Annotated in this window: 54 protein-coding genes and 2 tRNA genes (2 of these 56 cut by a window edge); 25 read left to right on the top strand and 31 right to left on the bottom strand. The window is 63.9% G+C overall.

Features of this window, described 5'->3' with window-relative positions; translation table 11 throughout:
• A protein-coding gene (gene cbiT / locus SZ63_RS01565) for a precorrin-6Y C5,15-methyltransferase (decarboxylating) subunit CbiT (RefSeq protein WP_048180015.1) crosses the window boundary here: on the bottom strand, positions 1–414 show its 5' portion. The gene continues 117 nt to the left of window position 1, outside the view; only the first 414 of its 531 coding nucleotides appear in the window; it begins with the start codon at positions 412–414; its stop codon lies off the left edge, out of view.
• Positions 415–601: 187 nt separating this feature from the next.
• On the opposite strand from cbiT, the gene SZ63_RS01560 reads away from it, so the two are divergent.
• Both SZ63_RS01560 and SZ63_RS01555 read left to right on the top strand, forming a co-directional pair.
• The gene (locus SZ63_RS01560) at positions 602–778 is read left to right on the top strand and encodes a 4Fe-4S binding protein (RefSeq protein ID WP_048104707.1); all 177 of its coding nucleotides are present in this window, start codon (positions 602–604) and stop codon (positions 776–778) included.
• A complete protein-coding gene (locus SZ63_RS01555) occupies positions 768–1,964 on the top strand; it encodes an NAD(P)/FAD-dependent oxidoreductase (RefSeq protein WP_048180010.1) in 1,197 nt (398 codons plus the stop codon). Before SZ63_RS01560 ends, SZ63_RS01555 begins: the two co-directional genes overlap by 11 nt.
• On the opposite strand, the gene SZ63_RS01550 is transcribed toward SZ63_RS01555, so the two are convergent.
• Complete coding sequence (locus SZ63_RS01550; RefSeq protein WP_048180004.1) at positions 1,956–2,621, bottom strand: potassium channel family protein; 666 nt, start codon at positions 2,619–2,621, stop codon at positions 1,956–1,958. The two genes, SZ63_RS01555 and SZ63_RS01550, sit on opposite strands and share 9 nt — an antisense overlap.
• A 53-nt stretch (positions 2,622–2,674) precedes the next feature.
• Between SZ63_RS01550 and rnhB the strand changes: the two genes are divergently transcribed.
• Positions 2,675–3,304, top strand: a complete 630-nt coding sequence (gene rnhB, locus SZ63_RS01545) for a ribonuclease HII (RefSeq protein ID WP_048180000.1) — start codon at positions 2,675–2,677, stop codon at positions 3,302–3,304.
• A gap of 39 nt (positions 3,305–3,343) precedes the next feature.
• The gene (locus SZ63_RS01540) at positions 3,344–4,675 is read left to right on the top strand and encodes a site-2 protease family protein (protein WP_048179994.1); all 1,332 of its coding nucleotides are present in this window, start codon (positions 3,344–3,346) and stop codon (positions 4,673–4,675) included.
• A 375-nt stretch (positions 4,676–5,050) separates the two neighbouring features.
• Here SZ63_RS01540 and SZ63_RS01535 read toward each other — a convergent pair whose 3' ends face one another.
• From SZ63_RS01535 to SZ63_RS01480, 12 genes are all read right to left on the bottom strand, one after another.
• Positions 5,051–6,313: an ABC transporter substrate-binding protein gene (locus SZ63_RS01535; RefSeq protein WP_082122601.1), complete on the bottom strand. Its 1,263-nt coding sequence runs from the start codon at positions 6,311–6,313 to the stop codon at positions 5,051–5,053.
• A 191-nt stretch (positions 6,314–6,504) separates the two neighbouring features.
• Positions 6,505–7,596 carry an SPFH domain-containing protein gene (locus SZ63_RS01530; RefSeq protein ID WP_048179991.1) on the bottom strand — a complete coding sequence of 364 codons (1,092 nt, stop codon included), beginning with the start codon at positions 7,594–7,596 and terminating at the stop codon, positions 6,505–6,507.
• 1 nt (position 7,597) lies between these two features.
• Positions 7,598–8,056: an NfeD family protein gene (locus SZ63_RS01525; protein WP_048179985.1), complete on the bottom strand. Its 459-nt coding sequence runs from the start codon at positions 8,054–8,056 to the stop codon at positions 7,598–7,600.
• Positions 8,057–8,103: 47 nt separating this feature from the next.
• Positions 8,104–8,715, bottom strand: a complete 612-nt coding sequence (locus tag SZ63_RS01520) for a hypothetical protein (RefSeq protein ID WP_048179980.1) — start codon at positions 8,713–8,715, stop codon at positions 8,104–8,106.
• 37 nt (positions 8,716–8,752) lie between these two features.
• On the bottom strand, positions 8,753–9,718 hold the full coding sequence (locus tag SZ63_RS01515; RefSeq protein WP_048179977.1) for a phosphatase PAP2 family protein: 966 nt from the start codon (positions 9,716–9,718) through the stop codon (positions 8,753–8,755).
• A complete protein-coding gene (locus SZ63_RS01510) occupies positions 9,715–10,374 on the bottom strand; it encodes a MarC family protein (protein WP_048179973.1) in 660 nt (219 codons plus the stop codon). Before SZ63_RS01510 ends, SZ63_RS01515 begins: the two co-directional genes overlap by 4 nt.
• A gap of 58 nt (positions 10,375–10,432) precedes the next feature.
• Positions 10,433–11,602 carry a hypothetical protein gene (locus tag SZ63_RS01505; protein ID WP_241481218.1) on the bottom strand — a complete coding sequence of 390 codons (1,170 nt, stop codon included), beginning with the start codon at positions 11,600–11,602 and terminating at the stop codon, positions 10,433–10,435.
• A gap of 258 nt (positions 11,603–11,860) precedes the next feature.
• Positions 11,861–12,115 carry a DUF3303 domain-containing protein gene (locus SZ63_RS01500; protein ID WP_048180775.1) on the bottom strand — a complete coding sequence of 85 codons (255 nt, stop codon included), beginning with the start codon at positions 12,113–12,115 and terminating at the stop codon, positions 11,861–11,863.
• 81 nt (positions 12,116–12,196) lie between these two features.
• On the bottom strand, positions 12,197–13,390 hold the full coding sequence (locus SZ63_RS01495; protein WP_048179968.1) for an ABC transporter permease: 1,194 nt from the start codon (positions 13,388–13,390) through the stop codon (positions 12,197–12,199).
• A 12-nt stretch (positions 13,391–13,402) separates the two neighbouring features.
• Complete coding sequence (locus SZ63_RS01490) at positions 13,403–14,602, bottom strand: ABC transporter permease (RefSeq protein ID WP_082122600.1); 1,200 nt, start codon at positions 14,600–14,602, stop codon at positions 13,403–13,405.
• The gene (locus SZ63_RS01485) at positions 14,602–15,276 is read right to left on the bottom strand and encodes an ABC transporter ATP-binding protein (protein ID WP_048179962.1); all 675 of its coding nucleotides are present in this window, start codon (positions 15,274–15,276) and stop codon (positions 14,602–14,604) included. The genes SZ63_RS01490 and SZ63_RS01485 overlap by 1 nt, the downstream gene beginning before the upstream one ends.
• A complete protein-coding gene (locus SZ63_RS01480; protein ID WP_048179960.1) occupies positions 15,273–16,403 on the bottom strand; it encodes a COG1361 S-layer family protein in 1,131 nt (376 codons plus the stop codon). The genes SZ63_RS01485 and SZ63_RS01480 overlap by 4 nt, the downstream gene beginning before the upstream one ends.
• A 130-nt stretch (positions 16,404–16,533) precedes the next feature.
• On the opposite strand from SZ63_RS01480, the gene SZ63_RS01475 reads away from it, so the two are divergent.
• Positions 16,534–18,156, top strand: coding sequence for a putative manganese-dependent inorganic diphosphatase (locus SZ63_RS01475; RefSeq protein WP_048179957.1), 1,623 nt, complete (start codon positions 16,534–16,536; stop codon positions 18,154–18,156).
• A gap of 295 nt (positions 18,157–18,451) precedes the next feature.
• On the opposite strand, the gene SZ63_RS01470 is transcribed toward SZ63_RS01475, so the two are convergent.
• Both SZ63_RS01470 and SZ63_RS01465 read right to left on the bottom strand, forming a co-directional pair.
• A complete protein-coding gene (locus SZ63_RS01470; protein ID WP_048179955.1) occupies positions 18,452–19,777 on the bottom strand; it encodes a dihydrolipoyl dehydrogenase family protein in 1,326 nt (441 codons plus the stop codon).
• A gap of 9 nt (positions 19,778–19,786) precedes the next feature.
• Entirely contained in the window at positions 19,787–20,752 is a 966-nt protein-coding gene (locus SZ63_RS01465; RefSeq protein ID WP_048179952.1) for a hypothetical protein, read from the bottom strand.
• A gap of 221 nt (positions 20,753–20,973) precedes the next feature.
• Between SZ63_RS01465 and SZ63_RS01460 the strand changes: the two genes are divergently transcribed.
• A complete protein-coding gene (locus SZ63_RS01460) occupies positions 20,974–21,720 on the top strand; it encodes a DUF128 domain-containing protein (protein WP_048179949.1) in 747 nt (248 codons plus the stop codon).
• Here the strand turns inward: SZ63_RS01460 and SZ63_RS01455 are convergent.
• Positions 21,714–22,505, bottom strand: coding sequence for a TrmB family transcriptional regulator (locus tag SZ63_RS01455; RefSeq protein WP_048179946.1), 792 nt, complete (start codon positions 22,503–22,505; stop codon positions 21,714–21,716). The two genes, SZ63_RS01460 and SZ63_RS01455, sit on opposite strands and share 7 nt — an antisense overlap.
• 66 nt (positions 22,506–22,571) lie before the next feature.
• On the opposite strand from SZ63_RS01455, the gene SZ63_RS01450 reads away from it, so the two are divergent.
• Positions 22,572–23,858 carry a COG1361 S-layer family protein gene (locus SZ63_RS01450; RefSeq protein ID WP_048179943.1) on the top strand — a complete coding sequence of 429 codons (1,287 nt, stop codon included), beginning with the start codon at positions 22,572–22,574 and terminating at the stop codon, positions 23,856–23,858.
• A complete protein-coding gene (locus SZ63_RS01445) occupies positions 23,855–24,577 on the top strand; it encodes a glucose-6-phosphate isomerase family protein (protein WP_048179940.1) in 723 nt (240 codons plus the stop codon). Before SZ63_RS01450 ends, SZ63_RS01445 begins: the two co-directional genes overlap by 4 nt.
• A 424-nt stretch (positions 24,578–25,001) precedes the next feature.
• Here SZ63_RS01445 and SZ63_RS01440 read toward each other — a convergent pair whose 3' ends face one another.
• Positions 25,002–26,189, bottom strand: a complete 1,188-nt coding sequence (locus SZ63_RS01440; RefSeq protein WP_048179938.1) for an ATP-binding protein — start codon at positions 26,187–26,189, stop codon at positions 25,002–25,004.
• Positions 26,190–26,238: 49 nt separating this feature from the next.
• Between SZ63_RS01440 and SZ63_RS01435 the strand changes: the two genes are divergently transcribed.
• From SZ63_RS01435 to thiL, 3 genes are read left to right on the top strand one after another with little or no spacing between them, the layout of a single operon-like run.
• Entirely contained in the window at positions 26,239–27,096 is an 858-nt protein-coding gene (locus SZ63_RS01435; protein WP_048179935.1) for an RIO1 family regulatory kinase/ATPase domain-containing protein, read from the top strand.
• A complete protein-coding gene (locus SZ63_RS01430; RefSeq protein ID WP_048179933.1) occupies positions 27,093–29,045 on the top strand; it encodes a DUF460 domain-containing protein in 1,953 nt (650 codons plus the stop codon). Before SZ63_RS01435 ends, SZ63_RS01430 begins: the two co-directional genes overlap by 4 nt.
• Positions 29,038–29,904, top strand: coding sequence for a thiamine-phosphate kinase (gene thiL, locus SZ63_RS01425; RefSeq protein ID WP_048179931.1), 867 nt, complete (start codon positions 29,038–29,040; stop codon positions 29,902–29,904). The genes SZ63_RS01430 and thiL overlap by 8 nt, the downstream gene beginning before the upstream one ends.
• On the opposite strand, the gene SZ63_RS01420 is transcribed toward thiL, so the two are convergent.
• Positions 29,901–30,686 carry a YhfC family intramembrane metalloprotease gene (locus SZ63_RS01420; protein WP_048179928.1) on the bottom strand — a complete coding sequence of 262 codons (786 nt, stop codon included), beginning with the start codon at positions 30,684–30,686 and terminating at the stop codon, positions 29,901–29,903. The genes thiL and SZ63_RS01420 overlap by 4 nt on opposite strands.
• A gap of 68 nt (positions 30,687–30,754) precedes the next feature.
• On the opposite strand from SZ63_RS01420, the gene SZ63_RS01415 reads away from it, so the two are divergent.
• Positions 30,755–31,861, top strand: a complete 1,107-nt coding sequence (locus SZ63_RS01415; RefSeq protein WP_048179925.1) for an acyltransferase family protein — start codon at positions 30,755–30,757, stop codon at positions 31,859–31,861.
• On the opposite strand, the gene SZ63_RS01410 is transcribed toward SZ63_RS01415, so the two are convergent.
• Entirely contained in the window at positions 31,833–32,303 is a 471-nt protein-coding gene (locus SZ63_RS01410; RefSeq protein ID WP_048179923.1) for a C-GCAxxG-C-C family protein, read from the bottom strand. The two genes, SZ63_RS01415 and SZ63_RS01410, sit on opposite strands and share 29 nt — an antisense overlap.
• A gap of 135 nt (positions 32,304–32,438) precedes the next feature.
• Between SZ63_RS01410 and SZ63_RS01405 the strand changes: the two genes are divergently transcribed.
• Both SZ63_RS01405 and SZ63_RS01400 read left to right on the top strand, forming a co-directional pair.
• Entirely contained in the window at positions 32,439–33,611 is a 1,173-nt protein-coding gene (locus SZ63_RS01405) for a WD40 repeat domain-containing protein (protein WP_082122599.1), read from the top strand.
• A 168-nt stretch (positions 33,612–33,779) separates the two neighbouring features.
• Positions 33,780–35,525: a CotH kinase family protein gene (locus SZ63_RS01400; protein ID WP_162199190.1), complete on the top strand. Its 1,746-nt coding sequence runs from the start codon at positions 33,780–33,782 to the stop codon at positions 35,523–35,525.
• A gap of 264 nt (positions 35,526–35,789) precedes the next feature.
• On the opposite strand, the gene SZ63_RS01395 is transcribed toward SZ63_RS01400, so the two are convergent.
• From SZ63_RS01395 to SZ63_RS01380, 4 genes are all read right to left on the bottom strand, one after another.
• Positions 35,790–35,861 (bottom strand) — tRNA-Ala (locus SZ63_RS01395).
• A gap of 12 nt (positions 35,862–35,873) precedes the next feature.
• A complete protein-coding gene (locus SZ63_RS01390) occupies positions 35,874–36,887 on the bottom strand; it encodes a transcription initiation factor IIB (RefSeq protein WP_011843316.1) in 1,014 nt (337 codons plus the stop codon).
• A 338-nt stretch (positions 36,888–37,225) separates the two neighbouring features.
• Positions 37,226–37,870, bottom strand: coding sequence for a histidinol phosphate phosphatase domain-containing protein (locus SZ63_RS01385; protein ID WP_048179911.1), 645 nt, complete (start codon positions 37,868–37,870; stop codon positions 37,226–37,228).
• A gap of 5 nt (positions 37,871–37,875) precedes the next feature.
• Positions 37,876–38,148 carry a signal recognition particle subunit SRP19/SEC65 family protein gene (locus SZ63_RS01380; protein WP_048179906.1) on the bottom strand — a complete coding sequence of 91 codons (273 nt, stop codon included), beginning with the start codon at positions 38,146–38,148 and terminating at the stop codon, positions 37,876–37,878.
• A gap of 55 nt (positions 38,149–38,203) precedes the next feature.
• Here SZ63_RS01380 and hypB point away from each other — a divergent pair, with 55 nt between their 5' ends.
• Together hypB and SZ63_RS01370 are read left to right on the top strand one after the other, a co-directional pair.
• Entirely contained in the window at positions 38,204–38,851 is a 648-nt protein-coding gene (gene hypB, locus SZ63_RS01375) for a hydrogenase nickel incorporation protein HypB (protein ID WP_048179903.1), read from the top strand.
• Between the two features lie 106 nt (positions 38,852–38,957).
• Positions 38,958–39,335 carry a 30S ribosomal protein S8e gene (locus SZ63_RS01370; RefSeq protein WP_048179900.1) on the top strand — a complete coding sequence of 126 codons (378 nt, stop codon included), beginning with the start codon at positions 38,958–38,960 and terminating at the stop codon, positions 39,333–39,335.
• Between the two features lie 14 nt (positions 39,336–39,349).
• On the opposite strand, the gene SZ63_RS01365 is transcribed toward SZ63_RS01370, so the two are convergent.
• Both SZ63_RS01365 and SZ63_RS01360 read right to left on the bottom strand, forming a co-directional pair.
• Positions 39,350–39,688, bottom strand: a complete 339-nt coding sequence (locus tag SZ63_RS01365) for a DsrE family protein (RefSeq protein WP_048179897.1) — start codon at positions 39,686–39,688, stop codon at positions 39,350–39,352.
• Positions 39,685–41,124 (bottom strand): bifunctional metallophosphatase/5'-nucleotidase, encoded by a 1,440-nt coding sequence (locus SZ63_RS01360; RefSeq protein ID WP_048179894.1) that lies wholly within the window; start codon positions 41,122–41,124, stop codon positions 39,685–39,687. Before SZ63_RS01360 ends, SZ63_RS01365 begins: the two co-directional genes overlap by 4 nt.
• Positions 41,125–41,213: 89 nt before the next feature.
• On the opposite strand from SZ63_RS01360, the gene SZ63_RS01355 reads away from it, so the two are divergent.
• Positions 41,214–41,636, top strand: coding sequence for a hypothetical protein (locus SZ63_RS01355; protein ID WP_048179891.1), 423 nt, complete (start codon positions 41,214–41,216; stop codon positions 41,634–41,636).
• Entirely contained in the window at positions 41,633–42,100 is a 468-nt protein-coding gene (locus SZ63_RS01350; protein WP_048179887.1) for a DUF2240 family protein, read from the top strand. The genes SZ63_RS01355 and SZ63_RS01350 overlap by 4 nt, the downstream gene beginning before the upstream one ends.
• Before the next feature lie 26 nt (positions 42,101–42,126).
• Here SZ63_RS01350 and tsaA read toward each other — a convergent pair whose 3' ends face one another.
• The gene (tsaA, locus tag SZ63_RS01345; protein ID WP_048179884.1) at positions 42,127–42,684 is read right to left on the bottom strand and encodes a tRNA (N6-threonylcarbamoyladenosine(37)-N6)-methyltransferase TrmO; all 558 of its coding nucleotides are present in this window, start codon (positions 42,682–42,684) and stop codon (positions 42,127–42,129) included.
• Between the two features lie 143 nt (positions 42,685–42,827).
• Between tsaA and SZ63_RS01340 the strand changes: the two genes are divergently transcribed.
• Positions 42,828–43,826, top strand: a complete 999-nt coding sequence (locus SZ63_RS01340; RefSeq protein WP_048179881.1) for a radical SAM protein — start codon at positions 42,828–42,830, stop codon at positions 43,824–43,826.
• A gap of 65 nt (positions 43,827–43,891) precedes the next feature.
• Here the strand turns inward: SZ63_RS01340 and SZ63_RS01335 are convergent, their stop codons facing one another.
• Together SZ63_RS01335 and infB are read right to left on the bottom strand one after the other, a co-directional pair.
• Positions 43,892–44,290: a 30S ribosomal protein S6e gene (locus tag SZ63_RS01335; RefSeq protein ID WP_048112720.1), complete on the bottom strand. Its 399-nt coding sequence runs from the start codon at positions 44,288–44,290 to the stop codon at positions 43,892–43,894.
• A gap of 102 nt (positions 44,291–44,392) precedes the next feature.
• On the bottom strand, positions 44,393–46,174 hold the full coding sequence (infB, locus tag SZ63_RS01330; protein ID WP_048179878.1) for a translation initiation factor IF-2: 1,782 nt from the start codon (positions 46,172–46,174) through the stop codon (positions 44,393–44,395).
• 555 nt (positions 46,175–46,729) lie between these two features.
• Here infB and SZ63_RS01325 point away from each other — a divergent pair.
• The 5 genes from SZ63_RS01325 (at position 46,730) to SZ63_RS01305 (ending at position 52,748) form a co-directional block, all read left to right on the top strand.
• Positions 46,730–46,802 (top strand) — tRNA-His (locus SZ63_RS01325).
• 214 nt (positions 46,803–47,016) lie between these two features.
• On the top strand, positions 47,017–48,399 hold the full coding sequence (locus SZ63_RS01320) for an Nramp family divalent metal transporter (protein WP_048179875.1): 1,383 nt from the start codon (positions 47,017–47,019) through the stop codon (positions 48,397–48,399).
• Positions 48,400–48,469: 70 nt separating this feature from the next.
• Complete coding sequence (locus SZ63_RS01315) at positions 48,470–49,441, top strand: TIGR03885 family FMN-dependent LLM class oxidoreductase (RefSeq protein ID WP_082122597.1); 972 nt, start codon at positions 48,470–48,472, stop codon at positions 49,439–49,441.
• Between the two features lie 4 nt (positions 49,442–49,445).
• Positions 49,446–51,365: a glycoside hydrolase family 15 protein gene (locus tag SZ63_RS01310; RefSeq protein ID WP_052959027.1), complete on the top strand. Its 1,920-nt coding sequence runs from the start codon at positions 49,446–49,448 to the stop codon at positions 51,363–51,365.
• 78 nt (positions 51,366–51,443) lie between these two features.
• Positions 51,444–52,748, top strand: coding sequence for a serpin family protein (locus tag SZ63_RS01305; protein WP_048179872.1), 1,305 nt, complete (start codon positions 51,444–51,446; stop codon positions 52,746–52,748).
• 36 nt (positions 52,749–52,784) lie between these two features.
• Here SZ63_RS01305 and SZ63_RS01300 read toward each other — a convergent pair whose 3' ends face one another.
• Together SZ63_RS01300 and SZ63_RS01295 are read right to left on the bottom strand one after the other, a co-directional pair.
• The gene (locus SZ63_RS01300) at positions 52,785–53,537 is read right to left on the bottom strand and encodes a TrmB family transcriptional regulator (RefSeq protein WP_048179870.1); all 753 of its coding nucleotides are present in this window, start codon (positions 53,535–53,537) and stop codon (positions 52,785–52,787) included.
• A gap of 407 nt (positions 53,538–53,944) precedes the next feature.
• Entirely contained in the window at positions 53,945–54,628 is a 684-nt protein-coding gene (locus SZ63_RS01295) for a helix-turn-helix domain-containing protein (protein WP_241481217.1), read from the bottom strand.
• A gap of 324 nt (positions 54,629–54,952) precedes the next feature.
• Here SZ63_RS01295 and SZ63_RS13150 point away from each other — a divergent pair, with 324 nt between their 5' ends.
• A protein-coding gene (locus SZ63_RS13150; protein WP_241481216.1) for a hypothetical protein crosses the window boundary here: on the top strand, positions 54,953–55,022 show its beginning. It continues 257 nt past the right edge of the window; only the first 70 of its 327 coding nucleotides appear in the window; its start codon is at positions 54,953–54,955; its stop codon lies off the right edge, out of view.

Genomic DNA, 55,022 nt, shown 5'->3' with positions numbered 1-55,022 from the left:
CCCGAGGCGCTGCATGCTTTCTATCGCCTCGTGAAGCGTCCCGACCATCACCGCGTTCACAACGATCTTCCCCCGCACCTGATCGGCGAGGAACTCGAGAATCTCCGGCAGGCGGCGGGACCCGCCGACGAAGGCGGCGTCGAGCCGGCCCAGCCCCGGGAGGACCTCCGCCGCGTCGCCCTCGAAGAACTCGATGTTGCCTCTGCCGGCGCGGGCCGCCTCGGCCCGGGCATACGCGATCGCCTCCGATCGGCGGTCGATCGCATAGACCCGCTCCGCCGTCTCCGATAGAGCGACGGCGATCTTCCCCGTCCCGCACCCGATATCGGCCACCCGGTCGCCCGGACGGATGCCGAGTTTTGCGAGCGAGACGGCCATGACCTCGTCCTGTGTCGGCCCACCCTTCAATCCCATGGCATTCACGTTACCCAGATAAATTTGTGCTAACTTCTATTAAATAGCGCAGTGAGCCGTCTCGTCTTCCGGCTCCGGGCGGCGCGGGACGACGGCGCACCTACGGGCGCTCGGGCGGAGATTCTGGTGCTGCAACTCGCGCGAGGAGCATAAAGGTTTTTGCGCGACAGAAGACATTATGAGTACAATGCTCAGGATAAACCGAGACAAGTGTGGATACTGCGGCACCTGCGTCGCAGTCTGTCCCGAAGATGCGCTCGAGCTGATCGACGCGTACCTCAGCCTTGAGCGGGAGTGCATCGCCTGCGGTATCTGCGCACGGGCATGCCCGCTCGGAGCACTGGAGGTCGTCCATGAAGAATAACTACGATATTCTCGTCATCGGGGGCGGACCCGCCGGCGCTCTTGCGGCGAAGACGGCAGCAGATGCCGGAAATTCGGTCTGCCTCATCGAGAAGCGCCCCGCCATCGGCACGCCCGTCCGGTGTGCGGAGGGGATCGGCAAAGAACTCCTAAAAGAGTTCATCAAGCCCGATCCACGCTGGATAGCCGCCGATATCGAGCGTGCCCGGATCATCTCACCGAACGGCACAGCCATCAGTCTCGAACAGGATAAGGCAGGAAACGAGGTCGGCTACGTCCTCGACCGGAAGATCTTCGACCGTGAGCTCGTCTGGCAGGCGGCCGAGGCCGGGGCGGACGTGATCGTCAAGACCCGGGCGACCGCACCGATCATGGAGAACGGAGCGGTCCGGGGCGCGAAGGTGCTCTCGGTCGGCACGCCGGCGGATATCCGGGCCGAGGTGGTCATCGCCGCCGACGGCACGGAAGCGCAGTTTGCCCGCCGGGCCGGACTCGACACCGTCGTTCCCCTCCGTGAGATGATGAGCTGCGCCCAATACCTGATGACCGACATCGACATCGACGCAGGCTCGACGGATTTCTACCTGGGCAACGAGATCGCGCCCGAAGGTTACCTCTGGGTCTTCCCGAAGGGCGACCGGACGGCAAACGTCGGGATCGGCATCTCCGGCCGCAAGAGCCGGGACGGGTCCCGGGCAAAGGACTACCTGGACCGGTTTGTCGCAAAGAACTTCCCGAACGGTAAGACGATCGAGGCGATCGCAGGCGGCGTCCCGGTCTGCCGGCCGCTCGCCTGCACGGTCGCCGACGGGCTGATGGTTGCCGGGGACGCGGCAAGGGTCGTCGATCCCATCACCGGCGGCGGGATCGGCAACGCCATGCTCACGGGCAGGCTCGCGGCACAGGTGGCCTCCGAGTGCATAGCGGCGGGCAACTGCTCGAAGGAGGCCCTGATGCCCTACGATGCAGGATGGCGGGCATCGAAGATGGGCACGATTCTCGAGCGGAACTACAAGGTCAAGGAGTACTTCGTTACCCTCGACGACGCAAAACTCAACACCCTCGCGGAATCGATCGCCCAGAGCAGCCTCAAAGAGTTCTCGGTCCTGGCTCTCATCAAGGAACTGATCACGCGGAACCCAAAAATGCTCCTCGAACTCAAAGCACTCAGGGATACGCTATCCTGAACGTATCAACTGCTTGTTGAGGGTCTTTAAGGTCTCCGTCTCCGCCTCTTTTTTCGTGAACACCGTGATGACGTCGCCCGGCCGAATACGGACGGTGCCGCTCGGGATGATGAGGTCGCCCCCGGCACGCCGGATGGCGATGAAGACGAAGTCCCGGACTTCGAGTTCGCGGATCTCGTGATCGACGATGGGCGCGCCCTCGTCGGCGACGATCTCGAAGATGGTGCCGCCGGGGATCGAGGCGACCTGCTGGAGGTTCGGGCTCTTCGCCCAGTAATAGAGCCGGGTCGCCACCAGCTCGTCGGGGTTCTCGCTGATCCGGACGCCGACCTCGTTGAAGAGATCGGAGTGCTCTTTCTGGTTGACGATCGAGACGACGTTTCCGACGTCGTAACGTTTCGCGAGCCAGCAGGTCATCAGGTTCACGGCGTCGTCGCTCGTCGTGGCGACCAGAGCGTCGGCCCGGTCGATCCCCGCATCCTCGAGCACCGATTTGTCGGTCGCGTTCCCGGTGATGGCGAGAACGTCGTAGTGCTCCAGGATATCGCTCGCGCGCTCCTCGTCCTGGTCGATCACCACCACGGAGTCGCCGGCGTTCACGGCGATCGCAGTCAGGTTCCGGCCGATTCCGCCAAGGCCGACGATGATCGTGTACATCCATCTGGATTCAACCGTCAGCATTGAAATACCTTGCGAATAAACCACCCTGTGTGATCTGCGGGGTGGACGAAGCGGGGAAGGGTTCGGTTCTCGGCCCGATGGTAGTCGCCGCCGTCGGGTGTCGCGAGATCGAGGATCTCGCGGCCCTTCCCATCCGGGACTCGAAGGTGCTCCGGCCGAAACAGCGCGAGGCGCTCTACGATATTCTCTTCCGCGATTTTTCGATAGCGATCGTCACCATCGATGCCGCCGGGATCGACGATGCCCGGAGCAGGATGAGCATGAACACCTGCGTGGCCGAACTTCACGCCGAGGCGCTCATGGGCCTCCAGCCGGAGTGCGCCTACGTGGACGCCTGCGACGTGAACGCGGAACGCTACGGGCGGACGATTGCGGGGCTCCTCGACTTCCCCTGCGAGATCGTCGCCGAACATCACGCCGACGCCCGGCACAAGATCGTCGGCGCGGCGAGCGTCGTCGCGAAAGTCACCCGTGACCGGGCGATCCGGGAGCTCGAGCGGCAGTACGGAGCGATCGGGAGCGGCTACCCCTCCGACCCGGCGACCATCGAGTTCCTCCGGGGCTACATCCGCTCTCACGGGAGCCCGCCGGCCTGTGCCCGCCGGAGCTGGAAGACGGTCACGAACCTCTGTCAGACGACGATGCAGGATTTCGCGTAACCGGGAAGTTTTATGCCTCCCGCACCCTAACCGTGAGTGATGAACTGGCTCCAGATACTCCTTCTCCTCGTCGCGGCATACCTTCTGATTGCCTACTACATCCGTGAACGAGGGCTGTTTAAGGATCACGTCATGTTCTTCGGCCCGATCCTCGCCATAAAGACCGAACGGGTCGGTTTCTTCGACTGGTTCCGGAAGTTCGGGACGGTGCTCCGGGCTTACGCGACGCTCGGGGTCCTGCTGGTAGTCGTGGTCTCGGCCTTCATGACCCTCGCCCTGCTCGTCGCGGTCCCCCAGTATCTGGTGCATACCCCGGAGCCGACCGGGATCTACGATCCGAGAAATCTCCTTGCGATACCCGGCGTCAACCAGGCGATCCCGATCACCGCAGCCGTCTTCCTCGGCCTCCTCCTCACGATCGTCATCCACGAGTTCGGTCACGCCATCCTCGCCCGGGTCGAGGATATGCGGGTCAAGAGCATGGGTCTCCTCATCGCCGTCATCCCGATAGGGGCGTTCGTCGAGCCCGACGAGGAGGACGTGGAAGCGGCGAAGGGGATGCCGAAGATCCGGATGTTCGGCGCCGGGATCACGAACAACATGGTCTTCGGCCTCGCGTGCTTTGCAGCGATGTTCCTTCTCTTCGGGATGGCGACGCCCCTTGCCGTCCCGCTCGTCCAGGGAGTCTACCAGGACTATCCCGCGGCCGACGCGGGGCTTCCCGGCTACTCGATCATCACGGGCGTGAACGGTGTTCCCGTGGCAAGCCAGGAAGAGATTGCGGCGATCATGGACGGGACGCGGCCGGGAGAGGCGGTCACACTGACGGCCGCGAAAGACGGGGTCGAGAGCACCTACACCCTTACCCTGGATGAATGGCCGAAAGAGCTCGGTGGCGACCGGGACACCGGGTTCATGGGGGTCTACTACTACAACGCTCCCGCTGTGGAGGAGCATATCGGAAATATCGCAGATCTCGGGCTTCTTGCGCCCCTCTACCTGACGATAGCCCCGATCGACGCCTTTATCCAGGGCAACACCCAGCAACTCGCCATCCTGCTCGTCGATACCCCCGAGCAGATAGCCTGGGAGGAGCCGTTCCCCCTCTTCTGGGGCACGGTTCACCTCCTCTTCTGGACAGGGTGGTTCAACCTGCTGGTCGGGATGTTCAACGCCATACCGATCGTCCCGCTCGACGGCGGCTACATGATGAAGGAGGGTGTGGAACGGTTCTTCGAGCGCCGGGGCTGGTCCCGGTACGCACAAAAGGTCGTCGCCTCGATCAGCGGCTTTGTGACGGTGATGCTGATCCTCCTCATCACGATGCCGATGATCGTTGCGGCGCTGCGGTTCGTGCTGGCGATGGGATAACCCTTTTTTGTTCCCCTACCCGCCCAGAGCAGCGCAGGGGGACATTAAGTATACCAGGAACGAAGATCGCCACCAGGCGGACGGTATGATCCCAAACCCCGGCGCACCGCGGCCCTCAACATACTTTGATGCCGATGAGGTTCTTCAGACCGTCGAGACAACCGATAGCCTGCAGGCCATCGTCACCCACGCTACCGATGCCATAGCGGCCCATACCGCCGGTGCTGCGGACCCATCGCCGCCAATAGGCGTTCAATCTTCTCATGAACATTGCGCTCTTTTACGTTGCCGCATCGCTCGTCAGCATCGTATTCGGCAGAAACTGAAGACAGGATCGTTGCATCAAAGAAAAAAAATCAGGGATGGGATTGGCGTTCAGACGCCGACCCACTCGAGTTCCGGAGTGGTGCCTGCCGACCGGACGCCGTACTGGACGAGCGGCACCCACCGGCAGGCGTCGCCGTCGGCACCCACCGTCCAGAAGGTGTAGTGCGCATTCGACAGGTCGCCGGCACCGTTCAGGTGCGCCGGCCCGAACAGGGGCCCGCCGGACCTCCCTGCGGATCTCTCAAGTGCGGCCTTCAGCATGGCGGCGTCCGCGGTGTCGGTCTCTATCCGGGCCATGGTGACGATCCAGAGCGCATCGTAGGTCGCGAGGCTGTAACCGTCGGGATGCCGCCCGAGGAGCTCGCGCATCTTCTGGATGGTGGCCGTGTTCGACGCGACACTCTCCTGGTTCCAGAGCGCCGGGGAGGTAAACCTCGTCCGCTCCGCGAAGCGGGCGGGCTCGCCCGTCACCAGTTCATCGAGGAGGACGTTCCCGTCACACCCGTACCACCGGACCTTCGGCAGGTTCTCTGTCGCGAGAGCCGCCTCCATGATCCTGTCCGCCTCGTCGAGGCTGACCAGGTAGACGGCGACCTTCTCTTTCCCGTGCACCGCGATCGCCTGAGCCACCCGGGCATCGAGGTCCGCCGCCATCGCGCTATAGTCCTCCTGACCCGGCGTGTACCGGGCGCCGTCGAGGACCTTGCCGCCGCCTCTCACAAACGCCGCCGTCGTCAGTTTCTCCAGTTCGTCGCCCCAGACGTCGCCGCGCCAGACCGGTAGAACCGCCTTCACTCCCTGCTCTTTCAGGTAGTATGCCATGACGTCGGCCTGGTAGGTGTCCGGCGGCACGAACCGGTAGACGTTGTCACCCGCAATCGCAAGCGACGGCGCCGTGCTCATGGTGCTGACGATCAGGATCCCGTGCTCGTCGGCATACGTCCGGATCGCCTCCAGTTCGGCGCTGGTTCCGGGCCCGATGACAATCTTCGTCCCCTGCCCTTCAAGCGTCCGGAGTTTCTCCAGGGCGACAGCGGGGTCGGCCTTCGTGTCCTCGATGATTATTCCGACACGGTAGTCCGACCCGATCGAGACAAAGTAATCGTTGATGTCCCCGGCGGCCACCTCGAGGGCGACCCGGCTCGCCTCCCCGCCCCCGGCGTAATCGCCGGAAAGCGGCAGGAGGGCGCCGACGACGATATCCTGAACGGCCTCAGGCCCTGCAGGGGACGTCTCCGACCCCATACACCCGCAGGCAAGGACTGCCGCTGCAAGGAGAAGAAGTACGAATGCTGCTGAAACTTTTCTCATAGGATTTACTTTATGAGACGAAGAATAACCATTTCGCTTTGAACCGCAGAAACACGGCGGATTCGAGCCAAAAATAGCCTTTCAGGAAACATTTTCCCGTGGGCATTAAAGACCGCTCATGCCGGGCGCGTGCCCGACCGACGCGGATGGTACCGGGATGCAGTCGTGTCCAAAAACAGGGAGGAGCGGGCTTACAGCCCCTCGTCCTCTCCCTTCCCGATCAGGTCCCGCGACTTCTTCTGCATCTCCACGTCGATATCGGTCTCGATGCTCTTTACCGCCTCCTCTGCGGTCCGGACCACGTCCCGGCCCGGGATCTCCCCGAGGATATCCTCCGGCGGCAGTTCCGTTCCTTCGGGAACCTCCGCTGCTTCTGCAGTGGCGCCGAGGTACTCCGCTGCCTGCCTGACGACGCTCGAGAGCTCGAACGGGAATATGATCTTCGTCGCCTGGCCCTCGGCCATCTGTTTCAGGGCATCGAGCGAGAGGACCGTGATCGCCCGCTTATCAAGCGGCCGGGCGCCGACCGAGAGGATGCGCAGCCCCTGCGCCTCGCCCTGCGCCTGCAGGATCCTCGATAGCCGTTCACCCTCGGCCCGCAGGATCTTGCTCTGCCGCTCGCCCTCGGCCTCCAGGATGATGCTCTGCCGGCTCCCTTCGGCACGAAGGATCGCCGCACGCTTCTCGCCGTCCGCACGGAGGATCGCCGCACGCCGCTCACGCTCGGCGGCGGTCTGCTCGGTCATCGCCTGCTTGACCGCGCCCACCGGGTCGACCTCCTTGATCTCGACCCGCTCGACCTTGACGCCCCAGGCATCGGTCTCCCGGTCCAGGATGTCGCGGAGGCGGGCGTTGATGACGTCCCGGTTGTAGAGGACCTCGTCGAGCTCCATGTCGCCGATGATCCCACGGAGACTCGTCTGCGCCAGCGCCACCGTCGCCGATCGGTAGTTCATCACCTCGAAGTAGGCCTTCTCGGGATCGATCACCCGGACATAGACGATCGCATCGACGTTCGTCGGGGAGTTATCCTTCGTGATCACCTCCTGACGCGGGACGTCCATCACCTCTGTGCGGAGGTCGAGTTTCTTGACCACCGTGATCAGCGGGACGACCCACCGAAAGCCGGGGTTCATCCTCCCGATGTAGCGTCCCAGGCGAATCTGGAGCCCCTGTTCGTACGGCTGGACGATCACCACGCCACGGGCGAAGATGATGATGATGACGATGATGAGAAAGACCGTGATAAGTCCGGTCCACGGAAATTCTCCGGTAAAAAGCATCTTAACGTACCTCCTTCACGACGACGTGCACCCCTTCGGAGCGAACGACGATAACTTTTCTCCCGACCGGGATCTCTCCAGATTCGGAACGGGCGCTCCACTCCATGCTCCCGAGCCGCACCTTCCCCGTGATCGTCTCCGGATTGACCGGAATGATCACCGTTCCCTCCAGGCCGACGAGCGAGTCCCGGGAGAGGGTCGTCGGCGGTTCATGGCCGGGCGTGAGGCGGCCGTAGAGCCATACGGTGACCGAGGCCGCCACGATTGCCGCGAGGACCCCGACGACGAGGCCCCAGGGCGACGTGAGGATGTCGACACCGAGGAGGAGGAGAACCCCGAGAATGACCATCACCGTCGCGGGGACGGCGATGAAGAAACCGGGCTGGTAGACCTCCACCAGGAGCAGCACCGCCCCGAGCACGATCAGAATCCAGCCGAGAGCGATCCCCTCTGCAAGCATAGAGAGTGAGTCGGCTTTCGGCTATAAAAGTCTGCTGAAGGGTGTTTTCAGCCGAGATCCATCACCGGCGTGATCCGGGGCGGCACGGTCCGCTCCATCGTGAGCGGAACGCCGCCGGGCGGGGCGATGCGGATCAGGAACCTCTCGCCGGGCGCAAACGGCCGGGAGGGATAGATGACCAGGTCGAACTGCTCCCCGGGTTCGAGGAGCGTGTCGTCGTCCGCCTGCAAAAACGGGATCGTGTGCCCCATCCGGACGATCGTCCAGTTCCCGGGCGATACCGGCGCTCCGGCAGTTCTATCGAGGCGTTCGGTTCCTTCGGGGGTGGAGACCTCGACCACGGCGCGGCCGATATCGACGCTCCCCATATCGCCGACGAAGAGACGGATGCTGCAGGAGACCGATCCCATCCGTGACGGGTCGGGCCGATCGCAGACGAGGGCGACGCCGTCGACGGACCGTTCGCCAAGCGCGTAGCCGTAGACCTCGCCGGAGACCATCAGGCATTCCCCGGTCTCCTCGAGGGCTGTGTAGACGAGACCCCCTGGAGGGCCGGGGGGAGCGTTCAGGGCGTGGACCGCAAGCACGGCAAGCAGGATCGCCACGATGCAGAGGATGATCCCTTCGAGCACCGTGAGGCCACCGTCCGCCGAATTCATATTGAATCCTCGTCTGCAGGGGATATATACCCCTGCGTTACGTGCCCGGGCCGTACCGGGCGAAGAACGCCGGGGCGCCGAACGAGACCCAGGCACCGGCGACGGCGGCCCGGAGGTACTGGAAGAGGTATGCAGCGGGAACGGCGTCCTGCGGGACAAAAAGCCCGAACCCATACCAGATCGCCCCGCTCATCAGGATTCCGATAACGTAGCGGGACAGGCGGACCGAACCCTTACCTCTCGCGCACATGCTCCCCGGATGGCGGTCTGCCGCCGCACCGGCCGCGAACCCGAAGAAGAGCCCCGACGCCGTGACCGCGTCCAGGAGAAGGAGCGGGTTGATCGGCTCCCCGGACCGCTCGAGCGCCCCCGCCGCCCAGGAGGCGGGAACCTCCCAGTCCCCGAGGGCCGCGAGAGCGGCAAACGAGGCTATGGCCAGGGCAAGCGACCCTATAAATGCGGCAAGCACCCGCCCGGATAGCGGGAGGGCGACGATCCGGCGGGCCACCGGTTCCTCGAGAGCAAGGAACGCAAGGAGGACGGCGACGCCGATCCCCCATCCCGCGAGGACATCGATCGGGAAGTGAACCCCGAGGAACACCCTCGATCCGCCGATGAGAAAGACCATTCCGACCGCGAAGACCCAGACCCACCCGCGCCGGGCGTCGGCGGCAATCAGTCCCCAGAACGACGCCGACCCCTGGGCGTGCGCCGACGGCAGCCCGAACGACGGGTGGCTACCGAGCGCCCTGACCTCCGGGCTGACCCAGTAGGGCCGGGGGAGGTGGAACGCGACTTTGAGGGCCTCGTTGAGCCCGCCCGTGATCCCCATCAGGAGGGCCAGACGGAGCCCGAGGCGCGCGTCCCAGCACCAGTAGAGGAACGCGATGACGAGCAGGTAGAACTCCGGCTCCCCGAGGAGCGTGAAGAACAGCATCGGCGCTTCGAGCCACGCCGCATGAGTCTGAAGAGCCTGGATGAGAGCGATCTGAACATCCGTCATTCCGTACCCGCATCCCCGCCGAAGTCGACATTCGACAGCAGTTGGGGCATCGCCTCCGCGATCCCGCTGATGATGAACTGGATAGCTATCGCAAGAACGATGACCGCCATCAGTTTCGGGACGACCCTGAGGCCTCCTTCCCCGATGAAGGCGAATATACGGGGACCGTAGAGCATTCCGACGTACGAGACGCCGAGAGCTGCGGCGATCCCGAGGAAGACGGCGATCAGGCTCGACGCACCGGCGGACGTGAGCAGAATCACCGTTGTGATCGTCCCCGGCCCGCAGGAGAGCGGAAAGGCCAGCGGAACGATGGCGATATTCTCCAGGTCGCCGGCCCGGTAGGATTCGCCGCGCGAACCGAGCATCCCGGTAGCCACGGTGACGAGCAGGATGCCTCCCGCTATCTGGAACGCAGGAACGGTTATATTGAAGATCGAGAAGACCAGTTGCCCGGTCAATGCAAAGAAGGCGAGCACGATGAAAGATATTCTAACCGTCGTACGGATGACCTTCCGGCGTTCACCCGGGGTCATCCCCTCGGTGAGCGCCGTAAAGACCGCGGTCGTGGAGGCCGGGTTCATCACCGCGGTGATCGACGCGACCGCGACCAGGGCCAACCCCACAAACCCGGCGATCTCCGTCACCAGGCTCATTCCGGATCACCGCTGTCCGAGTCCATGAGGCCACATACGACCGGCGCGCATACCTACCTTACGGTCTCCCTTCCGTGACCGCTTCCGGGACATGGACCGCGGGGAACGCGTCGAGGAGTTCCCGCGTCAGTTCGGCCCCGAGCGACGGCTGGACTGACTCGAGCCAGAGGAAGAAGCCTGCCATGTGGGGCGTCCGCCGGCTCTCGAACTTGAACCCGCCCGTCTTGTTCGGCACCATCTTGAGGTACTCCTTCTTGCTGCGGGTCCGCAGATAGATGATTGGCCGGTACTCCGGGATGTTTACGGCGAGTATGACCTTCGAGAACTGTTTCTGAATCGTATCCGGGTCGTAGGTTCTCCCCTTGATGCGGATGGGATATCGGGCATCGAGCATCCGGACGGCGGAGGGATAGAGTCCCCCGAAGAGGACTTTCTTCACGATCGGCGGGATCTCGTCCGGAGTGCCGAGTTCCCCGACGCCTTTCTTCGAGGTGACGGTGGAGATGATGCTCTGCAGCCGCTCGTCGTGCAGTTTCTTGTAGTCGAACGGTCGGCGGGGTGGGATGTCCTTGATGGATACCAGTTTCTCATGCTTGATCCGGCGGGTAGGGCTCCTTTTCAGGTCCCGCTGCCGTATAAGGCCTTTCAAATCCTCGCAGGTCGGGGTGGTGAGGAGGACGTTGTCCGGTTCCTTGAGGAGGCGGCGGACGACGGCCGTCCGGGAGATATCTACCGAGGAGATGAGAAGGAACGGCACGGTCGGCTGCCCGTAGAGATAGCCGAAGAGCTGCTTCTTGTAGCGGATCTCCGCCTCGAACTCTTTTAAGTCGGCAGGAGAGGTGATGATCTCTCCAAACGTCAACGCTCCGGTGTGGTCGACGAGCACGAGATCGACCTCGGCAAGGTCCTGCCCGTTTCCCCTGACCTTGATGTCCCCGATGTTCGAGTAGAAGAGCCCGTTCTGACCGAGTTGCGCACGCCGGACTTTTGCGGGCCCGTCGGCACCCCGGGCCACGACGGAGAGGACAAGATCGGTCTGCAGCGAGAGGTCGAGGATCATCTCGTAGACGATCGCCTCGAACCATCGCCCTTCCGCGGTTCGCATCTCGGGAATGTCCTCGGAGAAGAGTTTCTTTCGATCTGCCGGGCGCAGGTGGCGCAGCGCTCTCATGATGATCGCCCGCGTCGGCTGGAGCGAGCTGAAGTTTTTGTCGAGCCACGTAATCATTTGCAACATCCGTTTCACACAGCCGGGTATTGTTATCGTATTGGGGACCGGATTGGGGTCAGAGCACTTCCTGACAGGGAAGTCTATCATCCTATAAGTGCTCATAGAGTTTCCGGTCTCCAGGGCTATGAAATTACGCATGGTCCCACCCCCGCGAGGAGGCTTCGCCGCGCCCGGCCTCGCGGCGGACTCCGGGAGAGGGCGGCTCGATCGGGACGGGAAAAGAGGAGGGTGTCAGGCGCCGTGCAGCGCCCCGGATCAGACCGCCTTGATCGCTTCTTCGAGCGGCATTGCCGGCACGACGTGGGCAACCCCGTACGAGCTGAACGGCGCGGTGATCTTTAAGATGGAGCGCTCGTCCGGCGCCTCGAAGACGGCAACCGACATGTGCCTCCCGATGAGGAGGTAGCGCTGGAGGACGTTCACGTCCGAGGGGAACTTGAAGTGCTTCCAGAGTTCCAGAACCTGATGCGCGTGCTCCGGTTCGAACTGATACCACAGGACAAATAACATCGTCGTCACCGGCTCCCCCATATCACCTCTGGTATAAAAATCCTGCACCGGTGACCGGCCCCCCACCACCAGGGGAGCCCGTCACTCGTAGCGGAGCGCCTCGATGGGGTTCAACTGCGCCGCTTTCCACGCCGGGTAAAACCCGGCAACGATGCTGGTTGCCGTCCCGAACGCCATCGCAAAGGCAACGTAGCCGATCACCACGGTAACAGGGACGCCCGCTCCCGCCGACATGGCGAAGTCGGTGAGGTACTCCGCTACCGTGGCGGTGACGTAGTGGGCGACCGCTATGCTCACGATGCCGCCGGCGATGCTCCCTGCGATCCCTAGGAGCAGGCTCTCATAAAGGAACATCCGGAGAACCTCCCGCTTTCGCGCCCCGATGCTCCGCATCAGCCCGATCTCCCCCGTCCGCTCCGTGACCGAGATGATCATGACGTTTAAGATGCTCACGCTTGCGACGAGGAGGGAAACCGCACCTATGCCGAGGAGGAAGATGTTGATGGCGTCGGTGGTCTCGTAGAAGATCTCCAGGATCTCGCGCGAGTCGAGGACGTCCACGACCTCCTTCCTGCGGTTGATCTGCTGGTCGATGGCGGCCTTCACCCCTTCGATCTCCGAGAGATCGCTGACCTTGACGACGACACGGCTGTAGTCCTGGTTCCCGTGCCGCTCCGTGTACCAGTCCTCCGTGACGATGAGGGCGTAGTCGGGGTTGATATCGATCGCCATCCCCCGCTCCGCCGCGATTCCCACGACACGGACGCTCTCGCCCCCGACCTCGATGCGGCTCCCCGGGTGGAGGTCGAGTTCGTCGGCGAGGAGCGAACCCACCATCACCCCCGACGACCTCCCCTGCGGGAAGATCCCGGCTTCTTCGTCCAGCAGGAACGGGATGTCGGCCGCCGGCATGGCATATATCGTCACGTAGCCGCTCGTATCCCGCACATGCAGCCGGTCCGATGCGAGAATCATGGGGATGACCCGGTGCTGCCCCGCGGCCTTCTCTATCAGCCCCAGGTTTTTCTCGGAGATGCGTGCGGCAAGGGTGTTTCTGGGGTCGAACGGGTCGCCGCTCGATACCGCGAGGTGCGGGGTGACGAGCAAGGTGTCGCTCACGTCGGAGATCATCCCGCTGAAGAGCACCGAGAGGCTGCTTCCCATGATGCCCAGGGAGGCGATGGCTATTACACCGATGATGATGCCGACCATTGCGAGAATCGAGCGGACCTTGTGCCGTTTGAGGTTCCTGATCGCGAGATCGAAGAAGATCATGCCCCGTCACACCTATTTCTGCCGCATCGCATCGACCGGAGCCAGCTGCGAAGCTTTCCACGCCGGATAAAATCCGGCGGCGATGCTCGTCCCTGTACCGAACGCCATCCCGAAGACGATATATCCGACCGCGCTCAGGTCGAAGACCGTGATGTTCTCGCCGAAGGTCGTCCCGGCCGTGAAGACCTCGACCGCGGCGAGGCTGATCAGGTACCCAAAGGCGGTGCTCAGGACGCCGCCGACGATGCTTCCGATGAACCCGAGGATCACCGCTTCGTAGAGGAACATCAGGAGAACCTCCCGGCGTAACGCCCCGATGCTCCTCATGACGCCGATCTCGCGGATGCGCTCGGTCACCGAGATGTACATGACGTTTAAGATGTTGACGGCGGCGACGATGAGTGATATCCCCCCGATCCCGACGAGAAACACCGTGATCTGCTGGTAGATCTCCTCGTACTGCCGGAGCATCTCGCGCGAGTCGAATATGTCCACGATCTCCTCGCGGCGGTTGATCCGGCTATCTATCGCCTCTTTCACGGCATCGATCTCTTCCGCGTCGCCGACCCGGACGACGACCATCGGGTAGGCGTCTTTAGCCCCGAAGTGGCTCTCGTACCAGCCGTCGGTGACGACGATCGCGTAGTCCGGGTTGATGTCGGCGGCAAACCCGCGCTCCGCAAGCACGCCGGCAACCCGGATGCTCTCGTTCCCTATCGTGAGCCTGGAGCCCGGGGCTACGCCGTACTCCGCGGCGAGGTATGTCCCGACGAGCGCGCCCGGCTGGTTCTGCCGGGGATACTGCCCGTCCGCGATCTCGAGCAGGATGGGGATATCGTCCGATGCGACCCCGATGATCTGGGTATACCCGCTCTTGCCGCGGCCGAACTCAACCTCGTCGGCTCCCTGGAGCACCGGAATCGTCCGGTGCGGGTTTGCCGCCCGCCGGATCTCCTCGACCTCGCGGGCAGGGATGCTGGCATCCACCGCCGTCCGTGGGTCCCCGGCAAACGTCCCGCCGATCGCGGTGTGCGGCGTGATCACGACGGTATCGCCGACGTCGGTGATGACGTTCGCGACGAGGAGATTGATGCTGTTGCCCATGACGCCGAGGGAGGCGATGGCGACGACGCCGATGACGATCCCGATGATGGAGAGCGCCGAGCGTATCCAGTGCCTCCGGAGGTTCCGGACCGCGAACGAGAAGAACACTATGCCAGCCTCCCGTCGACGATCCGGATCGTGCGGCGGGCGTACGCGGCGACGTTGGGATCATGGGTCACCATGATGACCGTCTTGCTTTCCCTGTTCTCTTCCGCGAGGATCTCCATGATCGCGGTCCCGGTCTTCGTGTCCAGGTTCCCGGTCGGTTCGTCGCAGAGAAGGAGGTCGGGATCGTTGACGAGCGCCCGGGCGATCGCGACCCGCTGCTGCTCGCCGCCCGAAAGTTCGCCCGGCCTGTGGGTAAAGAGGGCGTCGTCGAGGTGCATCGCCCGCATGACCTCGATCGCCCGGCGCCGGCTCTCCTCCCGGTCGGTGGTGAGGATGATGGGGAACTCGACGTTCTCGACCGCCGAGAGGAGGGGAATCAGGTTGAACTGCTGGAAGACGAACCCGATGCGGTCGCGCCGGAGCCGGGTGAGGTCGTCGTCGCTCATCCTCGAGATCTCACGCCCGGAGAGGTAGATCTTCCCGGCTGTAGGAACGTCGAGACAGCCCATCAGGTTTAAGAGCGTCGACTTCCCGGAGCCCGAGGGGCCCATCACGGCGATGAATTCGCCCGGATCGACGGTGAGGGAGACGCGGTCGAGCGCCACGACGTCGCCTGCCGGCAGAGGATAGATCTTGCTGACGTCCTCGAACCGGAGGATGGGCTCGCCGTTCACCGCCGCCGCCTCCGGACATACCAGAGGGCCGCGAGGCCGGCGGCGACGACGACCAGCGCCACGGCGGCAGCTGCCGGAGCGGGCAGTCCGGCATCGGCAGCCTCCTCTCCCGTGCGGTTCTCGAGCGAGATCGGTCGCTCGACGGAGTAGGGATTGCCGTCGTCGTCCCGGTAGTCGATGACGAGCGGGATCTCCTCCACGCCGGCACCGGCCCGGAACGTCACCTCGAAGGAGGAGATGTCGTCGGGATCGAGCGTCCCGACCACATAGACCCGGAACGGGTCGGTGGGCGTCGCGGGGGCGCCCGGGGAGATGATGACCGAACGGGCTGGTTCGAGCCCCGCGTTCATGACGTCGCCCGTCGCCCGGTAGTTTTCTCCCTCCGCGGCGACTTCAACGTTGGTGACGATGAGATCGGCCTGCCGCCTGTCCTCGCCGAACGCGATCGGCAGCACCAGGTCGGCGGTGTGGGTGTTGATCCCGTTGCGCCAGACCACCCGGAACGTGACGTTCGTCTCCGTGGCGGGGGTCAGGTTGAAGGCGACGGTTCCGGACGCGTCGGGCTCCAGGGTGCCGATGAACGCGCTACCCGGCGTGACGGAGAAGTTAGCTCCCTCGGGGATCACCTGGACACCGGAGGCGACGTTCGGCCGCGGGTTGCCGACTTGAATGGCAACGCCGGCCTCCCTCCCGGCGGCGAAGGCGTCCGGTCTCCCGGCCACCGACGCCTCAAGCGGGGTGCCGTCCACCCGGACCGGAACCGGATGGGTGAGGGTTCCGTTCTCCCTGAGGTCGAGGGAGAACCGGGGATAGTAGGTTCCGTCGGGAGCGTCCGCACGGACGGCGAAGGTGAACGTGCGGTTGAGGCCTGCCCCGAGAGCCCCGACCGAGGGGTAGGGCTCATCCGCCGGGACGACACCGTCCTCGTAGAGGCGGGCGGCGCCGAGCGGGAGGGTGAACGGGCCGGTGTTCAGCACGGTGACCGTCACGAAGCCCGCGTCGCCCGGCATCAGGATCTCCGGCTCGACCGTAACGGACGTCACCGTCACGTTGCCCTGCGCTCCCGCGGCCGGGGAGACGAGAAGGCATGCCAGGATGAACAGGATGGGGATGGAACCAGATTCCACACGAGAGAATGGAGGGAGCCTCTACTTCAACGTTATCCCTGCACCACCGGGAGGGCGGCATAAAACCTTTGACGGCAGAGGGTGATACCTCTGGAGACAACCGTTGCCCCGCCGGGGTTCCGAGGGAAGCATGGGACAGAACAAAATCATCATCATCGGCCACAAGCAGCCCGATACCGACAGCATCTGCAGCGTCATCGGCTACGCCGAGCTCCGCAACCGCGCCGAGCCGGGAAAGTATATCCCCGCCCGGTGCGGGGAGGTGAGCCCGGAGGCGAGGTTTGCACTCGAGACGTTCGGCGCCGAGGCACCGGTCTACGTAGCGAGCGTCGAACCCACCGTATCGGACATACCGCTCGACACCCGGCGCGTCCGCCAGGACGTCCCGACGGTCGACGTCGCCGCCCTGATGGACACCTACGATATGCGGAACATGCCGATCACGGACGGTGACGAGACCCTGGTCGGCCTCGTCAGCGAGTACGGCCTCGCGCGAGCCTATGTGCGGAAGAATCCCCGGGAGCAGCTCTCCCTCATCCCGATGCCGCTCGAGACCCTCGCCCGCATCCTGGACGCCCGGATAGTCGTCCTGTCGCGCGAGACGCTCGGGGAAGGCCGGGTCTATACCGTCATCGACGCCCTGCACGTCACCCTCTCGCGGATGACGCCCGACGACATCGCGATCGTGGGGGACAACGAACCCGCCCAGCTCGCGCTGATATCGGCAGGGGTCGCCGCGCTCATCATCGCCGAAGGAGCGCCGGTGGGCGAGCGGGTGATCGACGCCGCGCGGACGAGGGGCGCCTCGGTGCTCGCGACGACGCTCGACGCCTTCAGCGTCGGCAAGATGATCAGCCTCTCTCTCCCCGCGAGCATGATCATGGAGACCGACATCCCCACGGTGCGGATGGAGGATTCGCTCGAGTATGCGAAGAGCATCGTCTCGAACTCCAAGTTCAGGACGGCCTGCGTCGTCGGGGAAGAGGGGCGTCATATCGGGCTCGTCTCCCGGACGACGCTGATGCAGGACGTCCAGAAGTCGGTGATCCTCCTCGACCACAACGAGTACTCCCAGGCCGTGGACGGGATCGAGCAGGCGGATATCCTCGAGATCATCGACCACCACCGCCTCGGCGCGATCTCGACCCTAAAACCGGTGCGGTTCCTCAACGACCCCGTGGGATCGACCTCGACGATCGTGGCGAACAAGTTCATCGAGGCCTGCATCGAGCCCACGCCGTCGACCGCCGGGCTCCTTCTCTCGGGGATCCTCTCGGATACGATGGTGATGAAACTCTCGACGACAACCCCGGCGGATATCCGGGCGGCCGACCACCTCGCGGGGATCGCCGGGGTCGATCCGGCCGAGTACGGGCCGGAACTGATCCGGAAGGGCATGGATCTCGACGCCCTCCCCAAGGACGAACTCCTCACCCGCGACATGAAGCGGTACAACCTCTTCGGGCGGAGCATCATGGTCTCGCAGGTGATGACGTCGTCGTTTGAGTTCGCAGAGACCCGCGCCGACGAGATCCGCGCCGAACTGGATCACCTGAGGACAACGATGGGGGTCGACTGCTTCTTCGCCCTCTTTACGAACGTCTTTGGTAACGCAAGCGATCTCTTTGCCGCCGGGGACGAAGCCTGCATCTCCAAACTGGATCTCCGGGACCAGCCGGTCCGGCTGGAAGGCGTCATGTCCCGCAAAAAAGATTTCATCCCGAAGTTCGGGCAGATGTTCCGGCAGCTCTAGCATCAAGCCACTTCCTTCGCGGCTTCGTGTGGGGCTGTATTGTTATCCCCGGCAAGTAACTCACGCGAAGCCGCGAAGAGCGATGGGCGGAACGCCCGGAGCTTGAGCACCACAGGTGCGAAGAACGCGAAGATCGGTTTATTTGCGAGCAACTTCCCTTCGCGGCTTCGCGTTCTTCGCGTGAGGCCATAGTGCTGTCGCCCCTATTACTACCCGCGAAGTTCCGTGTATGGGTATAGCAACGCCTCTTCGCATTCGTCGCATGAGGCTCTACTATTACTTACCTACTACCGGCTCACTCGTTCTTCTTCTTGAGCATCCCCGCAGCGTAGCGGGCGAGCCCGTAGACGCCGTCGGTCGAGGGATGGACCTCGACGATCTCGTCGAAGTCGTCGACGGTGATGCCCCGCTTCATCAGGTAGCCGATGTAAGAGAGGAGGATCGACGCCCCCGGAACGGCGGCAGACGCCCCGATCAGCCGGCCGGTCGCGGGATCGACCCGGACCTGGGCAAGCCCCGCCCAGCCTCCCGCAACGTCCCAGAACGATCCGGGGCCCGCGGGCGCGGGGGCCGAGAGGGTGACGCCTCCGTCGCCGTCGCCGGTCGCGGCGAAGGCGTAGTCGTAGCGGAGGCTCATCGCCTGCGGAATGCCCTCGTAGTCCATGACGGTCTCGCGGCCGAGGATGTTCTCCGCCGCCACCACGCCCTCCCTCCGGGCCGCGGGAGTCAGGTAGGGCGGGCCGATGACGTCGCCGGCGGCGTAGACGCCCGGAACACTCGTGCGCATCCTCGCGTCGACGACGACGGCACCGTCCGGGTGCTTATCGAGTCCCTGGAGCATCCCCGAGTTGGGGACGAGCCCGGTTGCGAGCAGGACGGCATCGGCCTCAAGCTCCTCGCCGCCGGCGAGAAGAACCGAACGGACCCGCCCCCCACCTTCGATGCCTGCAACCGGGGTCTCTTCGCGGACGCCGATCCCGGCAAGGTCGCGGAGCGCGGCGGAGCGCATCTTCGGATCGAGATCGCGGAGCAGCCCGTGCCGGGCGATTATCACGACTTCGACCCCGAAGGCGTGGAATATATGGGCAAACTCCGCCGCCACCACCCCGCCGCCGATGACAGCCATCCGGCGGGGGAGATCGGGCATAGCAGGGAGCGTGCGGTAGGTGTAGACGCCGGCAAGATCGGTGCCGGGGATATCGGGGATTGCCGGCCGCGACCCGGTGGCCGCGATGACCGCATCGGCCCGGACCTCCTCGTCGCCGATGAAGACCCGGCTCCCTTCCAGCCGCCCTTCGGCTCCGTAGATCACTTCGACCCCCGCCCGGCGGGTCTCCGCATCGAGAACCGAGGAGAGTTTCTCCTGGACTTCACAGATACGCTTCCGGATCGCCGGGTAAGAGACGGCCGGAACCGAGTCGAGGATACCGAGGCCCTGCTGGGTTCTGGCGGATTCGATGAGCCGTGCAACGTCGTTCAAGGCGCAGATCGTCATGCACCGCTCGTGAAGGCACTGCCCGCCGATGCTACGCTGCTCGACGAGCCAGACCTCCTCCCCGGCCTGTGCGAGGTGCATCGCCCCGAGCCTTCCCGCGGGCCCGCCGCCGATGACGACGATCATGATCTTTACCTACAGCAGTTCGACGCCTTCGTCCATCGGCATCGAGAGAACTTCGCCGGTGAACCCGTTGACCTCGACGATCTTGCTCCCCCCCCTCACCTGCCAGACCGGCACGTAGACGGTCTCGAGATCGACGGTGATGTTGTTCCGGTCGGGTTTGAGGGTCTTCTCCTCGTAGAAGATGGCGTCGCCCTTCTCGTAGCGGAACCGCACCCGCTGGGTGAGCCGGTCCATGACCTCCCGCACGAGCTGCTCCTCCACGTCCTCGCGCACGAGCCGGGCGGAGACGATCTCGGAACCGAACGGAACCGGGCCCCGCTCGATCTCATCGGGGTTGATCTCCATCTTCAGGCCGTTGATGGCGTTGATCGCCCCGGCACCCTCGGCATCGAAGGAGACCAGCCGGTCTTTCACCTCGCGCTCGCCGGTGCTCACGTAGCGGTAGTTCCAGTAGGGGATGAACCGGCACTTCGCCGTCCCGTGCACCCCGGCGATGCCGCAGGCACGCTTCTCGGGCACCTGCACCGGGAGGTGAGGCAACTCCGGCCCCTCCTGCGGCTCCTCCTCCACCGCCGCGGGAGCGGCCTCGATCCGTCCCCGCCGGACTGCCCCCGCAGGCGGGGGAAGATCCAGGATCAGGCTCTGCCCGAGCACCTCCGCAAGCGCGGCCCTGCCCGCGTAGCGAACGAATTCGTCCGGCCCCCACAGGATGCAGTCCTCCGTCTGCACCGCCGAATCGAGGGTGAAGAGCAGTTTCCTGCAGACCCAGTCCTCTTCGCCGGTGCGCAGGCGATAGGTCATCGAATCGAAGTTCTCAATCGTCTCCGGATCGTCCGAGCAGAGCACCACCAGGGCATCCTCGCTCCCGATCGCGGAGAGATCCAGCGGGTCGCCGACCTCCTCAACGTCGTAGGAGGCCGCGGCAAGGATCCGCTTCAGCACGTTCCGGGCTTTTTCCCGAGTCCCACTCTCCATTCATCTAACAATACCACAGGGAGATAGAACAAGTTTTCCCTTCCGGGGCCGGGCGCAGGGATAGCAGTGAGAGAGGGCGTTCAACGGGATGAACGGGATAAGCATACCGCCGGCGGGATGCGGAGGCAATGGACGCCCGGTGCCTCCCCGGGCCCCTGCCGGACGAATCCGCCGAATCAGGAAGGCAACACTTTTTCACCTGCAGGGCAAGAGATCTGATAATGCACGCCCCCCTGAAGTTCACCAACCATCGCATCGAGGAGTACGCGCTCAAGGTGACCTACCGCCCGGAGGATGACACGGGAAAGATCATCTACAACCTCTCGCTCATCGAGAGCCGCGACCTCGAGTTCGCGCTCTCCGTCATGAAAGAGGCGCACAAACGGGGCATCACCATCAGCGACCGGCTCCTGGTCACCGGGCCCGGGGGGCAGGTCGGCGGCTACACCGTGCCGGACGGCCGGCACGGCATCTGCACGATGTGCAGCATCACGCTCGACGCTCTTCTCCTCCAGCGCGGCATCCCGGCGAGCCCGATCGGGGGCGGGATCGTCGAGGTCGACGGGAGGGTTGCGCAGCGGTTCACGAGCATGATCCTCTACCGCGACACCACGCTCGATCCTCTCGAGGTTCTCATCTCCCAGGAGGCCACGTCGATCCTCGACGTCATGCGCCGGGGAAAGGGCAACATCCTCGCAAACATCAGAGAGTGCCACATGGAGGCCGAACAACTCCTGGGGACAGTGCTCGACGAACTTTCGGCCATAGGGTTCTCCGGCATCCTCGATGTCGGCGCCCCGAACGTTCCCCTGCTGGGTGTCCCGGTGAGCCCGCAGTACATAGGCGTGGCAATGGTCGGAGGCACGAACGCAATGGCGGCCGTCCGGGAGGCGGGAAGGCCGGTGGTGACCCGGGCGCTCAAAGGACTGATCGATATCCGGGAGATGGACTATCTGGACGATTACTGACCCGCAGCCTTCGCCCATTCCATGACGGTGGTGATATGCCGCCGCACGAAGAGCGCGAGCCCCGCGGATTCCGAATAGAGAGCGGAGGGCTGACCGTCGGCTCCTTCCATCCAGAGCAGCGCCCGGGTATCGTCCACCAGGAAGACGCCCGATCTCTCGTACGGCAACAGTTTCTCCGCAAGGAAGGGGGTTTCGCAGAGCGCGGCGAGGGGAAGGATATGGAGACAAAACCGGGAAGGCTGCTCGCCTGCCCAGCGCTCGGTGACGATCTCGACCGGCACGGAGTCGGGGACGGGATCGAGCAGCGGGAGGACGCTCCGCTGGAGAAGGTCCCCGGTCGCGAGCAACTCAACGCTCCGTTCCGCACTTTTAAACATTTCTGCGAGGCGGGTTCTGATGTTCTCTTCACCGTAGATCGTCCAGACCAGTTCCCGGTCGCCCCGGCCTTCCCGTTCCTTCTCCCGGTAAAAGGCGTCGAGGGCCCCCCGGGCGCTTTCGGCGTCGCTCTCGATCCGGCGCATCAGGTTCTCGACGCCCTGGTCGGGGGCAACGGCGTCGAAGCGTTTGGGCGTCGTGTGCGAGACGCTGACCAGTTCCTTCTGGACGAGCCGGTCAAGAACCGGGTAGACGGATGCGCGCGGCACGCCGGAGATCTCGTGAACTTCCGTTGCGGTCGCGCCCGCTGTTCTGAGGAGCCCGATATATACGAGGGCTTCGTACTTCGTAAGTCCCAGTGATTTAAGAGATTCGAGGAGAGCGTTCGGAACGTCCCGGGGAGCCTTCATTCCATCATGTATATATATACTGTTTAGCAATAAATGTTGTTGCTACTATAACAACAAGGTGAAGAGATGCGTTGGCAACACCTACCTGTACTGATGCTCCTGCTGGCACTCCTGGTTGTACCGGGGTCGGCGCAGGGCGTCAAGTACCTCTATGGAAGTCCCGATCTATCGGCAACAATTTCCGGCACCAATCAGTTCGCACCGGGTGCCGAGACCCAGATTGCGGTTATCATATCAAACAGCGGCCTGAATACCCACAAGATCGTCGGCTCGACGCTCCTCACTCCCGACGATCAGCCGAACACCGCAAAACTGGTCACCGTGGGGCTCAAGAGCAGCGATACGCCGTTCACCGTCAAGACGGACCCGCAGTTCTTAAGTGACATTGCGGGCGGCGCCTCCGCTACCGCCACGTTCGATGTGAAGATCGCGGATTCCGCGGAGCCGGGCACCTACATGCTGCCGCTCGAGGTGACCTACACCTACCTCGCGGATGCGGAAGAGTACGGGAGCGACGTCCTCCGCTACAACTACCAGAAGAGGACCAGGACCCTGCCCCTCGAGGTGCGGGTCACGCCCGACCTCCAGGTCGAGGTTCTTGACGTGCGCTCCGAGTCGCTGAACGTCGGCACGGAAGGTTACGTCTACATGACCCTGAAGAACGTCGGGCACGACACGGCGAACAAGGCAGTCGCGATGGTCACGAGAAGCGGCGCGAGCCCGCTCATCCCTACCGACGGGAACGCCTACGTCGGAACGTTCGAGCCGGGAGAGACGGTGGACGTGAAGTTCAAGGTCTCGGTTGCCGATACCGCCGAGCCGCAGTCGTACCCGCTGGACGTCGCGGTCACCTATGAGGACTACGAAGGCAAGACGGTGACCTCCCGGTCGGCGACGATCGGCCTCCCCGTCGGCGGCAAGATCGCCTTCGAGGTCGTCTCGCCGGTATCAACGCTCTACCTGGGGCAGAAGAGCATCCTTGAGGTCGTGTACAGGAACTCGGGGGCGGCAACGGTCTACAACGCACAGGCCCGGATCAGCGCCGTCGACCCCTTCACCAGCAGCGACGACACCGCATTCCTCGGCGACCTTGCCCCCGGCGAGACCGCGACGGCACGGTTCGAGGTGAACGTCGACGGCGAAGGGACCGAGAAAGAGTACGGAATCGACTCCGAGATCCGCTACCGCGACGACCTGGACAACAGCAAGATATCCGACACCATGAAGGTGCGGGTCGCGCTCGAGCGGAGGCAGGGCACTATCTTCACCAATCCGGTCTTCCTCGTCGCCGTTCTGGCCGTCATCATCGGCGCAGGGTATTATATATTCGTGTACCGTAAGAAACAGAGATGAACGGGTACTGGGACGGACCCAAACCGGAGCCGCAGGTAAGGACAATCGAGGAGATGCGCGAGGTTCTCGCAGATCCCGGCTGCACCTCCGATCAGCCCCTCTATTTTATGTACCGGGATCTCGCGAAGAGCGAGAGCGACCGGGAGTGGCTCCGGGAGCACCGCATCCGCTACGATATCACCGTCATTCCCGCCCGGACGCTCTGCGGAGAGTACGTCAAGACGAAGGGCCACTACCACACAGAGAACCCGGCAGGAGAACTCTACCCGGAGATCTACGAGGTGCTCGAGGGGACGGGGCACTACCTCCTCCAGACCCACAACGCCGACGACGTGGTGATGATCGAGGCGTCCGTCGGCGACAAGATCCTGATCCCGCCGGGATACGGCCACGTGACGATCAACCCCGGCAGGGAGGATCTCGTGATGGCGAACCTCGTCTCGTCGGAGTTCTCAAGCGACTACGATCCCTACGCGGAGCTGACGGGAGCCGCCTACTACGAGATGGAGGGCGGGGCGCTGGTGAAGAACCCGCGCTACTCCGACGCCCCGCCGGTGCGTTACTGCAACCCGGTGGAGGTTCCGGAACTCGGGATCGAGAAAGAGGTCGGGCTCTACGACCTGATCGGGCGGCCCCGGTCGGTCGCGTTCTTGAACCACCCGGAGCAGTTCATGGAGATCTTCGCCGAAGTGACCGGCGGATGTCTTGCGATGCGGTAAGACTTGCTGGGCGGCGTTCCTGGGCGGGCCTGACCCTCCTCAAGCGCCAGCCCAGCATCGTGCAGCGTTGTCTCACGCGAAGAAGGCTGCCAACACTCATCTGCTGAACTTCGCGTTCTTCGCACCTCCGGTGCTCGAACACCTTTCCTGAAGGGATAGTCATCCTTCGCGGCTCGCATCTTCGGTGCTTGAGCTCACTACGCTTGCACTTCGCGTGAGATAGTCTATGGAGGGTGGCGAGGTCTCACGCGAAAGACGCGAAGCCGCGAAGCCGCGAAGGGAGTAACTCACAACCAAACGGTTCTTCGCGTTCTTCGCGGCTTCGCGTGAGCTAACATATATAAGCGACGATACGGCCTCACGCGAAGCCGCGAAGGAGAGTTGCAGCATCCTCCTACCTAACTTCGCGTGAGACATATACCTTTCAGGTTCCCCGCCGCATCTCATCGAGGATCTGACACGTCCGGCAGATCCTCCCGCACGGCTTCGCACCTTCGCACCTCCGGTGCTCAAACTCCGTTCCCGAAACCCTTCCGGGTTTCTCCAGCTCCGATTCTGACGAACCGTCGCATCCTGAAGGAACGTCGTTCTTCGGTGCTCGTGCTCCCGCCGTTCCGGCAGTCGCATCCCGCACCTCCCGGTGCTCAAGCTCCTGCCGTTCCGGCAGTCGCTCCCCGCACGGCTTCGCACCTTCCGGTGCTCGTGCTCCCGCCGTTCCGGCAGTCGCATCCCGCACCTCCCGGTGCTCAAGCTCCTGCCGTTCCGGCAGTCGCTCTCCACACCTCTCGCAAACCCCGAACCCCATCTTCTCCGCCCCGGGCTTCTCCGTCCTCCGGAGGGCCTCGCCGAGGTTCACGAGCGAGTACTTCGTCGCCGGGTGGCGGTAGGTATAGTCGTCGAGGATGCCGCGGACGTCGCCACGGAGAGCGTCGCCCGCGTAGGGGCAGCCCGCGAGGTCGAACCCCTCGACGTGGAGAAAGGCATACAGCGCCACCTCCCGCTCCGGGATGTACATGAACGGCTTGATCCGGGGAACCATCCCCTCCGTCTCCCGCATGGGGCGGGTGAGCCGCTCCGCATCCCCCCGGAGAGCGTTCATCAGAACCGACTGCGCCTCGTCGTCCAGATTGAACCCGTAGGCGAACTTCGTGACGCCGTGTTCGCGGGCAATCCGGTTCATCAGGGCCCGGCGCAGGACCCCGCAGTAGGAGCAGGAGAGCCCCGTTCCTTTCCGGCCCACGATCTCATCGAGCGTGACCCCGTATTCCCCGGCGAACGACGCCGTCACCCAGGGGACGCCCATGCTCTCGGCGATGGCTCCGGCTCTGGCCGGGTCGCGGTAACCCCCGATCCCCTCGTCCACGGTGATCGCCATCAGCCGAACGTCCCTCCGCTCGCCGAGGAGCCGGTGGAGGAAGAAGAGGACGGCGCTCGAATCCTTGCCCCCCGAGAGCGCCACCGCCACCGTGTCGCCCGACTCGATCCAGCGGTGCTCCCGGATCGCCCGCTTCGCCTTCGCCTCGAAATCGCGGTTGAAGTGCTGCTCGCAGAGGTGCAGCCCCGAGTATCGCTGGAAAAGAATCGCGTCGCGGCGGCACTTGCTGCACTTCATGCTTTCTCGATCATCCTTTTATCACGGCATCACATAAATTGTGTAGAAGATGCCTGTTCCTGCAGAATACGTGCGATCCCTGCACGCCTACGAACTCCGGATCCTGCTCGCCCTCGAACGCCTCATGCGCCGGTACCGCTGGGTGCCGCTCGAGGTGCTCAAGTCGGCCACCAGGTTCTCGGAGTCCGAGCTCTCCTACCGCCTGGGCAGGCTGATGGCCATGGATATGGTCAGGTACGAGAAGACCCCCTACGAGGGCTACGCACTCGTCTTCAACGGCTACGACAGTCTGGCTCTCCACTCCCTCACCCGCCGGGGCACCGTCCAGGCGCTCGGGACGCTGATCGGCGTCGGGAAGGAGTCGGAGGTCTACGAGGCGATGGGCCTCGGGGTCGTCGTGCTGAAGTTCCACCGTGTCGGGCAGCGGTCGTTCCAGTCCGCCCGCGTAAAGCGCGGCTACATGCCGGAATCCGGGCACTGCCCCTGGATCTTCGCTTCGAGCAACTCGGCGAAGATGGAGTACGACGCCCTGAAAACCCTCCATCCCGCCGTCTCGGTCCCGCTCCCGATCGACCAGAACCGGCACGTCGTGGCGATGTCGTTCGTCCCCGGCGTCAACCTCTCGCGGGCGACCCTCGAAGAGCCCCGGCCGATCCTCGACGAGATCCTCGACAACGTCCGCGAAGCCTACCGCCTCGGGATCGTCCACGGCGATTTGAGCGAGTTCAACGTCATGGTCGACGAGGGGCAGTGCTGGCTGATCGACTGGCCGCAGTGGGTGGAGAGCGCCCACCCGAACGCCGGCGAGATCCTCAACCGCGACATTGAAAACATCCTCCAGTACTTCAAACGGAAATACGGCCTTGAATACGCCTTCGACGAAGCACTGGCAAGGGTGGTCGGGTGAAGGTCTTCGGGATCGACATCATCAAAGGCTCGGTTCGTTCCCGTACCCGCCGGCCGGTCTACGCCCTCGCCCGGGTGGAGGACGGCGATGTCCAGAGCGTCGAAGAGGTGACGGGGTTCCGGCTCCAGCGCCTCCTTGCCGCCGAACAGCCCGATATCCTCGCGGTGGACAGTCTCCAGGAGATCGCCGCCGACCAGCGCGAACTCTACGCATTCCTCCAGTCGCTCCCGCCCGCAACGAAACTCGTCCAGGTGACCGGCGGCGAACGGACGGAGAGCCTCGGGAAGGTCGCCGCCCGCTACAACATCAGTTTCAACAAATTCGATCCCTACGCCGAGGCCCGGACCACCGCCCGGGTGGCCGCGCTCGGGGCGGGCGTCGAGGTGATCGCGTTCGAGAACACCACCGACATCGTGGTGAGCAGGCACCGCTCGCCCGGCCGGGGCGGGTGGAGCCAGAACCGCTATGCCCGGAAGATTCACGGAGGCGTGCTGCAGAAAGCCCGCGAGATCGAGGGGCGGCTCCGGGGCGCCGGTCTCGACTACGAGAAGAAGGAGACGAAGGCCTTCGGCGGCTACTCGAGGGTCGCCTTCCGGGTCAAGGCCCCCCGGGAGATGGTTCCGGTCCACTCCTCCCGGGGCGCCGACGTCCAGGTCAGGGTGGCGGGACGGCAGCTCGATCGGATACGGTTCGAACCGCTCTCCGGCCGCCCCCGCTACCTGATCGTCGGGCTCGACCCGGGGACGACCACCGGCATCGCCGCCGTCGACCTCGACGGGAACCTGGTGCTCCTCACGAGTTCCCGGCAGATGACGATGTCCGATATCGTCGAGGAACTTTACCGCGCCGGAAAACCGCTCATCGTCGCCTCCGACGTCCAGCAGATGCCCTACTCGGTCGAGAAGATCCGGCGTGCGTTTAACGCCATCCCCTACACCCCGAAGCAGTCGCTCTCGGTGGAGGCGAAGTACGACCTGACCGCCCCGTTCTCCTACACGAACGACCACGAGCGCGACGCCCTCTCGGCGGCGCTGGACGCCTACCGGAGCCTCCAGAACAAGTTCAGGAACATCGCAAAGAGGGTGGGGCCGGGATTCGATCTCGACGAGGTGCGGGCGCGGGTGCTCCGCGGCCAGCCGCTCGACACCGTTCTTGCGGACCTGCAGGGAGTCCCGGCGGCAAAGAAGGAGGCGGAACCGGCGGCGGAGGCCGAGCCGGAACGCCCGGTCGAGGACGAGCGGGTGATGGCGCTCGACGGGATGGTGAAAAGGCTCCGCAGTTACGTGCAGGAACTGCAGGAGGAACTCCGGGAGCGCGGCCGGGAGGTGGAGCGGCTGCGGCAGAACGTGAGCCGGGCACGCTCCGCGACCGAGCGGAAGATCCGCAGGGACGCGGAACTGGCGGCGAAGGACGCGACGATCGAGAGCCTGCGCGAGCAGCTCCGGGGCGAGCGGCGGCGGTCGCGGCGGCTGAAGAAACGCCTGGAGAGGATGCGGAAGGTCGCGAAACTCGAAGTCTCGGAGGACTACACCCCGCTCAAGGTGCTCGACTCCCTCACCCGCGAAGCGGTGCGGGCTCTCCAGGAGGAGATCGGCATCGCCGGAGGAGACGTTCTCTACCTCCCCCGGACTCACGGCTGGGGCCGCGGCGTGGTGAAGGACCTCGCGGGAACGGGGGTGCGGGCGCTGGTCGTCGGCGGGGAACCGCCCGACCCGCACCTGATCCGGGCCGCCCGGGAGGCCGATCTGCCCCTCCTCCCCGCGGAGACCGTCAGGCCGGAGATCCGCGGCAGGACCGGAGCGGCACTGACCGGAGCTCTCGAGGATGCCGTCGCGGACTGGAAGGAGGAGCAGAAGGAGTTCCGGCGCGAGCAGGAAGCCGAACGGGTCGAGTACCTCTTCAAGGAGTACCGGAGCGAGCGGGAGAAGGAGGTGCGCCGCGGTGGATGAACGGGGCCTGCACCGGCTGATCGGGACGATCATCGCTCCCGAACGGCTCGAGGACGACTGCGCCGTCATTCCCTGCGGCGACCGCCTCATGGTCGCGACCACCGATATGCTCCACGAGACGACCGATTTCCCGGTCGGGATGACCGACTGGCAGGTGGGCTGGATGGCAACGGCGGTCACGCTCTCGGATATCGCGAGCATGGGCGCGGCGCCGGGGCAGGTGCTCCTCGCGGTCGGCCTCGATAGGCCGGAACGCCTTTCCGGGATCATGGAGGGCGCCCGGGACTGCTGCGCGGCGTTCGGCGCCGAACTCGTGGGCGGCGATCTCGACGCCCACCGGGAACTGACGATCGTGAGCACGGGGCTCGGGACCGTCGAGGCGGCGCACCTCGTCCGGAGGCGGGGGGCGCGGCCGGGAGACGTCATTGCGGTCACCGGGCCGCTCGGCGAAGCCCAGGCTGCTCTCGCCGGCTACGACCGGCACAGGAAGGAACTCCTCGAACCGCAGCCCCGGGTTCGGGAGGGACGGGCGCTCGGCCGTGCCGGGGTCTCGGCGATGATGGATATCTCCGACGGCCTTGCGCTCTCCCTCCACGACCTCCTGGCGGTGAACGACTGCGGCTTTTCCGTCGATACCGCCCGGCTCCCGCTCCCGGCCGGCGTCCCGGAAAGCGAAGGTCGCGAGCTCGCGCTCTACGGCGGGGGGGACTTCGAACTTCTCTTTACCGCCCCGCCGGGCATTCTCCCGGTGGCCGGGGTCATGACCCACGTCATCGGCGAGGTCATCCCCGACCGGGGGGTCCTCGCGGACGGAAAGCCGCTCGAACGCCGGGGCTACCTGCACGAGTGGAAGGGTTAGATCGCCGCCCTTGCCCCCATCCGCCGCCACTCCCACAGAATATACGCGAGGGCGAGCACCGCAAAGACGAAGACCACCGCCTCGGTCACGAAAATCCCGTGCATCGGGACGAGGTAGACGGCGGCGGCGTCCACGGCGGCGTGCCAGAGGACGGCAAGGGCGAGGAGCGCTTTTTTACCGTAGACGACGGCGGCGAGCACGAGGAGCGACCAGGCGATGTGCAGGGTGATCGTCATCATCCGCTCGGCGAGACCGGGCAGGATGTCGAGCGGGGTGAGGGCCCGGAGAGCGTCGACCTGCGCCTGGACGGCGGGATCGTCAGGCAGGGGAATCGCTCCCCCGTCGCCGGTGAGAAGGATGTAGGAGACCATGCTCGAGAGCACGAGGAGCGCGACGAAGATGCTCTCGACGCCGCCCCATCCGGTCCCGAAGAGGAGGCCGTTCTCCCGGGTGAGGGGGATCTCCTGCCGCCGGAAGAGGCAGCGGTAGACGAGGTAGCGGCCGATCTCCTCGAAGAGCCCGGCCATGAGGCCGAGGTAGACGGCGAGGACCGCGACGGCCGCGGTCGTGCCCATCGGCAGGACGGCAAAGTAGAGCGGGTTCTGCGTCACGAGGACGAGCGGCGCGTGGACAATCTGCACGATGATGAAGAAGAGAGCGCCGAGGGCGAAGACCCGCCACGGGACGCCGAACCTCCTGACGATCCAGTAGCCGAGTGCGAGCGGAACGGCGATCTCGAGCAGGGCGACGACGGCGAACGTGACGACAACCAGCGGGTCCATTGGGGAGAATATTTTGACTAATTATTTAACAGTTGTCACTGTACAGTGAGGAAAGGATCCCGATAGCTATGAAAACAGAGCACCCGGGGGCGGTCACTGAAGGCGGGAGCATTCCGGGGGGCCGGTTCTCGAACAACTTCGACTTCCTGCGGTTCGCGGCGGCGGCGATGATCGTCGTCGCGCACGCCTACGCACTCAGGCTCGGCTACGTCGGGATAGGGCTGTACGACCCGGTCGTACTCATGGCCCAGGCAGGGCTTGCCGCCCTCCTCGTCACCAGCGGCTACCTGATCGCGGCGAGCTGGGAATCGACTGCATCGCCGCTCCGGTTCGCCTGGAAACGGTTCCTCCGGGTCGTTCCGGGCCTCGTCCTCGCGATCCTCGTCACGCTCTTCGTCATCGGCCCGCTGATGACGTCCCTTCCCCCGGGCGAGTACTTCGCCGCCCTCTTCTCCCCGGCAGGCCTCACCACCGCCCCGTTCTTCGAAGACGGATCGGCGATAGGCCTCTTCCAGGACAACCCGTGGACCTACGTCAACGGCTCGCTCTGGACGATCCCTCTTGAGGTCGCCATGTACGGGATCGTCGCGGCCCTCGGGATAGCCGGGCTCCTGCACCGGTGGGGCGCCATCCCCGCCCTCGCCGGCGTAAACATCATCCTGTGGGCCTCCTGGTTCGACGACCCCCGGATGGCGAAGATCCGGTTCACCCTCTACTTCCTCATCGGGGCTTACCTCTACCTTCACCGGGAGCGGATCGCCTACCGCCCGGTCGTCGCCGGTGCGCTGCTCCTTCTGCTTGGATTCTCGGCCATGACCCCCTACCTGACCGTCGCCGGGGTGATCGCCATCCCCTACCTCACCATCTACGCCGCGCACCTCCCGATTCCATTCTTGAGCACCTTCGGGAGATCGGGGGACTTCTCCTACGGCATCTACATCTATCACTATCCGATTCAGCAGGTGCTGATCCAGGCCACGGCAAACACGCTCCATCTCCCGACGCTCTGCGGAATCTCGTTCCTGGCGACGTTTGCTCTCGCGTACCTCTCCTGGAATCTCGTCGAGAAGCGGGCTCTCGCGGCAAAGAGCCTCGGTGCCGACGACCTGCGGCGGAAACTCCGGCTGCCGTCCCTGCCGGAGTCCCTCACCGCATGGTGGATTGCCCGGAAGTGACGGATGTAAGAACCTCTTCGAGGATCTCGACCGCATCCTCGACATAACGGGGACAGAGCGTCCGGGTGAGGTTCTGCTCGCGTGCCCGGGCAAGCCCTTCGCCGGTCGATATGTCGCACCCGAGGAGTTCGGTGCAGGAGACGGTGCCGTTCTTCCGGACAAAACGCGCGACGAACTCACGGGTGAGGTCGTAGGTCAGATCCTTCGCCTCTTTTTCGCCGGGACCGGTGCTCCCGAATAAGAGCCCGATCGCAAGGACCGCGCCCGATACGGTCCCGCAGGCTCCTCCCGTATGCCCCACCCCGCCGCCGAACCCTGTGGCCGCCCGGAGAATGACCTCTTCGGGAACCCCGGCATCGTCCGCGAAGACCGAACTGACCGCCTGTGCACAGTTGTAACCCTGCATGAAGCGGGAGACCGCCTCTTTTGCCCTGTTACCCATCCGATTCACCTGGAGGTTGATTGTGCTCCTGACGGCTTCAAGTTTCTGCGGCAGGGCCCGCTGCAGGAATGGTTTAAGAACCCACCCGAGAAAGTAGACGTATTACGGGAATTCTTTCCCGAACAGGGGTTCTCCATGAAAAGAACAGCATTGATTATCGCCCTGATCGTCGCCCTGGTTCCCGCGGCTGCCGGGGCGGAGGCTTCCTATCACGGCGTATCGACGGGGGGCATCGTCAACGACGTTGCGATCACCGCCGATGGGAAGTATATGGTCGCGGGGACGAGCAACGGGGGCATCGTCTGCCTGCAACGGGACGGCACCGTCTCCTGGAACGTGAGCGCCGGAAGTTCGGTGGCCGCAGTTGCCGTCGCCGGGGACTACGTTGCCGCCGGAACCGAGGGGGGCGACGTGCTCCTCTTCGACGGGAACGGCGGCCGCTACTGGACGAAGAGCGTCGCGGGATCCGTTCGCGACCTTGCTTTCGCGGGTGACGGCCGGTCGCTCGCGGTGGCGGCCGATCGTATCGTCCTCTTCACCAATCTGGGGAAGGAGGAGTGGAACCGCGCCATGCAGCCGGGCGCCCGCTCCGGCGACACCCGGCCGTACGTTACGTCCGTCGCTTTCACCAACGACGGCAAATTCATCGTCACCGGGAGCAGCAACGGTGCCATTCTCTTCATGAACAGGGAGGGGAAACTGATCTGGGAGGGGCTTGCCCGCAGTGCCGTCACCGCGGTCGACGCCTCCCGTGACGGATCGGTCGTCGCCACCGGGGGCCGGGATCGCGCCCTCCAGGTTTACGGCCGGGCAGGGGGCCTCCCCTGGGCCCTTCCCACCGGTGCGCCGATCCTCGCGCTCGCTCTCTCGGGTGACGGGCGGTTAGTGGTCGTCGGCAAGGAGGGCGGCGATGTGGAGTGCTACCGGCCGAACGACGCCCTCCTCTGGAAGAACCGGACGGGAAGCAATGTCCCCGCCGTGGACGTCTCCCGGCGCGGCGAGGCCGTCGCGGCAGGGAACACAGGCGGAACCGTGTATCTCTGGAACAGCAACGGTGACGTGCGCTGGTCGTTCGATGCCGATGCAGCCGTTAGTGCGGTTGCTCTCTCGGACAACGGCGACTACCTTGCCGCGGGTGCGGGTGAGCGGGCCTTCATCTTCCGGACGGCCGAAGGGCCAGTAACGGCGATAGCGGAAGGGACGGAGGGCGCCACGACCGATCCGGCTCAGGCCGGCGGGGCGGGTGCGCTCGTCGGGCTCCTCGCCGTTGCTGCCGCGGGCGTTGCAGGCCGCCTCCGGCGGCGGTGACCAAGAACAGGGGAACTCCCCTGTTCTGCAAATTTTTACGTAGACGTAGCCTCGTAATCAGTGGCTTTGAGAAACGGCGTTAAAGCTCCATCGGCCATGACTTCCGGCGCGGATGAGCGTGTATCCGGGAGGCAACCTTAATGCCGTCTCACGGTATGAATGCGGGCCATGGCAATGGATTCTGCGGGCCGGGCTGTGTCCGGCATGCTCATTGTGCTGTCTCTGATAGCCTTCGCCATACCCACGGCAGCGGGACAGGAGAACGCGAGCAGTCCGGACTCCGGTGTGCAGGATCTGTACCTCTACGTGGGCTGGAAGGATCTCGTCGAGTTGTATACCCGCGGAGACGCATCCGACGAGCGGGTGGACGGTTATGTCCGGCTTTCGCCCGACGGCGAGGATATCGAACTGGAGGGGGTGCGGTTCCGGGGCACTTCTTCGCGAGAGTTGCCGAAAAAGTCGTTCAACATCCGGTTTAACGAATCTCAGGGGTTCCTGTTCGGCAGCAGCGATATGAACCTGAAAGCCACCTACGCCGATCCCACGATGATGCGGGAGAAGGTCTCAATGGAGCTCTTCCACGTCCTCGGGCAGCCGGCGCCGAGGACGAGGTACTTCGACCTGTACATCAACGACATCTACGAAGGCCTGTACGTTCACGTGGAGCGGGTCGACGGGGATCTGCTCGCAAGCAACGGCCTGAACCCTGCAGGGACACTGGTTGCCGACGATTTCAGGAGCAACTTCGGCCTGTCGGGAGTCGACCGCCTCTCGGTCTTCGGGTATCCCATCGGGGAGCAGGACGATCCGGAAGCATTTCTCGCACAGACCATGGACAGCCGGGGTGAACCGGACTGGGGAGCGGTCCGTGACCTTGTCACCTGGGTCTACCGGACTCCTGCCGGCCCGGAGTTCGAAGAAGGCTTTGTCGAACGGTTCGATGAGGACAATTTCATCGACTGGCTGGCAATCCATTACCTCATCGGCGATGTCGACTCTTTCGGCGACGACTACTGGCTCTACCTGGACACCGGAGATCCGGATGCGGAGTGGAAGGTCATACCCTGGGACAAGGATCTGACGTTCGGTTCGCATACCCGGAGAAGCGCTACGGTCAACGACTATTTCGGATATGAGTCGGCGATAGCGAGCGGCTGGGACAACGACCTGGTGAGGAAGTTCCTCGAGACTCCCGCACTCCGTGAACGCCTCGATCGGCGCATGGCGTTCCTGATGGACGAGGTCTTCATCGAAGACTATTATGCCGGGCAGCTCGCTCTTCACACGGAGACGATCGGAAACAGGCTGAACATCACGCCGGGGGAGGAGGCATTCGCGCTACACCCGCAGAACCACCACGGCGATCTCGGCTACCTGGCGTACCACACCGAAGCGGTGCTGGATTTCGTCCGGCTCCGCTACCGGTTCATCGAAAGAGCGAACACGCCCGGCTCCGGGGAGCCCTATACCGCCTCCGTCGAGGTACCGGCGGAGCCGGAGGAGAGCACCGTTTACTTCACCGACCCCGGCGGATGGACGATTGCAGCCCTCGAGGTCTCGGAGGTGAGGGAGCCGGGCACGATCGCTGCTGCGGTGAGCGGAACGCCGGAAAATCCCGGCATCGACCGGCGCTGGGAGTTCAATGCGGGCGACGCCGACGTCAGCGGCGAACTGACCCTCTACTATAGGAACGACGTCGAATCGTGCTGCTTCCCGATAGAGAACTGGTTCGTCAGCGACGCGGCGGTCGGGGACGACCGTTACTCCCAATGGGACCTGCGGATCGTTCAGGAGAACGAATCCAGGAACAGGACGGCACTCGAAACCTACGTGAACCCGTATTCGAACAAAGCGTCCGCAAACGTCTCGCTACGGGGAACAACGTGGTTTGAGATGGTGCTGCCGGATCGGTAAGAGGAGCCGGAGAGGAACTCCACCCGGGGATAGGCGAGGAGCGCCGCGAAAGAGAGTTACCCCCAACAAAACTTCGCGTTCTTCGCGGCTTCGCGTGAGGTGAAGTGTAGGGGGCAGCGACAAGGTCTCACGCGAAGAGCGCGAAGCCGCGAAGGGGCTACGTCGTCTCTCAAACGAAGGGGCTACGCCCCTTTCGAAACCTCCGGCGACCTGACGGTCGCCTATGGACAGATGCATCTCGCGAAAATAATAATAAAGAACGGATGGACCCGGCGGGATTTGAACCCGCGGCCTCTACGTTGCGAACGTAGCGATCTACCCCTGATCTACGAGCCCGAAGATATGAGATCAGAGTATGATCTCGATATCTAATTTTTCTGCCAGTTCCTTATATCTGTTCCTGATCGTGACCTCTGTCACGCCCGCAACCTCGGCGACTTCGCGCTGGGTGCGCCGCTCTCCGCCGAGGATCGACGAGATGTAAATGGCGGCCGCAGCAACGCCCGTCGGCCCTCTGCCGCTCGTAAGTTCACGCTCGCCGGCCTGCCGGAGGATCTCGACCGCCCGGCTCTGGACCTCACCCTTCAGGTTCAGGCCCGAGCAGAAGCGCGGTACGTAGTCGATCGGGGACGTCGGCAGGAGCTTTAACCCGAGCTCGCGGGAGATGAACCGGTAGGTGCGGCCGATCTCCTTACGGGATACACGGGAGACCTCGGCAATCTCGTCCAGCGTCCGGGGGACGCTGCACTGCCGGCACGCCGCATACAGCGCCGCCGCCGCGACACCCTCGATACTCCGGCCGCGGATCAGGTTCTTGTCCACGGCGTCGCGGTAGACGACCGCGGCGGTCTCGCGCACGTTCCGGGGCAGGCCGAGCGCGGAGGCCATCCGGTCCAGTTCCGAGAGCGCGAACGCCAGGTTCCGCTCGGTCGCGTTCGAGACACGGATACGCCGCTGCCACTTCCGGAGCCGGTAGAGCTGGGCGCGGTTCTTGCTCGAGATCGCGCGGCCGTAGGAGTCACGGTTCCGCCAGTCGATCATCGTCGAGAGACCCTTGTCGTGGATCGTGAACGTCATCGGTGCGCCGACACGGGAGCGCTTCATGCGCTGATCGTGATCGAATGCACGCCACTCGGGGCCGCGGTCGATGAACTCCTCGTCGAGAACGAGACCGCAGTTCTGGCATACGAGTTCCGCGCGCTCGTAGTCGTGGACGAGCTGGCGGCTGCCGCACTCGGGGCAGACGGACTGAACGCTCTCTTCGGTGCGCTTCTTCTCCGTCTCCTTGACCTTCTGCTCCCCTCTCTTCTTCAGGGCCTCGCGCTGCAACTGCAGCTGTTTTAATTTTTCTACTTCAGCCATCGATTATACACCTATCTCGCAAAGATCTTCTCGCCAACCTGCACGGAGCAGCCGTTGTTGCAGAGGACTACGGCATAAGGCGATGATATATTCCCAAATATGTCAACTACCTTCCCTACGGGTTTTAACCGGCGATCCACAGCCTCACCGTAGAGACGGGGCAACTGTGCAGCATCACATCGCAAGATTAACAAGCGATTGCCGCAAACACTTACAGAACGACCGATTAACCGCAAACTGCAACCTCTAGGGGATACTATATCCGGGCGTATTTAGTAACATATATATATTGACCATTAGATTATAAAAAGTTTTTGCTAAATTATAAATACCACATCTCACTTCTGAAGAAGCCGATTTATATCCAGAGAGAGAGTCTCCCGGGATTCCGCCTCCGTCAACCCGGCGCCGAGCGCGACCGCCCACCGCGACTCCTTTGACATCAGATCGGACGGAGCATGCGTATCGGAATCGACCACGAGCCGGCACCCGGCCTCCCGCGCCGCCCGCACCACGTGACCGTTGGTGCGATTATGTCCCCCTCGCGAGGTGATCTCGAGCGCCACCCCGTGCTGCGCGGCCGCGCGCGCATCCTCGATCGCTATGAGCCCGGGATGACCGAGCACGTCTACGTACTCGCACGCGCATGCGGCGCGGTTGGTTCCCGGGGCGACCGGCTCCACCACCGTCTCGCCGTGGACCACGACGATATCGGCACCGAATCTCTTTGCATCGCGTGCAAACGCCGGGATCAGGGACGGCGGGACGTGGGTGAGCTCCACCCCGACAAGCAGGTTCACGCCGTAGCACCGCGCCGATTCCCGGACGCTCTCTGCCGCCTCCACCAGGTGCGCGAGGTTGGAGGCGTCCGCGTGGTCGGTGATCGCGAGCGTCTCGTAGCCGAGCACGGCGGCCCGGCGAACCAGCTCGGTCGGGAGGAGTTCGCCGTCGGAGAGGAGGGTATGGGTGTGCAGGTCGTACATCGCGGTCACTTCCGGTCGGCAAGACCGCTCGCAACCTTCCGGATCAGGTCTTCCTTGCTCCCCTCCCATTCCACGACGATCCGGCCTTCGCGCTCGGCCCACCGGGCGGGATGGTGGTGCTCTTCCACCCGGTGCGGGACCTTCATCTTCCGCAGGACGGCCTCGATCGCGGGGAGTTCCGGGGACTTCACGCCGAAACTTTTAGCAACGCGACGCCCTTCCCGCCGCTCGAGCGTGGTGTCGAAATAACAGGGGTACAGGATGCGTTCAGCGCTCATAGTTGTAAGATCTAGGTGGTTAACCTATAAACAGATCATGATCACAGTACATACCATGCATCACATCGACGTCCATGTGGAGAAGGACATCTACGATGTCAACAACCGCCTGGCAGATGCCAACGCGGCCCACCTCAAGGACCACGGCATCCGGGCGTTCGACCTTCTCGGCGCCATCGGGTCGGGGAAGACCGCCACGATCGAGCGGCTCGTGCCGCTTATCCGCGACCGGGGCCTCCGCGCCGGTGCCATCGCCGGGGACGTCTACGGCGACGACGATTTCAAGCGGATCGTCGCCCTCAACGTCCCGGCCTACAACGCGAACACCGGGAAGGAGTGCCACCTCGACGCCCACCTCGTCGAGCACGCCATCGAACACCTGCCGCTCGACGAGATCGACATCCTCTTCATCGAGAACGTCGGCAACATGGTCTGTCCGACCGATTTCCGGCTGGGCGCCGAGAAGAGGATCGTCGTCGTCAGTTCGACGGAAGGAGACGACGTGGTGAACAAGCACCCGATGATGTTTCGGAGCAGCAACATCGGCGTCATCAACAAGGTCGACCTCGCCCCGTTCGTCGGCGCCAACCTCGATCGGATGGAGGCGGATATGCGCCGCTACAACCCGGAGATGAAGATCTTCCGGACGAACATGAAGACCGGGGAAGGGCTGGACGAGCTGCTGGACGCGATCCTCGCGTGATCAGCAGAGTTAAATATCCCGGTCTCGAATAGTTATAGCACTTTAACGAGGAGATTGCTACCCCCTGAAGGGTATTGCGTCCTCAGCAGAGTATTTCGGTGGTCACATGCAGTGGCAAGGAAGATCAGTACGGAAGCCATCGGGCGGACGCTACCACACCTCCCAGGGCAAGAAGCGAACGGAGATCGGAAGAGCTCCCGCAGAGACGCACATCGGTGAAGAACGCAGGAGAATTGTCCGCACCTTCGGCGGCAACCAGAAGGTCCGGGCGCTCCGGGTAGAATACGCGACGGTCTCGAACCCCGCAACCGGCGAGACCAAAAAGGCGAAGATCGAGACGGTCGAGGCGAACAGCGCCAACCCGAACTACGTCCGGCGGAACCTCCTGACGAAGGGCGCCATCATCAAGACCGAGATGGGGCGCGCGCGGATCGTCAGCAGACCGAGCCAGGACGGCGTCGTCAACGCCGTTCTGCTCGCATAAGACACCCATCTTTTTTACGGCCGAAGATAGTGCCAGCCCTCCGCCTGCCTGACGACCAGCTCCACGATCGCGGACGGGACGGTTTCAACGTAACCGGGAAAATCCTTCTCCGACAGGTTCCGGGAACGGAGAGTGTTCTCGCAGACGACGAACCGCACTCCGCGGCCCGCAAGTTGCGCCATGAGCGCCGCCTGCGGGCCGCCGGTACGTAGAGGTTCCACCCCGTCGGCATGGGCGACCACCTCCACCTCGACACCTGCAAGATCTTCGACGAGGTTCTTTGTGTTCCGCAGCACAAGGGCCGCCTTTTCGCGCTCGTCCAGGTGGACGGCGACCTTCGGCGGGGGCGTCATATCGCCGTCACGCTCCCGCGGAGATCGGCGCTGACGGGCCCTTCTGCCAGGTAACGTTCGAGCGCCTCGATTGCATGAATCTCGAGGTTCTCCCGGTTCTTCCCGTACTTCGGCGGCACACCCTGCCCGGTGACGAACGCCGCGTGATAGACGGCGTCCAACTCGAGCCTTTTGCCGGCCGCAAAGAACTCCTGGATCCGGAGTCCGGGCGGGTTTTCAATCTTGCAGTAGAGGTTGACCCCCATACACCGCTTCACGTAGCCGCCCATCTGCTGGTAGGGATCGCGCGAAAAGGTCCGCTCAAGGTTCTCCTCCATCATCCCCCGGAGTTCCCGGCCGGTGATCTCGGTCGTCGAGACCGGGGGGTTGACCGGGATGATGTCCCAGAGATCATTCATTGTGACCGGGCCGGGCGGCACCGGGGCGCCGTAGCGCCAGCCGTTCGAGAACGCCATCTCTGCACCCGTGGCGTCGATGAGCGCCTGCAGGAGAAGGTTGTCCATCGTGGCCTCAAGAACCGTGTTCCGGTTAAGGCCGGTCCGGGTCTCCCCGACGACCCGGGAGAGGTACTCGCGGTGGGGTTCCATGACCCCCTCGACCATCTCCTCGACCTCCGGGTGAGGCCGAACCTCCTCGCCGACGACGATGAGTTCGTGATCGAACCCCGTTATCCGCCGGTTCTCGACCGTAAGGTCGAGCCGCCCGAGGAAGGAGGCGTGACAGCCCGACTGGATGATAACGGTGTCGTTGACGACCGCCGGCTCGAAGAGGCGGTTGTGGGTGTGCCCCGAGAGGAGGACGTCGATCCCGTCCGTCTCGCGGGCGAGTTTCACCTCCTGCGGGAATCCCAGGTGCGATATCACCACGACGAGGTCCACTCCCTCCTCGTTGCGGAGATGGGCAATGTGCCCCGGGAGTTCGGCGTTGCCGAGAGAGAAGTGGATCCCCTCCGAGAAGGAGTCCGGCATCACCTTGTCGACGATGGTGGCGGCGATGCCGATGACGCCCACCTGCAGGTCGTCGGTCTCGCAGACCGTGTACGGGGGAAAGACCGGGTTGCCGGTCGCGTCGTCGTAGCAGTTGTCGGCGAGAACCGGGTAATCGAGCCTCCCGGCCACCTTCCGGAACTGCTCCGGGCCGTAGGCGAACTCCCAGTGGGCGGTCATGGCATCGAAGGCAAGGGCGTTCAGGACCGGGACGAGCGCCTCGCCTTCCGATTGGACGGCAGGGTAGGTCCCGTGGATGGTGTCGCCGCAGTCGAACGCGAGCACCCGGCCCGGCCGCTCATCACGCGCATCCTCAAGGAGCGCGGCAATCCGGGCATACCCGCCTGCCGTCCGGTACTCCGGCGGCCCGCCGGCATAGAAGAGTTCCTGGTGCGGCTCCAGGTACCCGTGCGAGTCGTTCACCTGGAGGAGCGTGAGGTGGTCGGTCATGGGTGCAGGGAGGAAGATATGTGCAAAAAACTTTTGCGCCTTCGGCGGGATCACATTCTTTTTACGTTCCGCAGACGTCAGTTCTAGTGATGCGCAGGATATACCATCGTTTCCCCCAAGCCATCGACCTCGACTTCGAACTCAACCGGCCGTTTCGTGAGGTCCTTGCCTGCATAGCCCGGATGCACGACACCCATACCACTGCACGGGGCGCCGACGGGCTCGTCAAGGAGCGGATGCTCGTCCAGGTCGCGGACGGACGGACGCAGTTCCTCGACCTCAACGACCTCGCGCCGCTCGCCGAAAAGGTCACCGAGGTGGCGGACTTCCGGATCGACCTGCAGAGGACGCTGCTCACCCCTGAAAAGAGGCTCCCGGTCTCGGAGAACGTTTTCTTCCTCCGGATCGCCGACAAGGGTGCGGTGACGGAGTGTTACGTTGCGAAAGAGGGGCGGCTCGGGGATCTGGACGCGATGGACCTGCGAAAGATGCTCAAGGGTGCCTGCGAGTGAGTGTCAGGATTGCGGTTGCCGCACCGTTCAAGCACATGCGCAAAGACCGGCTGCAGAGGAGCGAGTTCGTCTTCTACATCGCCATCGACCGGAAGTGGATGAACAAGGAGCAGGCAAACCAGCTCCTGGAGCGGGCGAAGGCGGAGGGGCTCATCGCGGTGGACGGAGGAGCCATCCGGCCGCTCTTCGATCTTGCCGAGGTCTCGATACCGCTCGGGTTCAAGCCCACCTCCGACGTCCTCGCAGCGGCGGAGAGTCCCTACGAGGAATTGATCGGGCGGATCGCCGCCGCGACGGAGAAGCCGCCCCAGGAGGTCGTCGCCGAACTCCACCGGATCGTTGCCGACAACTTCGACGGCAATCTCCGGGTGGAGGCGGCGGTGGTCATCCTCGCGAAGAAATACGGGGTGGCATTCGACGACAAACTGCCCGCCCTGGAGAAATCGATCGCGAAGTCGCGATAAAATACCTTTTTTCCCCCGTGCAGGATTCACGCCCGCCGTTCGCCCACTTCGTTCATGAGCCCCTCCATCCACGCGGGGATCCGCACGCCGCCTTTCGGGTACTGGGCCAGGACGTAGGGCTTGATGTCGATGACCGGGCTGCCGTCGACGGCGTCGAGCCCGGTAACCTCGAGAACGTTCCCCCGCCGTGCGTGTAGCGCAACAACGGTCGCGAGCACGGGGTTGGGACGCGCGGGGCTGCAGGTCGAGAAGATCCCGGTCTTCGGGATATCGGTCCTGCCCATCGGGTGCACGCGGTCGACGGACCGGCTCTCCTCCGGCACCTTGTGCCCCCAGTACAGCACCGTGACGTGGGAGTACTCCTCGATGCCGTCGAGCAGCGCGATGCGGTTCTCGTCGATGACGATCTCCGAGACTGCCTCCTTCACGCTCCTGACGTGATCCCTGCTCGCGTCCGGCCCTTCCCGCATCGAGATGCCGTCCCTGTCTGAGACGAGGAAGGGTTCCTGAACGCTGCTCCGGACGAACCCCACGGGCCGCAGGATCATGCCGCCGGATTCGGGCGATGGCGTATGCATGCTCATACGTTGGCACCCGCTCGCACCTTCGGTGCTCAAGCTCTGTTCCTGCGGAGCTTCGCCTCGCGAATAGTTGTACCGGAGGTGACATAGCCCCCATCGCACCGGTGTCCCAAAGGCTATCGTGCATGCCTGCGCCAGAAACCAGTATGGAAGACCTCGAGTCCTGCCGCCTCTGCGAGTGGAGGTGCGGTGCCGACCGGCTCCGGGGCGAGCGTGGGGTGTGCCGCGTCGGCCGGGCGGAGGTGGCGGCGACGATGTGTTCGGGCACCCTCGCGAGTTACATCGTCACCCTGCTCGGGTGCTGTTACCGCTGCCTCCACTGCAACGCCTACCGGATCTCGCAGTACCCCGACCCCGGCTGGCACTACGTCGGCCACGTGCCCGCGGCGGTGCTGGTGGCCGACGCACGGGAGCGGATTGCCGCCTACAGGGGGCCCCGTATTCGGACGCTCGGGTTTACGGGCGGCGACCCGATCATTCACCTCCCCTACATGGAAGAGGTGGCGGCCGAGGTGAAGCGGCAGGGGCTCGATCTCGGGATCGGGCTATCGACCGGCGGGTTTTCGACGGAGGCGGCGATGGAGCGGATTGTCGGCCTCTGCCGGACGATCACCCTCGAGATCAAGGCGTGGTCGGACCCGGTTCACCGCGCCCTCACGGGAGCGCCGGTGGGCCCGGTGCTCAGGAACGCGGAGTACCTCGTCCGCGAGGGGAGAGACCGGATCAGGGTCTTTCGGACGGTGGTGATCCCCGGCATGACCGATAAGGAGGTGGGCAGGATCGCGGCGTTCATCGCCTCGCTCGATCCGGGCGTGCCCTACCGGCTCATCGGTTTTCGGCCGAACAACGTCCTCTACTACCACCCGGGGCCGTCGAGAGAGCAGATGGAGCATCTCTGTTCGGTCTGCCGTGATGCCGGGCTCGAGGACGTCGCCTGGAGCGGCTACTATCCCGAAGCGGTGCCGGACGAGATCGCAGCCCGGGCAGCACGGCTCACCGGTGCATACGGGGGTGACCGGGCTGCGGCGCTCACCGCCGCGTATGCCGCGGCGTGCGGGTGTCCCACCCACCCCCGCGACTGCGGGGCATGCCCCCTCCGTGACCGCTGCCCCGCCACGCTCAGGGAACCCTGGCGCGGCCGGTAGAACAGGGGATAGGAATACGGGGTGAAACACCAACAACGGATCTCAAGAAAAGGTTGGGGGCTGATTTATTCAGCCGCCGCCTCGGGCTGGCTGAAGTATTCTGCCAGGGGCTTTGCACCGCTCTGTTTCACGGCGGCGTTGATCTGAACGATATCGGCGCTGATCTCGTTGCCACGTACCGACTTCCTGCGGCGTTCCCCGTCCATGACCGGGTGGAACCCGACGCCCTTGGAGAGGAGAAGCCTTCTCCTTGACGGGCCGGGAAGGTCGCGACGTGCAGGAATGCCCGTCTTGTCCGTGGCACCGGTGATCTTGATCGTGTAGCCCGCAAAGCCGAGGACGTCTCCGTCGATCTCGTCGCCGATGCGCTTGCCGATGAACCCTCCGGCAGCGGGGCCGGTCGCATCGATCTTATATGAACGCCCGGTCTCCGGGTCTGATAGGATGATTTTGAAATCTGCCATGTTGACGACTCCTTCGAAAGTACCTATACAATTTGAGAATATGGTATTAAAAGACTACCTCTGCAGGGTTAAAGGGAGAGACCCGCACGTTCCCCGAACGGGTCACTTCCCCCAGAAGGGGTCTTCCCGGCGCTTGAGGGTGGTGAACTCCTCCAGGGTCTCGCGCAGGCTCGGGCTCAATTGATCGATCATCTCCCGCTCGATCACCTTCACGTGCCGCTCCGGGATATCCACGTAGAGGTCGTCATCGACGTTGATCTGGCGGCCGACCGTCGGCCCTTCGATCGAGATCGCCACTTCCTTGCCCGCTTCCGCCTCCTGGACGGATTCGTTCTTTGCCTGGATCTGCTTGATGCGGCCGACCTTCTTGCCGTTCGGAAGGGCGAGGCTGGCACCGCTCTGGAGTTTTCCCCCGAGGACCCTGACGCCGACCACCGCCGGGTTACTCTGCCGGAAGACGCAGTTCGGGAGGATCCGGATCTTCGCGGGCATGATCAGCTTCTCGAACTTCTGCCGTTCGAGCTCCTGCTTCTTCTCGTCGCGCCACTCGACGTAGTCGTCGATGAGCTGGTAGATGACCCCGCCCTCGAATATGCTGACGTGGGACATCGCCGTATCCGCGAGGGCATCGACCGCGTCCGGTAGCACGGGGGTGTTGAAGGCGATGATCGCGCTGTAGAGGGGGTCCTTGATCGTTCCCGCCTCGATGACGTCGTGGCGGGTGACCGGCCCCACGGTCGCCCGCATCACCTGGATCTGGTGACCCTCGAGTTCCTTCGAGAGCGCTTCGAGGGCGCCGATGGTATCCGCCCGGATGATGACGCCGATGTCGGAGAGATTCACCTCGATGTCCTGGACTTCACGCCGGACCTGCTCGATCACCTCGTCCCGGTTGCCGCTCCGGACGGCCCGGAGGGGGGAGCCCGCGATGACCCCGTCGAGTTTCGGGGCGGCGACCTTGATGCCCGCAGCGGCGGTGACGGACTTGACCCGTTCGAACCGCTCCTCGATCAGGATCTCACTCATCGGGCGGGGCTTTAGGAGGGAGCGCACTTTCGTCTCGATGATCTGGTCGTTTCCGGCGACCACGATCTCGTCCCCGACCTTGAGATTCCCATCGTAGAGGATCAGATCAAGCGTCATCCCGAGCCCCCGCTCCTCCTTCACCTCGAGCACGGTTCCGGCACCGGGGCCGTCGGCGCTGACCTTGAGGCTCTCGGTCATGTAGCGCTGGGCAAGCCCGATCAGCACCATGAGGATGTCGGGAAGACCTTCCCCGGTGATGGCGCTCGTCGGCACGATGCAGATGTTCCGCGCGAAGTCCGAGACCCGGTCGAACCGTTCGGAGTTGAACCCGAGGTCGGAGAGTTTGCCGACGAGTTCATACACCTTCGTCTCGAGTATCCCCTGGACACGTTCGTTCTGCTGCGCAAACGTCTTCAAGAACGGCTGGTTCTCCTGGACGCGCCAGCCGGGGACGCGATCGACCTTGTTTGCCGCGATGACGAACGGCGTCTTGTAGTTGCGCAGGATCTGGAGCGCCTCGATCGTCTGGGGGCGGAAGCCCTCGTTGATGTCCACAACGACGATCGCCATGTCGGCAAGCGCCCCGCCGCGCGCACGAAGGGTGGTGAAGGCGTGGTGTCCGGGGGTGTCGATGAAGAGGAGGCCCGGAACATTGACGCTGACCTTGCTCAAGGCTCCGCCCATGCGGGTGACTGCATCGATGGGAACAAGCGTGGCGCCGATATGCTGTGTAATCGCGCCTTCTTCGGTAGATACCACGGAAGAGCCCCGGATCCGGTCAAGGAGCGATGTCTTGCCGTGATCTACGTGGCCCATCACGCAGACGATGGGGGTTCTGATCGTTGATTCCTTTGCCATGATAATCACCTTCCGGTATATGCTGGACGAATAAACCCGAAAAATCCCGAGATATTGACCGTTTTTTTCCGAATCACGCCAGAGTCAGGGTGATTCCCCTACCCCCGGGGCGTCGCTCGGCGCCCGGAACACTGGTACGTTATAGAACACGGTGTCTATTAATAATTCACCCCGGCGTCGAAAACGCTTCCGCGTTTTCTCGAACTCTCTTCTCTTCGGAACGTCGCGACTCGAAAACCTGCGGCCTTCTCTAACGCCGTTCCGGTCGGAACGTCGAGACTCGAAAACCTGCGGCCTTCTCTAACGCCGTTCCGGTCGGAACGTCGAGACTCGAAGACCTGCGGCCTTCTCTAACGCCGTTCCGGTCGGAACGTCGAGACTCGAAAACGCTTCCGCGTTTTCTCACGCTCCCTCCCCTTCGGGGAGGTCGCGGATTGCGTGACCGCCGGCGAACCCGGCGGGATATGCGCCCATGGCTCCCCCGGAAGTACATAACGCGGGTTCAGTGAAGAGATACCTTAATCAAATCCGACTGCCAATTGTTATGAGTACCTTGCCAGGGTGGGGTAGTTGGTTATCCTAAGGGACTGTGGATCCCTCGACCCGGGTTCGAATCTCGGCCCTGGCCTTCCTTTGTTTTGTTCGATCTCCTTCGTAAGATCGCTCGCTCGCCACGATTCTGCCAAGAAAGGAGCGTTTGCGGTGTCCCCCGTAGAAAACGGTGCCGGGCGGCCCCGGACCGGCCTTTCCCGGCGAGTTTCCGGCCTCCGGCAGGAAGACTTATGTATACCCGGCCTGCTCATGGGCCCGCCTCATCCCGGATGAGTCGGACGTGACAAACCATGGCGGACGAAGACCGGATCATCGTCCCTCCGGCCCCCCGCGGCAGGGAGAGCCTCACGTGGATGGGCCCCGCGATCATCTGGATGATCTCTGCCATCGCGACCGGGGAACTCCTCTTCACCCCACGGATCGCCTCGCTCTACGGCTATTCCGTGCTCTGGATGCTCATCCTTGCGATACTCTTAAAGACAGCGCTCTCGATCGAGATCGGGCGCTACGCGGTCGTGACGGGCGGCTCGCTCCTCCAGGGGATCAGAAACCTCCCCGGGCCGGCGAACTGGGGCGTCTGGATCATCGTGCTCCCCCAGATCCTCGTTGCGGTCGCGACCATCACCGGGATGGCAGGTTCCGCGAGTTCCGCCATCATCCTGATTCTCCCCGGCAGTTTCACGGCCTGGGCGGCAATAGTCCTGCTGGTCTCGCTCGCTCTCGTCTTCTTCGGCAGGTACCGGGGTGTGGAGCAGGCATCCATCGTGATGGCCATCGCCATCATCGTGGCCCTGGTGATCACCGCGGGCTACGTCTTCCCCGGCATCGTGCCGCTCGCCGCCGGCCTCGTGCCGGCCCTCCCGCCCGACGTCGTCTTCGCCGAACTCCTCCCCTGGCTCGGATTCGTGATGTCCGGGGCCGCGGGCCTCATCTGGTATTCCTACTGGCTCACGGCCCGGGGCTACGGCGCCGCCTACTACACCGTGCACAGGCAAGAAGGGGAAGAGAAGGTCATCGAGGAGGAAGACCTGCCGGACGTTACCCGCCTCTCCCGAAGCGAGAAGGACTCCATGCGGGGCTGGCTCCGGCTCATGGCGTTATCAACGACCATCGCCGCAGGCATCGTCCTCCTCCTGCTCGTCGCGCTCCTCGTCCTGGGAGCCGAACTTCTCAGGCCGGAAGGGCTCCTCCCCGAGGGGCCCGAGGTGACCGCGGTGCTCTCGGTTCTCCTCGGGGGCGTCTGGGGGCCGCCGGGAGCCTGGCTGATGATCCTCGCCTCGTTCTTTGCCTTCTGGAGCACGCTCGTCGCCAACCTCGACGGCTGGACGAGGATGCTCGGTCAGGGGTCGATCTTCATCGCCCGCCAGATGAAGGCCGCCGGGCGGTGGGTCTCGATGCGGTTCTACCGCTCCGTCTACCTGATCGGACTGATGGGTATCCTGCCGCTCGTCTTCGTCCTCGTCCGGCTCGAACCGGTGACCGCCCTCGCCATAGCAGGGATCGTCGAGGCGATCCAGATCCCGGTGGTCGCCTTCATGACGGTCTACCTGAACCGGCGGACGCTCCCGGCCCAGTTCCGGCCATCCCTGCCCGTCGTGATCCTGATCTTCGCCGTGGGGATCTTCTTTGCGGTCTTTGCAGTCTACTACGTCGCGACCGAGTTTCTCCCCTGAACCACGCGAGCGGGGGCGGACACCAGACTTTTATAGTCCCGTGCACAGTCCGGAGCGGAGATGCAACAGCATGAAACAGGAGACGATGATCGGCTACCACGCATCCCACGAACAATTTCCACCGGGCATGCTCCTTAGCCTCGCACGAAAGGCCGAAGCCGCCGGGTTTCGCGGCATACTCTCCTCCGACCACTTCAACCCCTGGACCCCCGCCCAGGGGGAGAGCGGGTTTGCGTGGTCGTGGCTCGGCGCGGCGCTCCAGGCGACCGCTCTTCCGGCAGGGGTGGTATGTGCGCCGGGCTACCGCTACCACCCGGCGATCGTCGCACAGGCGGCGGCGACCCTTGCGGAGATGTTTCCCGGCCGGTTCTTCGTCGCCGTCGGGAGCGGCCAGGCTCTCAACGAGAGCATCGCGGGTGAGGCCTGGCCGGAGAAGCGGGAACGAAACGACCGGCTCCTCGCTGCCGCCACCATCATCCGAAGGCTCTGGGCGGGGGAGACGGTCACGGCCGACGCCCCGGTTCGCACCGTTTCCGCCCGCCTCTACACCCGGCCGGCCGAGGCGCCGCTTCTTATCGGCGCCGCCCTGACGGCCGCCACCGCAGAATGGGTCGGCGGATGGGCGGACGGCCTCATCACCGTCGCGATGCCGAAATACGAACTCGCAGAGGTTTCCAGGGCGTTCCGGCGCGGGGGCGGGGAGGGAAAACCGATATACCTCAAGGTGGACCTCTCCTACGCGCGGGACGACGACGAGGCGCGAACCGGCGCATGGGACCAGTGGCGGGCGAACGTCTTTCCGGCGACGGTGCTCGAGACCCTCCGGGAGCCGGGAGAGTTCGAGGCGATGGGCGAGTTCGCCGAACCCGCAAAGGTCTTTGAGAAGATCCGGGTCTCGGCGGACCCGGCGGAGCACGTCCGGTGGCTCAAAGACGATATCGAACTCGGTTTTTCGCACCTCTACCTGCACAACGTGAACCGGAACCAGGAAGCGTTCATCGAAGATTTCGGGCGCGAGGTTCTCCCTGCACTGACCGGGTGACCGTATGCGGGACGAAGGCTACAAACCCATCGCCGACTACGCCGTCATCGGGAACCTCCGGACGGCGGCGCTCGTCGGGAAGGACGGTTCGATCGACTGGTGCTGCTACCCCTACCTCGACCGGGCAAGCGTCTTTGCCGCACTGCTCGATACCCGGCTCGGCGGCAGGTTCCGGGTCTCCGTCCCGGGGGTAGAACGGGGAAGACAGCGCTACGTCGAGGACACCAACGTCCTCGTGACCGGGTTCTCCGATGAAGCGGGGACGCTCGTGGTGACCGACCTGATGCCGCTCTTCGGGAGCATCAGAGGACGCGGAGGGTCGTTCGCCCCGCCCGAACTCTACCGCATCCTCGACTGCGAGGACGGCACCGTGGAGGTAGCGGTGGAGTGGTCGCCCCGGTTCGATTACGCCAGGGGGACGACCGATATCGAACGGATTCCGGACGGCTGGCTGGCAACCGACGGAAGGGACGACATGGCGCTCTTCGGCATGGAAGAGGGCGGGGTGGCCGGGGAGGAGGGCGGGCACACCCTCCGGGCGACGTTCCCGATGCAGGCGGGAGAACGGCGTGTCCTGATAGCACGGTGGGGAACCGAAGATTTGACCTACGTGCCGGAGCGGGCAGAGGCCATCGTAGAGAAGACCGCGGAGATCTGGCGGGCGTGGGTGCACGGGAGCGAACCCCTCCACAACGAAGAGTGGGCGGACGGCCTGCTCCCGCTGCTCGTCAGGTCGGAACTCGCCCTCAAACTGCTGACGAACGCGGCGACGGGAGCGATCACCGCCGCACCGACGACATCCCTCCCCGAGGAGATCGGCGGGGTACGGAACTGGGATTATCGCTTCGCCTGGATTCGTGACTCGGCTATGACGGCGCAGGCGCTGATCGCTCTCGGGCACGAGAAGGAGGCCGTCGAACTCCTCTCCTGGATGGAACGGGTCTCGGAGATGTACGTCGGGGAAGGGCGCGGACTCCGGATCATGTACGGCACTCACGGGTGGTCCGAACTCGACGAGGAAGAACTCTCTCACCTCGAGGGATACCGGGGCTCGCGGCCGGTCAGGATCGGGAACGGCGCCGCCGGCCAGCTGCAGCTCGAGATCTACGGCGAGCTCCTCAACACCGCATACGAACTTTACCGGCGAGGGTACAGGCCCTCCGGGGAGGAAACGGCGTTCCTTTCCAGGGTTGCCGACGAGGCGTGCAGCATCTGGAGAGAGCCGGACTACGGCATATGGGAGATCCGGGGCGAGCCGCGCCACTACGTCTACTCGAAGGTGATGCTCTGGGTGGCGCTCGACCGGGCGACCCATCTCGCCGACCGATACGGCCTCCGGGGGGACAGGAACCGGTGGGCGCGAAACGCCGTCGCGATCAGGCGGCAGGTGCTTGAACAGGGTTACGACGCAGAGACGGGCGCGTTCGTCCAGTCGTACGGGTCGAAAGAACTGGATGCGGCCAACCTCCGCATCCCGCTCCTCGAACTTCTTCCGTTCGACGACGAACGGGTGGCCGGGACTATCGATGCGACGATTGCCGGTCTCACGGAGAACGGGCTTGTCTACCGGTACCTGGCTGAAGACGGCCTCCGGGGTAAGGAGGGGGCGTTCGGGCTCTGCACGTTCTGGCTCATCGACGTTCTCGCGCTCTCCGGCCGGGTCGGTGAGGCACGAACGCTCTTTGAGCAGATGGTCGAGCGCGCAAACCACGTGGGACTCTACCCCGAGCAGTTCGACACGGCGACAGGAACGTTCCTCGGCAACTTCCCCCAGGCGTTCACCCATATCGGGTTCATCAACAGTGCCATTTACCTTGCCTATGCCGAAGGGAAACCCATCCCGGGGCACGCACCGATAGGAACCCCGAAACACCGTGCGGAACTCGAGAAGACGCGCCGGAGAGGTGCCGCTTTGAGAGAATGAACCATCTATCAGGCAAGACTTCGAAAACCTTCGTCGTTAACGCCAGGTATAATTATCCGGGGCACCATACCGCACACCATGAACAGAAGGATTATCGGCCTGCTGCTTCTCGCAGGCCTCATCGTGCTCGGCTGCATCGCTCCCGGATGCATCGATACGCCGCAAACGACGTCCGGGCAGTCGGCTCCTCCCGCCGGGCAGGAGACCCCGGACCCGGCTGCCGAAGGTGCAGGCAACGTCTCGGCGGGGAACAACCGGTTCGCGGCCGACCTCTACCGGCACCTCGCAAGCGACCCGGAATCCGCGGGCAAGAACATCTTCTTCTCGCCTTACAGCATCTCCACGGCCCTCGCGATCACCTACGAGGGCGCCCGGGGCACGACCGCCGACGAGATCGCATCGGTGCTCCACCTCCCGGTGAACGAGAGCCTCCGGAGAACCGGGTTCGCCGGGCTCGATGCCGTCCTGAACCACGGAGACCGGAACTACACCCTCCGCTCCGCAAACGCCCTCTGGGCGCAGGAGACCTACCCGTTCCTCCCGGAGTACGTCGATACGGCCGCCCGGTGGTACGGAGCGAATGTCACGAACCTTGACTTGGCCGGCGACTCCGAGGCGTCGCGGCAGACCATCAACCGCTGGGTGGAGGAGAAGACCGAGGACAGGATTCGCGACCTTCTGCCGCCCGGCTCGATCGACTCGATGACCCGGCTCGTGATCACGAACGCGATCTACTTCAACGGGACCTGGGTCAAGCAGTTCGACCCCGCCGAGACGACGGAGGAAGAGTTCCGGGTTGCTCCGGGCGAGACGGTGCGGGTACCGATGATGCACCGCACGGACGAGGATGCAATCTACGGGTATGCCGAGACCGGGACCCTCCAGGTACTCGAGATGCCGTATGCGCACGGAAACGGAACGGAACTCTCGATGCTCGTCCTCCTCCCGCGGGAAGACAACCTGACGGTTGCGGAGGAGGCGCTGGACGCGGAGACGCTCGCGGACTTACGGGATTCGATGACTGACCGGCGCGTCAGGGTCGTCTTCCCGAAGTTTACGCTTGAGACGGAGTACAGCCTCCTGCGGGCGCTTGCGGCGATGGGGATGCCGACGGCATTCTCTTACGATGCCGACTTCTCGGGGATGGACGGCACGGATATGCTCTTCGTCAGCGAGGTCGTTCACAAGGCATTCGTCGACGTGAGCGAGGAGGGCACCGAGGCCGCGGCGGCGACCGGCGTCGTCATGAACCTGAAGGCTGCGCCCGGCGAGGACACCACGCCCGTCTTCCGGGCGGACCACCCGTTCGTCTTCCTCATCGTCGAGGAGGATTCCGGCACGATCCTCTTTGCAGGGCGGGTCGCGAACCCGGAGGGATCGTAAGGAACAGAGGTCCGGTGAGGTGGGCCCTTCGCCCCCTCACGCCCCGGTAAGCCGCTCGACGATCGTCTTCTGCATGTAACCGATGATCGGCATATCCGAGCCGATCACCGCGTGCCGCCCGGACCCCACCGCGACGATGACGAAGAAGTCGCGCCCGTCGACCAGTATCGCGCACTCATCTCTCCTCCGGCCCATTACGGACTCGTTCACCGCCGGGGTCTCGAGGAGTTCGAGCACGGCACCCCGGGCCTCGTATATCGGGAGGTTGATCGCGGCATAATCCTCCTTCTTTTGCACGACCACGTAGAGGTCGATCCTGCGCTTGAGCGGTTTTATGGCCGCATAGTGCTTCCGGAGAAACGCCGGATCGTAGCAGAGGATCACCATGCTCTTCTTTACCCGGCGGAAGAGCGAGGCGATATGGTTCTCGATTGCCCAGCCGCTCCTGAGGATGAAGAACGAATCGGGAGGGAGACGCGGTTTGACCGAGAGGCTCTTTAACACCTCGCGGATCTCGTCGAGGGTCCGGATGTAGTCTTCTTTGAGCCGGTCGAAGACCACGTCGATGTCGAGCACGTAGTAGGAGGTGGGGGAGCCTTCCTCAACCGCGATGAAACCCCGCCGGGCCAGGTCGTTCAGGATCTCGTAGATCCGTCCCCGGGGAACCCCGCTTGCTTCGTGGATGTCCCGCGCGGTCGCCTTCTGCAGCCCGACGAGCGTGGAGTAGACGCTCGCCTCGTATTCGTTCATCCCGAGAGCCCGGAGCCCGGGAACTATTTCGGCAACCATTGCACCTCTGTTTGGTTGCAACACACTTATGGTTTGCGACGGGATACGGATATACCGGCGAGAGAGGGTTCAACTCTCCTCGCAAGACTGCCCTTTACCGGAGCAGCCTCCTGCCGGAGGCCAGATCCATGCCGTCAGCGATCCGGTTCCACGCAAAACGTCTCGGAACGCCCGGTCGGTTCGAAGAAGGCCGTTCCGGCAAGGACAAACGAGAGCAGCATAAAAGAGCGATACCACCTGAACAGATACTCGGATGTATCCACCCTCCGAAAGCCGGGAGAGCCATCATCAGCATGTCCCGGAAACGTATCCGGCAGCAACGGACGGCCGGGGTTCGGGCGCGGCTGAACCGGCGCCCGGACCACCCGTCTCCCGGTAAGCCTCCCGGGCAACGGGGGATTGCGCCGTCAGTAACCGGCAAGGAGCGTGGAGATGAGCCGGACCTCTGCCTTTCGCAGGTGCTCGATCGCGGTGGTCTTGCTGATGCCCACCTTCTCCGCGAGCTGCTGGCTGTTGATCCTGCGGGGATACTCGTAGTAGCCGTACTGTTTTGCCGCGAGCAACAGATCCCTCTGTCTTGGGGTGAGAACTGAGAGCGGCCCGTTCCCGGAGAAGGTTGCCTCCTCGAAGACGACGTTTCGGACCTCGCCGTAGGTCGACATCAGGCGGAGGACTTTGTTCAGGTTCTCTGAATCGCCGATGCAGGTGTGAACGAACAGGTCGCGGGACTTGTATATAGGAGCCGTCCAGATGACGTCCAGGTCGAACTCGCGCATCTTCTCCAGCAGGAACCCGTCCCGGATGACGATCCGGAGAAAACAGGTATACGTCCGGCCGTCGGCCTTGAGCACCTCAAGAGAACCGAGAATTTCCGGGAGCTCAAGGTCGCTCGCGGTGTATCCCTCCTTCATCGTGACGTCGGCAACCACCATCTCCCTGCCCTGTTCGAGGTCTACCTTAAGCAGATCGACGACTTTTATCGACTCGACCTTCTCCAGGATCGGTTTCATTGCCCGGTTGAGAACCTCTGCGTCGGCGGGCATGCCCATCAACGGATCCTTCGGGCAGACCTCGACGGTCATCTTGCGCATACATCGTGTGGGACGTCGCCCCCTATAAACACCGTACATATACGGGAGAACCTTGAATCCGCGGGCAATCCAGTATTGATCGATATGAGAGATGCTCGAGAACCGGCTGCAGGGAACCCTGCCGGGAAACCGGACTCCGGTGCCGGTCCCCGCCCGGGTTGCAGCAGGTTCATATCCTGTCCCTCAAAAACACTACCTCCAGCAGACAAGCCATTTATAACGAGGAGAGACGTGAACTGCGCAACCACCTGTAACACCGGATCCTGCCGGTGTTCCAAAGAATCGACGTACAAAAGACAGGCCAACCGCAACATACCCCGCAAAGTGCCGCATATAGAGGAGACCGACCAGGTCTGGATCGAAGCGGGGTTCATCCCCCCGGCAGACTGCCGAG

It is taken from the genome of Methanoculleus sediminis, from assembly GCF_001017125.1.
Classification (GTDB): domain Archaea; phylum Halobacteriota; class Methanomicrobia; order Methanomicrobiales; family Methanoculleaceae; genus Methanoculleus; species Methanoculleus sediminis.
Note: the sequence above shows the minus strand (reverse complement) of the source record. Positions and strands in the feature narration are given on the sequence as shown.

Excerpts from the sequence above, each read along its gene's own strand:
- SZ63_RS01560 (WP_048104707.1), top strand. The coding sequence starts at position 602 with ATGCTCAGGATAAACCGAGACAAGTGTGGATACTGCGGCACCTGCGTC.
- SZ63_RS01555 (WP_048180010.1), top strand. The coding sequence starts at position 768 with ATGAAGAATAACTACGATATTCTCGTCATCGGGGGCGGACCCGCCGGC.
- SZ63_RS01550 (WP_048180004.1), bottom strand. The coding sequence starts at position 2,621 with ATGTACACGATCATCGTCGGCCTTGGCGGAATCGGCCGGAACCTGACT.
- SZ63_RS01540 (WP_048179994.1), top strand. The coding sequence starts at position 3,344 with ATGAACTGGCTCCAGATACTCCTTCTCCTCGTCGCGGCATACCTTCTG.
- SZ63_RS01535 (WP_082122601.1), bottom strand. The coding sequence starts at position 6,313 with ATGAGAAAAGTTTCAGCAGCATTCGTACTTCTTCTCCTTGCAGCGGCA.
- SZ63_RS01530 (WP_048179991.1), bottom strand. The coding sequence starts at position 7,596 with ATGCTTTTTACCGGAGAATTTCCGTGGACCGGACTTATCACGGTCTTT.
- SZ63_RS01525 (WP_048179985.1), bottom strand. The coding sequence starts at position 8,056 with ATGCTTGCAGAGGGGATCGCTCTCGGCTGGATTCTGATCGTGCTCGGG.
- SZ63_RS01520 (WP_048179980.1), bottom strand. The coding sequence starts at position 8,715 with ATGAATTCGGCGGACGGTGGCCTCACGGTGCTCGAAGGGATCATCCTC.
- SZ63_RS01515 (WP_048179977.1), bottom strand. The coding sequence starts at position 9,718 with ATGACGGATGTTCAGATCGCTCTCATCCAGGCTCTTCAGACTCATGCG.
- SZ63_RS01510 (WP_048179973.1), bottom strand. The coding sequence starts at position 10,374 with ATGAGCCTGGTGACGGAGATCGCCGGGTTTGTGGGGTTGGCCCTGGTC.
- SZ63_RS01505 (WP_241481218.1), bottom strand. The coding sequence starts at position 11,602 with ATGATTACGTGGCTCGACAAAAACTTCAGCTCGCTCCAGCCGACGCGG.
- SZ63_RS01500 (WP_048180775.1), bottom strand. The coding sequence starts at position 12,115 with ATGTTATTTGTCCTGTGGTATCAGTTCGAACCGGAGCACGCGCATCAG.
- SZ63_RS01495 (WP_048179968.1), bottom strand. The coding sequence starts at position 13,390 with ATGATCTTCTTCGATCTCGCGATCAGGAACCTCAAACGGCACAAGGTC.
- SZ63_RS01475 (WP_048179957.1), top strand. The coding sequence starts at position 16,534 with ATGGGACAGAACAAAATCATCATCATCGGCCACAAGCAGCCCGATACC.
- SZ63_RS01470 (WP_048179955.1), bottom strand. The coding sequence starts at position 19,777 with ATGATCGTCGTCATCGGCGGCGGGCCCGCGGGAAGGCTCGGGGCGATG.
- SZ63_RS01465 (WP_048179952.1), bottom strand. The coding sequence starts at position 20,752 with ATGGAGAGTGGGACTCGGGAAAAAGCCCGGAACGTGCTGAAGCGGATC.
- SZ63_RS01460 (WP_048179949.1), top strand. The coding sequence starts at position 20,974 with ATGCACGCCCCCCTGAAGTTCACCAACCATCGCATCGAGGAGTACGCG.
- SZ63_RS01455 (WP_048179946.1), bottom strand. The coding sequence starts at position 22,505 with ATGAAGGCTCCCCGGGACGTTCCGAACGCTCTCCTCGAATCTCTTAAA.
- SZ63_RS01450 (WP_048179943.1), top strand. The coding sequence starts at position 22,572 with ATGCGTTGGCAACACCTACCTGTACTGATGCTCCTGCTGGCACTCCTG.
- SZ63_RS01445 (WP_048179940.1), top strand. The coding sequence starts at position 23,855 with ATGAACGGGTACTGGGACGGACCCAAACCGGAGCCGCAGGTAAGGACA.
- SZ63_RS01440 (WP_048179938.1), bottom strand. The coding sequence starts at position 26,189 with ATGAAGTGCAGCAAGTGCCGCCGCGACGCGATTCTTTTCCAGCGATAC.
- SZ63_RS01435 (WP_048179935.1), top strand. The coding sequence starts at position 26,239 with ATGCCTGTTCCTGCAGAATACGTGCGATCCCTGCACGCCTACGAACTC.
- SZ63_RS01420 (WP_048179928.1), bottom strand. The coding sequence starts at position 30,686 with ATGGACCCGCTGGTTGTCGTCACGTTCGCCGTCGTCGCCCTGCTCGAG.
- SZ63_RS01415 (WP_048179925.1), top strand. The coding sequence starts at position 30,755 with ATGAAAACAGAGCACCCGGGGGCGGTCACTGAAGGCGGGAGCATTCCG.
- SZ63_RS01410 (WP_048179923.1), bottom strand. The coding sequence starts at position 32,303 with ATGGGTAACAGGGCAAAAGAGGCGGTCTCCCGCTTCATGCAGGGTTAC.
- SZ63_RS01405 (WP_082122599.1), top strand. The coding sequence starts at position 32,439 with ATGAAAAGAACAGCATTGATTATCGCCCTGATCGTCGCCCTGGTTCCC.
- SZ63_RS01400 (WP_162199190.1), top strand. The coding sequence starts at position 33,780 with ATGGCAATGGATTCTGCGGGCCGGGCTGTGTCCGGCATGCTCATTGTG.
- SZ63_RS01390 (WP_011843316.1), bottom strand. The coding sequence starts at position 36,887 with ATGGCTGAAGTAGAAAAATTAAAACAGCTGCAGTTGCAGCGCGAGGCC.
- SZ63_RS01385 (WP_048179911.1), bottom strand. The coding sequence starts at position 37,870 with ATGTACGACCTGCACACCCATACCCTCCTCTCCGACGGCGAACTCCTC.
- SZ63_RS01380 (WP_048179906.1), bottom strand. The coding sequence starts at position 38,148 with ATGAGCGCTGAACGCATCCTGTACCCCTGTTATTTCGACACCACGCTC.
- hypB (WP_048179903.1), top strand. The coding sequence starts at position 38,204 with ATGCATCACATCGACGTCCATGTGGAGAAGGACATCTACGATGTCAAC.
- SZ63_RS01370 (WP_048179900.1), top strand. The coding sequence starts at position 38,958 with ATGCAGTGGCAAGGAAGATCAGTACGGAAGCCATCGGGCGGACGCTAC.
- SZ63_RS01365 (WP_048179897.1), bottom strand. The coding sequence starts at position 39,688 with ATGACGCCCCCGCCGAAGGTCGCCGTCCACCTGGACGAGCGCGAAAAG.
- SZ63_RS01360 (WP_048179894.1), bottom strand. The coding sequence starts at position 41,124 with ATGACCGACCACCTCACGCTCCTCCAGGTGAACGACTCGCACGGGTAC.
- SZ63_RS01355 (WP_048179891.1), top strand. The coding sequence starts at position 41,214 with ATGCGCAGGATATACCATCGTTTCCCCCAAGCCATCGACCTCGACTTC.
- tsaA (WP_048179884.1), bottom strand. The coding sequence starts at position 42,684 with ATGAGCATGCATACGCCATCGCCCGAATCCGGCGGCATGATCCTGCGG.
- SZ63_RS01340 (WP_048179881.1), top strand. The coding sequence starts at position 42,828 with ATGGAAGACCTCGAGTCCTGCCGCCTCTGCGAGTGGAGGTGCGGTGCC.
- SZ63_RS01335 (WP_048112720.1), bottom strand. The coding sequence starts at position 44,290 with ATGGCAGATTTCAAAATCATCCTATCAGACCCGGAGACCGGGCGTTCA.
- infB (WP_048179878.1), bottom strand. The coding sequence starts at position 46,174 with ATGGCAAAGGAATCAACGATCAGAACCCCCATCGTCTGCGTGATGGGC.
- SZ63_RS01320 (WP_048179875.1), top strand. The coding sequence starts at position 47,017 with ATGGCGGACGAAGACCGGATCATCGTCCCTCCGGCCCCCCGCGGCAGG.
- SZ63_RS01315 (WP_082122597.1), top strand. The coding sequence starts at position 48,470 with ATGAAACAGGAGACGATGATCGGCTACCACGCATCCCACGAACAATTT.
- SZ63_RS01310 (WP_052959027.1), top strand. The coding sequence starts at position 49,446 with ATGCGGGACGAAGGCTACAAACCCATCGCCGACTACGCCGTCATCGGG.
- SZ63_RS01305 (WP_048179872.1), top strand. The coding sequence starts at position 51,444 with ATGAACAGAAGGATTATCGGCCTGCTGCTTCTCGCAGGCCTCATCGTG.
- SZ63_RS01300 (WP_048179870.1), bottom strand. The coding sequence starts at position 53,537 with ATGGTTGCCGAAATAGTTCCCGGGCTCCGGGCTCTCGGGATGAACGAA.
- SZ63_RS01295 (WP_241481217.1), bottom strand. The coding sequence starts at position 54,628 with ATGCGCAAGATGACCGTCGAGGTCTGCCCGAAGGATCCGTTGATGGGC.